Consider the following 56,129-nt stretch of genomic DNA (forward strand, 5'->3'; position numbering starts at 1 on the left):
CATTCCGTCACGCGGGCCTCGATCTCCGCCGACGGCACGACGCGCAACGGCGGGGCGGGAGGCGTATCGGGCGCGCGCAATGCGGTGGGCAGCGGAGTCGCGGCCGTCTGGCCGGGCGTGCCCCCAGCGCAGGAACTGAGCAGAAGCACGAGCGGCGCCAGCCGGGACAGGACGGTGTGGCGGCGTGGTGGGCGGTGGTGATGTGTGCGGAGCATGGACGTCTTTTATGAAGATCGGACGATCGTGGCGTGGGCAGCCGATACGATCCAGCGTTGCGCGTCCGGCGGCAAGAGAGCAACCGGCAGATCGCCCCCGCGTCGGGCGGCGGGTCAGGTCACGCTGTGCCACACCTCGCCGCCACCGCGCACGATAAGCTCGATGGCCACACCCAGCACGATGAGCAGACCGATCCACCCGATCCAGCGGAAGCGTTCCAGCAGGCGCGCGATCAGTTCGGCGGCCAGACCCATCAGCACGACCGACAGCGCCAGTCCCGTGACCAGAACCCAGGGATGGCCGATTGCGGCCCCTGCGACGGCCAGCACGTTGTCCAGGCTCATGGACAGGTCGGCCACGATGATGCGGATGATGGCCGAGCGCAGGTCGGGCGGCGGCGCGCCGACGGCGGACGCGTCATGGCTTGCGCGCATCTCCCGGAACATCCGGTAGCACACCCACAGCAGCAGAAGGCCGCCGGCCAGCGTCAGGCCGATGACGGCCAGAAGGCGCGTCGCCACCAGCGCGAGCAGCACGCGGATCAGGGCCGCGCCGATCACGCCGGCCAGAATAGCGATGCGGCGCGGGCGCGCCGGCAGACCCCGAACAGCCAGCCCCACGACGATCGCATTGTCGCCGGCCAGAGTGATGTCGATGGCCACGACCTTCAGAAGGGCCAGAATGGCGGCGGTGTCGAACGGCAACAGGGGCATACTTTCGTGTCAGGTGCGCCAAACTAGGGCGAGGACCCCTCGTGCCGCAATATCCGGCGCGACGCGGGCTGAGAAATGGGCTAGAGGGGGCCCGACGCCGGCGCCTGCCCGCAGTGCCGGTCCGCCTCGACCGAACAGCACAGGAAGCGAACACGCCCATGGTCCCGCGCTACACCCGACCCGTCATGGCCGCCATCTGGGCGCCCGAGAACCGTTACCGTATCTGGTTCGAGATCGAGGCCCTGGCCTGCGAGGCGATGGCCGACTACGGCGCGATCCCCAAGGAGGCCGCCCGGACGATCCGCACGAACGGCGACGCCGCCATGGCCGCGTTTTCCGACGCCGATATCGCCCGCATCGACGAGATCGAGGCGACGACCCGCCACGACGTCATCGCCTTCCTGACCTGGCTGGCCGAGAAGGTCGGACCCGACAGCCGCTTCGTGCATCTGGGGATGACGTCGTCGGATGTGCTCGACACCTGTTTCTCGGTGCAGTTGAAGCAAGCGGCCGATCTTTTGCTCGAAGATCTGGACATGCTGCTCGCGGCGCTGCGGGCACGTGCGTTCGAACACAAGTACACGCTGACCATCGGCCGCAGCCACGCGATCCATGCCGAGCCGACCTCGTTCGGGCTCAAGCTCGCCGGGCACTACGCCGAGTTCGCGCGCAACCGCGAGCGCCTTGTGGCCGCACGCGCCGAAATCGCGACCTGCGCGATCTCCGGCGCGGTCGGTACCTTCGCCCATGTCGATCCGCGCGTGGAGACCTTCGTGGCCGAACGCCTCGGGCTGGCCGCCGAGCCGGTGTCGACGCAGGTGATCCCCCGCGACCGCCATGCGGCGTTCTTCTGCACCCTGGCGGTCATCGCCAGCGGCATCGAACGTCTGGCCACCGAGGTCCGTCATCTCCAGCGTTCGGAAGTGCGCGAGGCGGAAGAGTTCTTCCATCCTGGGCAGAAGGGCTCGTCGGCCATGCCGCACAAGCGCAACCCGGTACTGTCGGAAAACCTGACCGGGCTTGCGCGTCTGGTGCGCTCTCACGCGATTCCGGCGCTGGAGAACGTCGCGCTGTGGCATGAGCGCGACATCAGCCATTCCTCGGTGGAGCGCAACATCGGACCGGATGCAACGATCGGGCTTGATTTCGCCCTCGCGCGTCTGTCGGGGATGATGGAAAAGCTGGTCGTCTATCCCGAGCAGATGCTGGCGAACATGGAGAGCCTCGGCGGGGTCGTTCATTCGGGCGAGGTTCTGCTGGCACTGGCGCGTTCGGGCATCTCGCGCGAGGACGCCTATCGGATCGTGCAGCACAACGCGATGGCGACGTGGACCAATCTGGGTAAACCCGGCGGCCGCACCTTCCGCGAGAACCTGGACGCTGACCCGGACGTCGCGGGCCGGGTGCCGGCCGATGTTCTGGACGCGGCGTTCGACGCGCGCATGCATCTCGGGGCGCTCGACCACGTGTTCACCCGCGTGTTCGGCGAGGCGGGACCCGCCGCCTAACTTCTATCCTCGCGGGGCAAAGGCTGCTATGACCGCCCCGCGAACTTCGGGCCGTTTCGGTCGATCACGTTGAGACGACAGGTAAGGATGAGAATGGCACGCCGCCGCCAGCTGTACGAGGGTAAAGCGAAGATCCTGTTCGAAGGACCGGAGCCCGGCACGATCGTACAATACTTCAAGGACGATGCCACGGCCGGGAATGGCGCGAAGAAAGGCATCATCACCGGCAAGGGCGTGCTGAACAATCGCATCAGCGAACACCTGATGCTGCGCCTGCACGATATCGGGATCCCGACCCATTTCATCCGTCGCCTGAACATGCGCGAGCAGCTGGTGCGTGAGGTGGAGATCATCCCGCTGGAGGTCGTGGTGCGCAACATCGCCGCGGGTTCGCTGGCCAAGCGGCTGGGCATCCCCGAGGGGACGCGCCTGCCGCGCTCGATCATCGAGTATTATTACAAGAACGACAGCCTCAACGACCCGATGGTGTCCGAAGAGCACATCACCGCGTTCGGCTGGGCCAACGTTCAGGATCTGGACGACATGGCGGCACTCGCCCTGCGCACGAACGATTTCCTGATGGGCGTGTTCATCGGAGTCGGTATCCAGCTTGTGGACTTCAAGCTGGAATTCGGGCGCCAGTGGGAAAACGAGGACATGCGCATCGTCCTGGCCGACGAGATTTCGCCCGACAACTGCCGCCTGTGGGACGCCAAGACGAGCGAGAAGCTCGACAAGGACCGGTTCCGCCGCGATCTCGGCAAGGTCGAGGAAGCCTATCAGGAAGTGGCGCGACGACTGGGCATTCTGCCCGAGGCCGGGAACGGCGACATGAAGGGACCGGAGGTCATGCAATGAAGGTTCGGGTGACGGTCATGCTCAAGGACGGCGTCCTCGACCCGCAGGGCAAAGCCATTGCACATGCGTTGCATGTTCTCGACTTCGGTTCGGTCGGCGAGGTACGTGCCGGTCGCGTGATCGAACTGGAGATCGCCGAGACCGATGCCGACAAGGCCCGCGCGCAGGGTGACGCCATGGCCCGCGCGCTGCTGGCCAATCTGGTGATCGAGGATTTCACGGTCGAGGTGGTGGCATGAAACGAATTGTCCTCGCCCTCGCGCTGACGGCCTGTGCCGCCACGCCCGCTCTGGCGCAACGCGTCTCGCCGCTGACCGCGGGAAAGTTCGTGCAGATCTGCTCGCGTCAGGCCGGCGCCCAGATTTGCGACGCGTATATCTCGGGCATTGCCGACGCCGGTGCTCTGTCGAAGGTGAGCGCCAAAAACGAGGGCGACGCAGGCGCCATCGCCGGTTTCTGCATCCCCAACGCGACCACGGGTGCGGAAATGCGCGCCAAGGTCGTGACGTGGCTACGGGGGCATGACTCCGTGCTCGGCGCGCCGGTCGGCGAGGGGGTCTTCGCGGCCCTTCACGATGCGTGGCCCTGCGGCGCTGCCAAATGAAGGCCGGGATCGTCGTCTTCCCCGGGACCAACCGGGAACGGGACATGGCCATCGCCCTGAAAAGGGTGACGGGGCAGGCGCCGGCGATGCTCTGGCATCGTGATACGACGCTGCCGAAACTCGATCTGATCGTGTTGCCCGGCGGCTTCAGCCACGGCGACTACCTGCGGTGCGGCGCCATGGCGGCGCACGCGCCCCTGATGGCCGAAGTGCGGGCGTTCGCGGCGGCTGGCGGCCATATCCTGGGCGTCTGCAACGGGTTCCAGATCCTGACCGAAGCCCAGATTCTGCCGGGTGCTTTGCTGCGCAACGCGAACCTGCGTTTCCTGTCGCAGGACTGCCACTTGCGGGTCGAGCGCGCGGACACCGCGTTTACGCGGCTGTGGGCCAAGGGGGACGTGTTCCGCACCCCGATGGCGCATGGCGACGGCAACTACGTGGCCGACCCGGCGACGATCGAGCGCCTCGAAGGCGAAGGGCGGGTGGCGTTTCGCTATGCTCGCCCCGATGGCACGGTCGCCGCGGACGATCAGGCGCACAATCCGAACGGCAGCCTGAACGCCATCGCGGGTGTGTTCAGCGAGAATTTGCGTATCTGCGGCATGATGCCCCATCCGGAGGATCTGGTCGATCCGCTGATGGGGGGCGAGGACGGAAAACCGCTGTTCGCGGGACTTGTGGAGGCTCTTGGCCGGTGAGCAACGCTGGACAGAAAACCGTCGACGAAGCACTGGCCCGCGAATTCGGGCTGACCGCCGACGAATATGGTAACGTCCTGTCGATCATGGGCCGTACGCCAAGCCTGACCGAACTGGGCATCTTCTCGGTCATGTGGTCGGAGCACTGCTCCTACAAATCGTCACGCGTGTGGCTCAAGACACTGCCGACGACGGCGCCGTGGGTCATTCACGGACCGGGCGAGAACGCGGGTGTCGTTGATATCGGACAGGGACTGGCAGCCATCTTCAAGATGGAGAGCCACAATCACCCGTCCTTCATCGAGCCCTATCAGGGTGCGGCAACCGGCGTCGGCGGCATCCTGCGCGACGTGTTCACCATGGGCGCGCGTCCAGTCGCAAATCTTAACGCGCTGCGTTTTGGCGATCCGGCCAATCCGCAGACGCGCCGCATCGTCGATGGCGTGGTGCGGGGTGTTGGCGGCTACGGCAACTGCGTCGGCGTGCCCACCGTGGGTGGTGAGGTCAATTTCCATCCGTCCTACGATGGCAATCCGCTGGTCAATGCCATGACGGTCGGGGTCGCGCGTCAGGACCGGATTTTCCTCTCTGCCGCGGCGGGGCTCGGCAATCCGGTGATCTATGTCGGCTCCAGCACGGGGCGCGACGGTATTCACGGTGCCACCATGTCGTCGTCGGAGTTTGACGAGGACGCGTTGGCCAAGCGCCCGACCGTTCAGGTCGGCGACCCGTTCGTCGAAAAACTGCTGATCGAGGCGTGTCTGGAACTGATGGCGACCGATGCGATCGTCGCCATTCAGGATATGGGTGCTGCGGGTCTCACGTCGTCGTCGGTCGAAATGGCCGGCAAGGGCGGGGTGGGCATCGATCTCGACCTGGATGCGGTGCCGCAGCGCGAGCGCGGCATGTCGGCCTACGAGATGATGCTGTCGGAAAGTCAGGAGCGCATGCTGATGGTGCTGCGCCCGGACCGCACGGACGTCGCACGCACCATTTTCGAAAAGTGGGAACTCGAGTTCGCGGTCATCGGTCATCTGACCGACACCGGCCGCATCGTCGTACGCCACAAGGGCGCGGTCGAGGCCGACATTCCGCTGGCGCCGCTGGCTGATCAGGCGCCACTGTATCACCGCCCCACCGCGCCCAGCCCGGCGCCGGCACCGCTGGGTCCGGTCACGGATCCGGTCGGCACCGAGCGCGCGTTGATGCATCTCATCGGCAGTCCCGACATCGCGTCGCGCGCCTGGGTCTACAACCAGTATGACAGCACGGTGGGTGGCCAGACAGTGCGTCGTCCGGGCTCCGCCGATGCCGCCATCGTCAAGATCGACGACACGTCGATCGGTCTGGCGCTGACCACGGATTGTACGCCCCGCTATTGCCGGGCGGACGCCCGTACGGGCGGGGCGCAGGCGGTGGCGGAGGCGTGGCGCAACATCACCGCGACCGGAGCACGGCCGCTTGCCGTGACGGACAACCTGAACTTCGGCAATCCGGAGAAACCCGAGGTCATGGGGCAGTTTGCCGCCGCGATCGAGGGTATGGGCGACGCCTGCCGCGCGCTCGACTTCCCGGTCGTCAGCGGGAACGTGTCGCTCTACAACGAGACCCGGACGCCCGACGGCACCACCACCGCGATCCTGCCGACGCCCGCCATTGGTGGTCTGGGTGTTCTGGAGGACGTTAGCCAGGCCATCGGCTACGGAATGCAGGATGACTGCGACCTGATCCTGGTGGGTGAAACGCGGGGTGAACTGGGTCAGTCGCTGTGGCTGCGCGAGATCCATGGCCGCGAGGATGGGGCGCCGCCCGTGGTCGATCTGGCCGCCGAGCGAGCCAACGGCGACTTCGTACGGGCGCACATTCTCGGTGGCGACATCGTGGCGTGTCACGACGTCTCCGATGGTGGCGTGTTGGTCGGATTGGCGGAAATGGTGATGGCGGGCGGCGTCGGCTGCACGCTGGTCGCACCGCAGTCGGGCATGCGGCCCGAAGCCTTCTGGTTCGGCGAAGACCAGGCCCGTTACATCGTCGCGGTCCGGAAGGGTGAGACATTCCTTTCCGCTGCCCAGGCCGCCGGGATTGCCGCACGCCCGCTTGGCGAAAGTGGGGGTGACGGTTTGACATTGCCGCAGGGCGGCACAATATCGATCGCACGCTTGCGTTCAGCGCACGAGGCGTTTTTCCCCGCCCTGATGGACCGCTGAGCGCAGGACGCAGGAGAACCGAACCATGCCCATGAGCGCCGCCGAAATTGAAGGTTTTATTCGCACCGCGCTGCCCGATGCGGAGGTCACGGTGGAGGATCTCGCCGGAGATGGCGACCACTACGCGTGCAAGGTCGTCAGCGAGGCATTTCGCGGCGTATCGCGGGTCAAGCAACACCAGATGGTCTATGACGCGTTGCAAGGTCGCATGGGCGGCGCGCTTCATGCTCTTGCAGTCCAGACCTCGACGCCCTGAGCGGCGTCTTTCGAATTTGTGACAGGAACCCGTCTCATGGCAGACACCATTCAGCAGCGTATCCAGAACCAGATCGACGCCAACCCCGTCATGCTGTTCATGAAGGGCGACGCGATGTTCCCACAGTGCGGTTTCTCCGCGCGCGTGGTGCAGATCCTCAACCATTCCGGCGTGCCGTTCACCACCGCCAATGTGCTGGAAGACCCCGAACTGCGCGACGGGATCAAGAGCTTCTCGAACTGGCCCACCATTCCGCAGCTATACGTCAAGGGGGAGTTCGTCGGCGGCTGCGACATCGTGACCGAGATGTTCCAGAGTGGTGAACTCGAGACTCTGCTGGCCGACAAGGGCATCGCCACCAAGGCGGCCTGACTGCTGGCCGCGCGCCTGAGGAAAGATGCCGCCCCCGCTCGGGGCGGCATTTTTTTTGCGCCCTTCGCGCGAAGTGCTTGCTCTGCGGCCCAAGTTGTTTCTAAATCGCAGCACTTTCAGAGCGGATCGGGAAAAAACATGGCGCGACGTACGATGCGTAAGGCCACGCTTCTTGTGGCCGGCTTCGGATTTGCCGGAATGGCCTGCAGTTCACACGCGGCGCATGCCCAGCGCTCTCCCATCACGGATATGGAAGCGAGCCGTCTGACGCTGGATGCTCTGACCGCTGTCCCGGTCGAACATCACGTCGCCTATCGTCGCGTGGCCGCACATACGTCGTCGCGCAACGCGGCAACGGTACGCGCGCATGCTATCGCGACGCATGGCCGCGCGGAGGTGAGAGAGGTCGTCTATCATCCACACACCGCATCCCACGCGATCAAGCGGAAGACGCGTCATCGCACCTGACGGGTCAACGAACCGTCAGATTTCCCGAAAGGCGTCTGCGATTCGTCGCATGGCGCCTTTTTTGTCGACCGTCACCACATCGAAGCGCACGCTTCCGATGGTCTCGACCTCGTGTTGTGCAAGCCAGTGACGCGCCGCTTCGACCAGGCGCGCCTGTTGCGCGGGACCAAGGGCGAACGCGGCCTCCTCAGCGCTTTGACGCGCCTTGACCTCGATGAAGGCCAGCGTCGTGCCATACGTGGCGATGATGTCGATCTCGCCGCCCGCCATACGGACGCGGCGGTCCAGGATCGTCCACCCCTCCCTTGCCAGGGCGTTGGCCACACGCTCTTCGGCGCGGGCGCCACGACGATAGGCGAGAGCCCCTCGCGCCGGGCGATCGAGACGTGTGAAGCGGGACACGGAGCCTTTCCCCCATCTTGTGCTGGCGAACGAGTTTGTATCTCTTGAAGGTTAATGCGGCGTGGACAGTCCCGTCCGCGTGGCTTTCCGCCGAGCACCCGATCATGATTTTCCACCATGCACTCGACTATCTCATGCTGGCGGGACGGATCGCGCTTGCCGTGGCCGTGACGCTGCATGTGCTGCGGACCAAGCGCGACACGTCGGCCTCTATCGGATGGATCGGCATCGCCTGGATGATGCCGATCCTTGGCAGTGGCCTGTACGTGATGTTCGGCGTCAACCGCGTTCGACGTCTGGCCCGTAAGCTGGTGCGGCATCATCACTGGAACGCCGCCGCCACACCGGGCGAGCACAAATTCAAGGTGGAGGGTTCACTGGCGCCGCTGGCCCTGATGGTCGGCAAGCTGACCGAACGGCCGATCCTGCGCGGCAATCTGGTGCGTATGCTGCACGATGGTGATGAGGCCTATCCCCAGATGCTGGCCGCCATCGGAGAGGCACGGACATCGGTCCTGTTGTGTTCCTATATTTTTCGTGGCGACGCGATCGGGCAACAGTTCGTCGATGCGTTGATCGCGGCGCACCGGCGTGGGGTCATGGTGCGCGTTCTGGTCGACGGGATCGGGTCTGGGTATCTGCGCTGTCCCGTCGCGCGCGCGCTGGGCGCGGGTGGGGTGCCCTGCGGGCGGTTCATGCATTCCGTGTGGCCATGGCGCATGCCCTTCATCAACCTGCGTAATCACCGGAAAATTCTGGTGGTCGACGGGATGCTGGGTTTCATGGGCGGCCTGAATATCGGCCAGGAGAATGTTCTGCGTCTAAAAACGCATGAACCGGTCGCCGACACCCATTTCAGGCTCGAAGGGCCCGTCGTCCGGCAATTGACCGAGGCTTTCGTTCGCGACTGGTCTTTTACGAAGGCCGAAGACCTCAGCGGGGAGGCGATCTATCCCGCCCTGACCCCGCGCGGTGAAGCGCCTGCTCGTATCGTGACTGCCGGGCCCGATGCCGATCTGGAAAAAATCGAATACGCGATGCTGCAGGCGATCTCCCTGTCGCGGCGTTCGGTGCGCCTGATGACGCCGTATTTCCTGCCTGATGATCGTTTCACGACAGAACTGGCACTGGCGTCGATGCGTGGGGTGGAGGTCGATATCGTCGTCCCCGCGCGCAGCAACCACGTCGTCATCGACTGGGCCCGCGATGCCGGGTTCAAGCCACTGCTGGATGCCGGGTGCCGCGTGTGGCTCGCGCGGGCGCCGTTCAACCATTCGAAACTGATGTGCGTCGATCGCGAGTGGAGTTTTGTCGGTAGCTCAAACCTGGACATTCGCAGCCTGCGCCTGAATTTCGAGATCAATCTCGAAGTGTACGACGAGGCGCAGACCCAGCGGATCGACGGGTTCATTTGCGAGCATCGGCACAAGCGCCTGACGCACCACGACCTCGACAATCGTTCGACCCTGGTCAAGCTCCGCGACGCGAGCGCGCGCCTTATGCAGCCCTATTTGTGAAGGCGCAGGATAACGGAAATCGGGAGATGATCGGAGGCGAAACGCTGCAGCACGTGCCGCTCGACGCAATCCAGACCGCGCGTCAGGCAACGATCGAGCCGGATCGGTACGACGTCCGCCATGCGATGTGTGGGCGAGCGCGGGCCTGAGTCGCGAAAGCCCGGGACCAGTGCCGGGCCGACCAGGTTGAAATCGCCCAGGACCGCGGCATTGACCGGCAGGAGCTGAGCGATCCAGCGCAGTTGTCGCCGATTCAGGACCTGACCATGCGACAGATGGACGTTGGCGACGGCAAAGCGCCCGCAATCGACGATCTGCGCGACCCGCCGGACGATCGTCCCGGAGGGCAGGGCGCAGGTGACGGGTGGTCGGACGAAGGGCTCGGGGCTCCAGCAGGCGACACCATGGATACGACCGGGCAGAGGGCTGCGCGCGTAATGGCCGCCGACCAGATCCTGGAGGCGGTCGATGTCGGTCGTTGCCTCCTGCATCAGCAACAGGTCCGGACGTTCGTCGGTGATCAGGCTGGCGACGTCGTGGGCCGTGGCGCCCGTCCGCCGCAGCAGGTTCCAACTGATGATGTGAAATCCCGTCTGGCGATTGACCGTACGGCCCGGAGAGCGCGGGCGAAGGCCGCTGGACAGAGGATTCATGAGAGGGATTGCATGGTCTGGACAGCGGTTGTGTCAAGACCTTCGCCGGCATGGCTGGTCATCGGCGTGCCCCCACGGCGGTACGATGGGCCGCGAACTCGCTGATCAGCGTATAACCGAGCCCTAGCAGGACCGGACCGAGAAAGATCCCAAGTCCGCCGAATGCGACGACACCGCCCAGCACGCCCAACACGGTCAGCAGATACGGAAGCTGGGCGCCGCGTGCGATGAACATCGGCCGGATAATATGATCGGCGCCGGAGATGGCGACGACACCGAACAGGGCCAGAAGGATACCCTTGACCAGGTGGTGCGTGGCGACCAGCCAGATCGCTGCGGGGGCCCAGACGATTGGCGCGCCGATCGGCAGGACCGACAGGAACGCCGCCAACGCGCCGAGCAACACGGCGCCGGGAAAGCCAGCCAGCGCCAGAGCGAGGCCTGTCAACAGTCCCTGGACGATCGCGGTGCCCAGAATACCGTAGACCGTGCCTTTGACCGTGCTGCTGATCAGGCGGAGCAGCCGGTCGCCGTAGGGGCCCGCGATACGGCGGATCACGGCAGCCGACGTCGCGCCGAGCCCGTCACCGCTCAGCCAGAAGAAGAACGCGATAAACAGCGCCATGACGAGGTGCAGAGCACCGTTGGCCACCTGCATGAGAATGACGAGGCCCGAACGCGCGATCCGGCCGGCGTAGGGCTCCATCGTCTGCCCCAGGGCCCCGAGATCATTGCCCCAGCGTGTCCAGTGCGTTTCGATCGCATGGCCCAGAAGCGGCATATGGGCAATTCGGTCGGGCAGGGGCGGCAGACGAAGGTCCTGGCTGAACAGGGCCGACACGGTCTCGATCGTGTCGGGTGCGTCGGCGATGGCCGCCGACGTGATCAGCACCAGCGGCAGCACGATTCCCAAGGCACAGATCACCGTCAGGATCAGCGCGGCGACGACGGGGCGGACGCGTTTGCGCAGGGCGGTGAAGACCGGCCAGGTGACGAAGCTCAGGATCGCCGCCCACAGGATGGCGGACACGAAGGGACTGAGAACCAGAAAACACCCGTAGGCGACAGCGCCGATCAGGATGCCCATCATGATGCGTTCGATCATGATACGAAGACGGCCATGGGGTCTGACGGGGTGGGGACGTCGATCATGGTGACACCCTGCCACGCGGAACGACTTTGCGCGACCGCGCCGTGGGGGCGGCCCGACGTGCCCCGATCGCTCTGGCGCGTGACCGGATAGGGTGCGATGCTCGGCGCCCCACGGTGAACAGCAAGACAGTATGCGATGATGAACGCCCCCCTGATATCAGCCGAGTCCCTGAAACGCTGCCTCGCCGAGTCCGATCTCGTCGTCGTGGATGCCACGACGCTTTTGCCCGGCGAGAGTTTCGACCCTGCCGCCGCGTTCGAGGCCGCGCATATCCCCGGGGCCCGGCGCTTCGAGGTCGACGGGTTTTCCGATCCGGACACGGCGCTGCCTCATATGGTGCCCTCGCAAGGCCGCTTTGCGCGCGCGTTCGCGGCCCTCGGCGTCACGAACGCGAGCCGGGTCGTGGTGTACGACCAGACGGGTGTTGCCTCCGCCAGCCGTGCCTGGTGGTTGATGCGTCTGTTCGGTCACGATGCGGTTCAGGTGCTCGACGGCGGATTTCCGGCATGGCAGACCGCTGGGGGGGAGACCGAGAGTGGCCCGCCGCCCACGGCGACGAAGGGTCACTACGTTGCCGCGCCGCGTTTCCACCGGCTGGCCGGTATGGGCGATATGCTCGGTTATGTCCGCGATGGGTCGGCAACGATTCTGGATGCTCGGGGGCTGGCGCGTTTCACCGCCGACGTGGCCGAGCCGCGTCCGGGCGTGCGCGGCGGCCATATGCCGGGCGCGCGTTGTGTCCCCTATCAGACCGTTCTGGATGCGCATCAGTGTTTCCGGAGCCCGGACGAGTTGCGCGCCCTGTTTGGCGAAAAGGGCGTTCGTGAGGATCGACCGGTGGTCACGACCTGCGGTTCGGGCCTAACGGCCTCTGTTCTGGCGCTGGCCCTCGAGCTTGCAGGCTTCGATCATGCCGCACTGTATGACGGGTCGTGGGCGGAGTGGGGCAGCGCCACGGACACGCCGGTCGAGACGGGAGGCGCGGCATGAGCGCGGCGGACGATCCGGACGCGCGGGCCGTCTCGTCCGGCTGGTCCGCCCTGGCCACGCGTCTGGTTCAGGCCGGTCGCCCGGAAACGCTGGATGAGGCCGGCAGTCTGGTCAATGCGCCGGTCAGCCGGGGATCGACCATCCTGTTTCCATCCATCGACGCCATGCAGTCGACCGGCCGACGGAAATACGATCACGTGCCGATCTATGGGGCGATGGGGTCGGACAGCCAGCATCGTCTCGAAGACGCGATTGCGGCGGTCGAGGGTGGCACGCACGCGCAGGTCGTCTCGTCCGGTCTGGCGGCCTGCACTACGGCGCTGCTGACGTTTCTTTCAGCGGGCGATCACTGCCTGATCCCGGACAGTGTCTACGGCCCGACCCGCCGTTTCGCGTCCACGATGCTGCGTCGCCTTGGGATCGAGACGAGCTACTACCCCCCGCTTGCCACCGGCGAGGAGATACGGTTGCTGCTGCGTCCCAACACGACGGTCGTCTTTGCCGAAAGCCCCGGCAGCCACACGTTCGAGGTGCAGGACGTGCCGATGCTCGCCAATCTTGCGCATGAGCATAGGGCCTTGCTGCTGCTGGACAATACGTGGGGCATCGGGGCGTTCCAGCCGTTCGCCCATGGCGTCGACGTCTCGATCCAGGCATTGACCAAGTATCCCGCGGGTCACTCCGACGCCATCATCGGCGCGATTACGGTTGCGCAGGAACCTCTGTGGCACCGGCTGCGCGACAGCGCCATCCAGTTGGGCCAGCTGGCCGGCCCAGACGAGTGCTGGCTGACGCTGCGTGGTCTGCGGACCATGGGCGTGCGCCTGGAGCGTCAGTCGCGCAGCGCCTTGACCGTCGCGCGGTGGCTGACGACGCGACCCGAAGTCGCGCGCGTGCTGCATCCGGCCCTGCCGGACTGTCCAGGGCACGCGATATGGCAACGTGATTTTACAGCCGCGAGCGCGCTGTTCGGTGTCGTGCTGCGCCCGGACTACGGCGCGCGTGCGATGGGGGACATGATCGACGCCCTGGCAATGTTCGGCCTGGGGGCTTCGTGGGGCGGCTATGAAAGTCTCGTGCTGCCGACCACGGACGGCATCGTGCGCTCGACCGCGGGCTCCGGGCTCGAGGGGCCCGCGTTTCGCCTCCATATTGGACTGGAGGATCCGGCCGACCTGATCGACGATCTCAAAGGTGGATTCGCGGTCCTGCAGGAATCCAGTCTGGGCTGATACCCTTACGCGGAGCGGGTCGAGGCCCGGTGGCGGAAGCTCAGCGCTTCGGCCAGATGGTCGGGGCGCACCTCCTGACAGGCGGCCAGATCGGCGATCGTGCGCGCGACCCGGAACAGCCGCGTAAAGCCACGGGCCGAGAGACCGAATCGGCCTCCAGCGTCCTCGGCCAGTGTTCGGGCGGCCGCCGTCATCTCGAAGGAATCGGGCGACGCGTGTGCGTTGCACAGATCGGGGTGCCGGGCATATTGCCGCGCGCGGGCCGCCTCGACGCGAGCACGCACGAGGGCGCTCGTCTCACCGGGCGGGCTGCGCAGGAACTCGGCCGGTGTGGCGGCCGTGACTGGCACGACGAGATCGAGCCTGTCCATGAGGGGGCCGGAGATACGCGCCTGATAGTCCGTGCCGCACCGGGTGATCCGGCTGCACTGCCGCTCCGGATCACCCAGATACCCGCAGCGACAGGGGTTCATGGCCGCCACGAGCTGGAAGCGGGCGGGATAGGTGACGTGCGCTCGGGCGCGCGCGATCGTCATGCGCCCCGTTTCCAGCGGTTGGCGCAACGACTCAAGACAGGCGCGCGAGAACTCCGGCAGTTCATCGAGAAACAGGACGCCGTGATGGGCGAGGCTGACGTCCCCGGGTCTTGCCCTGGCACCCCCGCCCACCAGCGCCGGAAGCGATGCCGAGTGATGCGGATCACGAAAGCTCGGGCGACGGATCGGGTAGCCATCCGGAAGCGCATTGGCGGCGCTGTGGATGCGCGTGACCTCGAGCACCTGTGCCGCTGTCAGGTCCGGCAGTATGCCCGGCAGCCGTGCGGCCAGCATGGACTTGCCGGCACCCGGCGGTCCCGACAGCAGCAACGAGTGGCCACCCGCGGCTGCAATCTCCAGAGCTCGGCGTGCGACCGCCATGCCGCGCACGTCGCTGAGATCGGGCTGTGGCGGCACGGGCCTGAGGGCTGGCAGTTCCACGGGCGCCAGCACCTGCGTGCCCCGAAAGTGATTGATCAGCGCCTGAAGATCAGGGGGCGCCAGCACGTCGATGTGCTCGCCCGCCCATCGTGCCTCGCTGCCCTGTGGCCCGGGACAGATAAGTCCCAGACCGTCCTCGGCCGCGCCGATCGCCGCGGACAGGACGCCGGACACCGGATTGAGCGTGCCGTCCAGAGACAGTTCGCCGACCGCGGCAAAGCGGCTGCACTGTTCGTGCGACACGACGCCCATGCCGGCAAGCAGAGCCAGCGCGATCGGCAGATCGAAATGCGACCCCTCCTTCAACAGATCGGCGGGGACGAGATTGATCAGGATGCGTTTGGGTGGAAGCGCCAGACCCATGGCAGTGAGGGCGGCGCGCACGCGTTCGCGTGCCTCGCCCACCGCCTTGTCCGCCAGGCCGACGATCAGAAACGCGGGCAGGCCATTGGCGATCTGCACCTCGACACCGACCGGAACGGCGTCGATGCCCGCGAACGCGAAGCTCTGGACCCGCGTGATGCTCATGCCGAAAATCGGGTGGTGAGGTGGCACAGCATGATCGTCCTTTCGTCTGTCAGGACGATCATGCTGTAAGTTCATTGATGAACGGTTAACATCGACGATCTGTCCGTCAACGTTAACGGCCCCGCGTCAGACCTGCTGGTAGAGCAACCGGGCCCGGATGGTGCACTCCAGCGCGCGCAGACGATCGAGGATACGATCCTCCCGACCACGGTCGCGACCGGTATCCGCCTCGACCACGACATACCCGAGCTCGCCCTGCGTTTGCAGATATTGCGCGGTCACGTTGCAGTCTTCCGACGAGAAGATCTCATTGATCTGGCGCATGATGCCGGGAACGTTGCGATGGACGTGCATGAAGCGCGTTCCACGCGGGCTCTCGGGCAACTGGACCGGCGGGAAGTTCACGGCACCGAGGGTGGAGCCGATATCGGAGTATTCGACCAGCTTGCGCGCGACCTCAACGCCGATCCGCTCTTGCGCTTCGGCTGTCGAGCCGCCGATGTGCGGTGACAGGATGACGTTGTCGAGCCCCTGCAGTGGAGACGTGAACCGCTCGGACGCGCCTTTCGGCTCGACCGGAAAGACGTCGACCGCCGCGCCCAGAAGGTGGCCGCTTTTCAGTGCGTCGGCCAGAGCGTCCAGATCGACGACGGTCCCGCGCGCATTGTTCAATAGGAACGAGCCCGGCTTCATCGCCGCGATCTGCTCCGCGCCGATCAGATTCCGAGTGCCGTCCGTCTGCGGCACGTGCAGCGTCACCACGTCGCTCTGGCCGAGCAGTTCGTTCAGCGATGCGACGGGCGTCGCGTTCCCATGGGGCAGCTTGTCGATCAGGTCGTAGTAGATCACGCGCATACCGAAGGCCTCGGCCAGTACCGACAACTGCGACCCGATCGAGCCATAGCCCACGATACCCAGCGTCTTGCCGCGCACTTCCCAGCTGTTCGTGGCGGACTTGTCCCACCCGCCCTGGTGGCAGGCGGCGGACTTCGGAACGATACGGCGCATCAGCATCACGACCTCGCCCATCACCAACTCGGCGACGGAACGTGTGTTGCTGAACGGCGCGTTGAAGACGGGAATGCCTTCGTTGCGCGCATGTTCAAGGTCGACCTGGTTCGTGCCGATGCAAAAGCACCCGACCGCCATGAGACGATCGGCCGCGCGCAGCATCTCTGCGGTCAGTTGCGTCCGTGACCGGATGCCGACGATGTGCGTGCCCTCAAGGGCCTCGCGCAGGGCATCGCCCTCGAGTGCCTTCGGCAGGCGGACGACGTTCTCGTAACCGTTGGCACGGAGGAACGCGACCGCACTGTCGTGGATGCCCTCCAGAAGCAGGATACGGATCTTGTCCTTGGGCAGCGACAGTTGGGCAGTCATCATCTCGGCTCCGGTGTCGATCGGGAAGCGATGCCCTATCCGATCGGCGCGGAAATTTCCAGACCTGCCGTATACACCCGTGCCGGTCGCCGCCCCTCAGCCGCGCGACAGCAGAGCCGTCGCCGGGGCAAGCAGCGCCGGATCTCCGACCGCCAGGACGGACCCGTCGCCCTGTGCGGACAGGGGCGCGCCGCTCCAGTCCGTGATGCGGCCGCCAGCGCCCTCCACCACTGGCACAAGCGCCGCCCAGTCCCATATCTTCATCCCGCATTCCGCGACGACGTCCACATGCCCAAGCGCAAGCAGCCCGTAGGTGTAGCAATCCCCCCCCCATGTGGTGCGGCGTGTGGCGCCCTGAAGCGAGGGCCAGTGCGCCGACGGTGCGGCGGCCAGCATTTCCGGCGACGTGCACGACAGTTCCGCGGCGTCGAGGTGCGGGCACGGACGGGTCTGGGCGCGCTCATCCCCCCACGGCCCGCGATAGCGCGTGGCAGCACCCGAGACACCGATCCAGCGTTCGCCTGTCATCGGCTGATCGATCACCCCGAGGACCGGGCGCCCCTCGTGCAACAAGGCGATCAGCGTGCCGAAGCTCGGCCGGCCGGTGACAAAGGCGCGCGTGCCGTCGATCGGGTCCAGAACCCAGCACCAGGAGGCCTCGGGGCGCTCATGGCCGAATTCTTCGCCCAGAATCCCGTGGTCGGGCAGACGCTCGGCAATGACGGCGCGAAGGGCACGTTCGGCGGTGCGGTCGGCAATCGTGACCGGGCTGTCGTCGGACTTGTCGTCGACGGCGAGGCGCGACCGAAACAGGGGCCGGATGACAGCACCCGCCACGTCCGCCGCGGCTTCCGCGACCTTGAGAAAACGCTCGGAATCGAAAGTCGTCATGGCGCGGCCCTGTCATGCAGCGTGGCGAGAAAAGCAACGATGTTGGCGCGGTCGGCCGCCGACGGGACGCCGGGAAACGCCATGCGTGTCTCCGCCACCATTGCGCGCGGATCGGTAATCCAGTGATCGAGACGGTCCGCGCTCCAGACACCGCCGATCGTCTTGATCCCGTCGGAATACGCAAACCCGGCGACACTGGCCGGGGCTCGGCCCACGACGCCGTACAGGGGCGGCCCCATCATCACCGGGCCGTCCTTGTCGAAGCTGTGGCACATGGCGCACATCTGCTGCGCGGTCGCCTTTCCGGCCGCCGCGTCGCCCGCCACGACATGTTCGGCGGCGAGGGGGGAAGGCGATGGCGGCACAGGTGACGCCGGCGCGGCGGGGGCGTCCTTCAGTGTGTCGAGAAACGCGATCAGGTCGGCGCGGTCGGAGTCCGAATCGATCCCCCCGAAACCCATCCGCGTCCCGGGCGCGTAGTCCGACGGGGATTTGAGCCACGTCGACAGGGTCTGGTCGTCGAACACCTCGTTCCTGTGGGCGGTCAGGGCGGCCGAGAACGTGTAACCGGGCACGTCGGCGACGTGGGTGCCTGCGACCCCCCACAGCGCCGGGCCAACCATCGAGGCGCCCCCGCGCTCGAGAGTGTGGCAGGCGGAACACAGGGCGTCGGCCAGCTGTTCGCCGTGGGCGCGATCGGCGTGCGCAGCCCGCACGGGGACATCAGGCGCCTTGGTCGCGCTAGGGGCGGTATCCGACGGCAGCGGGAAGGCGGGCTTGCCCGGACGGCTGTCCGGAAACATCAGATTGGCCGCGACGCCCGACAGGATGAAAGCCCCGCCGGCGACAACGACGGCTGCGGCGAAGCGATTGAGAAACCTGATGGTCATCGGAGCGGGGTGGTTCCTGTCGTGAGTTGCATGACGGTACCACCTTATCTAGACTGGTGCGGAATTCGTGTGAAGCGCGTCCGGTCTCGCTTTCGCCATATGTTCCGACCCATCGAGTAACCGACCAGACACGCGCCGCGATGCCCCCCCTGATCATCATTCCCGCCCGGATGGCGTCCACGCGCCTGCCAGGCAAGCCTCTAGCCGATATCGCCGGTCGCCCCATGATCGTTCATGTTGCCGATCGCGCGCGCGCCGCGGCCCTTGGGGAGGTCGTCGTCGCGGCGGCCGAGCCGGAGATCGCGGCCGCCGTTGAAGCCGCCGGCGTGCGCGTCGTGCTGACCGATCCCGCTCTTCCATCCGGTTCGGACCGCGTGCATGCGGCTGCTGAGGCGGTCGATCCGCACGGGCGGCACACCGTGATCATCAACCTCCAGGGCGACCTGCCGGTGTTCGACCCGTCCGATCTGCGCCAGGCCCTCGTGGCGCTTGACGGCAGCGACGCCGATGTGGGCACGATCGCCGCCCCGATCCGGGACGCGGACGAGGCCGCAAGCCCTTCGGTGGTCAAGATCGCCTGCGCGTTGCAGCCCGAGGATATCGGCACGGACCGGGCCGTTCGTGCGCTGTATTTCTCGCGTTCGTCCATACCCGCCAATACCGGCCCTCTCTGGCACCATGTCGGCGTGTACGCCTGGCGCCGGTCTGCCTTGCGCCGTTTCGTGACCCTGCCGCCCAGCACACTGGAACGGCGCGAAAGTCTGGAACAGCTGCGCGCGCTTGAAGACGGGATGAGCGTCGGCTGCGCGGCGATCGCGAACGCGCCGTTTGGCGTCGATACGCCCGCCGATCTTGAGCGCGCGCGACGCGCCCTGGCGGCGTCATGACCGACGACGCGAGCATTCCGGGCGACGCACCCATCATCGCGTTTCAGGGTCTTCCGGGCGCGTATTCCGAGATGGCGTGCCGGGGGGCGCGTCCTCGGTGGCGCACGCTGCCCTGCGCCACGTTCGCGCAGGCGATCGACGCGGTGCATGAAGGTCGTGCGGATCAGGCGATGCTGGCTTGTGAAAACACTCTGGCGGGACGCGTGCCCGATATCCATGCGCTTCTGCCTCAGGCGGGTCTGCATATCGTGGGCGAGCATTTCCAGCGGGTGGAGCATTGCCTGCTGGGCGTTCCGGGCGCGCGGATCGGCGACATACGGCGCATTCTGACCCATCCGGTGGCCATGGCGCAGGTGCGCGATGTGGTGCGGGAACTCGGGGCCGAGCCGGTGACGGTCTTCGATACGGCCGGTGCGGCCGAGATGGTCGCGCACGCCGCCGACCCCCGCGACGCTGCCGTCGCGTCCGAACTCGCGGCCGAGTTGTATGGCCTTGATATCCTGCGTCGGAATATCGAAGACGCATCGCACAACACCACGCGGTTCTATATCGCCTCGCGCGAACCCGTGCGGCCACCGGTCGGTCCCGACGTCATGACGACGGTCCTGTTCCGGGTGAGCAACACGCCCGGCGCGCTCTACAAGGTTCTCGGCGGTTTCGCCACCAACGGTATCAACATGACGCGCCTCGAGAGCTACATGACCGAGGGCTCTTTCGCGGCCACTCAGTTCATGCTCGACGTCGAAGGTCATCCCGACGAGCCCGCTCTCGCGCGCGCCCTGAGTGAACTGACCTTCTTCGCCCGCGACTATCTTCTGCTGGGCGTCTATCCGGCGTCCCCGTTCCGAAAACGTGGCACGGCCGTCTGAGACGGGCCGGAAAAGATTTCGTCCTTTATGGCGACCATGGGTCGCCCTATGAACGCAGAAGACGCGCCACGTCCGGGTATGAAGACACCGGTGGAGGCAGCAGGAAGGCCGCGTCGCAAAAGCGGTCTACGGGAGAAAAAGCAGTGGACGAGGTTATGTTCACAGGGTCGCTGACGGCCCTTGTCACACCAATGAACCGGGATTCGTCCCTGGACATGGAGTCGTTCGGCCGTCTGATCGACTTCCAGATCGACAACGGGACGTCGACCCTGGTGCCGGCCGGCACGACGGGCGAGAGCCCGACCTTGTCGCATGAGGAACATCGTCGGGTCGTGCGTTTCGCGGTCGAGCGGGCGGCGGGGCGCGTGCCGGTTCTGGCCGGGGCCGGCTCCAACAGCACGCACGAAGCGATCTCGCTGGCCCGCGATGCGCGCGAGGCCGGTGCCGACGCAGCTCTGGTCGTCGTGCCCTACTACAACAAGCCAACGCAGGAAGGGCTGTATCGCCACTTCATGGCGATCGTGGAGCAAGCGCAGATACCGGTTGTCATCTACAATATTCCCGGCCGCTCCGTCATCGACATGTCGGTGGACACGATGGCGCGTCTGGCACGTCATCCGCTGATCGTGGGCGTCAAGGATTCGACAGCCAACCTGATGCGACCACTGGAAACGCGGGCCGCGATCGACAAGCGTTTCAACCAGTTGTCGGGCGAGGACGGGACCGTGGTGTCCTTTCTGGCGGCTGGTGGCGACGGGTGCATCAGCGTGACGTCCAATGTGGCGCCGCGCCTGTGTGCCGATCTTCACGCGCACTGGCAGGCGGGGGATGCGCGTGCTGCGATGGCGGTTCAGGACCGGCTGCTTCCGCTGCATGGCGCCCTGTTCTGTGAGAGTAACCCGGGGCCGGTAAAGTATGCGGCATCCCTTCTCGGGCTGGCTGGTGAGACGTGCCGTTTGCCGTTGGCCCCGCTTTCCAACGAGTCCAGGGCCAAGGTGCGTGATGCCCTGACCCGCGTCGGCCTGTTGGGCTGACCCATGGCAGCAAAGAGTAAAAGTGGTCTGATCGCGCACGGTATCGCGGCGCAGAATCGGAAAGGGCGCTTCAACTACAGCATCGACGAAACCGTCGAGGCGGGCATCGTACTGAAGGGGCCGGAGGTGAAAAGTCTCCGGCTGGGTCGTGCGATGATCACCGAGGCTTTTGCAGGCGAACGCGACGGCGAACTATGGCTGTTCAACGCCTATATCCCCGAATACCAGAGTGGCGTGCTGTCCCGCTTTGACACGCGGGCGCCGCGCAAGCTGCTGCTGCACAAGAAGCAGGTCGCTCATTTTCTGGGGGCCGTGACACGGGACGGCGCCTCGCTGGTGCCGCTCGACATCCATTTCAACCAGCGTGGTGTCGCCAAGCTGACTCTCGGCCTGGGTCGAGGGCGCAAGAAAGAAGACAAACGGCATGCGATCGCGGAGCGCGACTGGCAGCGCGACAAGGCGCGGCTGATGCGGAACAAGGGTCGCGACGACTGATCGGTCCTTCAGTCGGACGTCTGAACGTCTTGATGGACATAAAAAAAACCCTCCGAGCTCGCGCCCGGAGGGTTTCTTGTTACAGCGCGAAGGCGCTGATCAGGCGAGGCTGACCGAAGCGGCCTCGGGGCCTTTCTGACCCTGAACCACCTGAACGTTCGCTGCCTGTCCCTCGTTGAGCGAGGTCAGACCGGAGCGCACCAGAGCGGACGCGTGGACGAAAATGTCCTTGCCACCGCTGTCAGGCGTGATGAAGCCGAAGCCCTTGGTGGCGTTGTACCACTTCACGATACCGCGCATTTCCTCGGCGTGAGCAGTGTCGGGGGCAGGGCGCGAGAAGCGCGTGCCGAATTCACCGCGGGGGCCACCGAAACCGGGGGCGGGGCTGCGGGGGCGCTCGGGCTGTTCCGTGCTCTGGTCGACGGAGAGAACCTCGGCGACCTGACGGCCCTTCGGACCCTGGCCGATGCGCACGACCAGGGTTGCGCCCGGCCCGACGCTTTCGTGGCCGCTGCGCGACAGCGCGTTGGCGTGCAGGAACACGTCGCCCGTGCCATCGGCGAGCTCGACGAAGCCGAAGCCCTTCTCGCCGTTAAACCACTTCACGGTCGCGTTGATCTCGGGGCCCGATGCGATGACCTGCGGGCCGCCACCACCACCGGGACCCGGACGCCGGGGCGCCGACGGTCCGCGATCACCAAAGGATGGCGAAGGCGCCATGAAATCATCGTCAAACCCGCCGCGGCGCGGGAAACGGGAGCTGCGGTCGGTCCTGTTACTTCTCAACGGTCTAATCCCGAAGGCTAAAAGGGCAGTGGTGCGCGTTGCGCCACCCCAGAATGAAAAATTCCCTGTTGTCGGGAAAGACCCGGCGGCCTTGTCTGCTGCGGTCCCGGTCCCGATTTGGGGGTGCGGAGGCGTTTAATGCTTCCGCTGCGCAGCAAAGCATGAAAAGCCCCCGTAACGCTACGATCAAATCGCGTTTTCGCCGTGAACGTGAACAGAAAGTTCCCGCGCGCGGCAGCGTGCGCAGAGACGGGGGTTTCGCCCACGTGGCAAATCACCTATCAGAAAAACACATCGGCGGGGGACGCCGCGTCCATAACGGTGAGAAACGGATGAAAAACGGTCGAATTTCGGGCTCGCTCGCATGGATGGGTGCCCTCGGCGCAGTGGCCACGGTCAGCTGTTCGATACCTGCGCGCGCCACACCTCTCCAGGATCCGTATGGCACTTGGACGCTGCAGGGGGAAAACGACGCGGTCTCGACCCTGAAGGGCACGTCGGACCAGTATTACACCAGCGGCCTGCGCGCGAACTGGACGTCCGGTACGGACAATCTTCCCGCACCGATCGCAACCGTCAACCGGGCGATCCTGGGGCAGGGGGTCCAGCGGATCAGCATCGGCGTTCAGCAGCTGATTTTCACGCCGCACGATACCCAGTCGCCCGTGCCGGTCGCCGGCGATCGGCCGTATTCAAGCCTTCTTCTGGGCACGATCAACCTGATCAACGACACGGACCTGTCACGCAGCGTGTTCGGCATCCAGTTCGGCGTGATGGGACCAGCCGGTCTCGGGCGGCAACTGCAGAACGGTTTTCATGGCGCTATCGGGGACACCAAGAATCTCGGCTGGCACCACCAGCTCCAGAACCAGCCGATCTTTCAGGTTCAGGGCGGCCGCACCTGGCGCCTGCCTCTCGTCACCGCGTTCGGTATCTCCATGGATATGCTGCCGTCCGTATCGGGCGCCGTCGGCGACTATCGCATTTATGGCGACGTGGCCGACACCGTCCGTATCGGCCAGGGTCTGAACAGCGATTTCGGCACGCCGACGATCGGCCCGGGCACCGACGGCACGGACGCCTATGTTCTGTCGCGGCCCATCGCGTGGTACGCGTTCGGTGGCGTCGAAGGACAGGCCGTGGCCTACGACGCGTCCCTGCAAGGCAATACCGCTCGGTCCAACTCCCTGCACGTCGACAAGAAGTGGGACGTGGGTGAGTTCCACGCGGGCGTGGCGGTGATGTGGCACGGCATGCGCCTGTCCTACAGCCAGGTCTGGCAGACGCAGCAGTTCGAGACCGCGCGTTCGGGACTGTTTAACTACGGCTCTCTGGCCCTGTCCGTGAAGTTCTGACGTCGTGCTGCGCGTCGGACTGGTAGGGGCAGGCCACTTCGGCCGTTTCCATGCCCTGAAAATCGCTGCCAACCCGCGCGAGCATCTGGTCGCCGTCCTCGATCCCGATCCCGAGCGCGCGGCGGCGGTGGTCGCGCAGGCTGGTGGTGCCGTGGTGCACAGCCTCGACGATCTCCTCGCGCAGTGCGAGGCGGTCGTGATCGCTGCCCCCGCCGAGCATCACTTTTCCCTGGCCGGGCGGGCGCTGGAGGCCGGTCGGCATGTGCTGGTCGAAAAGCCGATCGCGGCGACACTCGAGCAGGCCTCTGCCCTGACCGCACTGGCGCGGGCCAAAGGGCGCGTCCTTCAGGTCGGGCACCTCCTGCGGTATTCGGCCGAGCACGCGGCCATCACCCGGCGGATCCATCGTCCATTATACATCGAGGCCACCCGCATCGCGCCGTTCAAGCCGCGCGGGACGGATGTGTCGGTCATCCTGGACCTCATGATCCATGATCTCGATCTCGTACTCGCGATCGTTGACTCGCCGATTGAGTCCGTCGACGCGATTGGGGCGGCCGTCAGTTCGGCGCACGAGGATATCGCCAACGCGCGTGTCCGCTTCACAAACGGCTGCGTCGCGGCCATCACCGCCAGCCGCATCTCGCTGAAGACCGAGCGACGGATGAGGCTGTTTTCGGAAGAGGGTTATCTCTCGGCCGACTTCGTCAAACGCGAACTGAGTATGATCGGCCGAGATCGCGGCGTCCCATTGCCCGGCACGGGCGGTTTTCGCCGCGAAGCCGTCACGTGGCGTGACCATGACAATCTCGCCGCCGAGCATGACGCTTTCGTGGCAAGCTGTCTCGACGGGGCACCGGTGAAAGTCGATGGCGAGGCCGGACGCCGGGCTCTCGAGGCTGCCCTTGCCGTTACCACGAGTATTACGGAGTCGCGCAACCGCTGGACGGCCGCCGGCCTTATCGGAGATCCCACCTCGGAACTCTGAGGTAGGGATCAGATTTTAAAACAAACAGCTACCTTTCCAAGGCCTCACGTTTTGTCTCCAGCTGCAGCCAGAGTTCCTCGGCGGCCGTCAGGCGATGCTGCGTATCCTCCAGCGTGGCGGTCAGGCGCGCGAAAGCGTTCGGGTCACGACTGTAGAGGCCCGCGTCAGAGAGACGTTCGCGCAAGGAGATGATCTCCTGCTCCAGCGTCTCGATCTGTCCCGGGAGCTGTTCGAGGGCGTGTTTATCCTTGAAAGACAGCTTGTTCGCCGACTTTTTTCCACCTTTGCCCGAGCTTCCTGCTGCCTTTGCCGGCCTGGTGTCTTCGGCGGTGGCTTCGCGTCCGGACGGTGCGGTCAGGCCGTTCTGGGCCAGCATGTCGCTATATCCACCGGCATATTCGACCCAACGCCCATCGCCCTCGGCGGCGAGAATGGAGGTCGAAACCCGATCGAGGAAGTCGCGGTCATGGCTGACCAGAACGACAGTGCCCGCATACGACGCCAGCATGTCCTGCAACAGGTCCAGCGTCTCCAGATCGAGATCGTTGGTGGGTTCGTCCAGCACCAGAACGTTGGAAGGCCGCGCCAGAGCGCAGGCGAGCAGCAGTCGGCCGCGTTCGCCTCCTGACAGGGCCCCGACGGGTGTCCGGGCCTGCTCGGGACGGAACAGGAAGTCCTTCATGTATCCGATGACGTGTCGCTTGTCGTCGCCGACCTGAACCATGTCGCCGCCGCCGCCGGTCAGCGTATCGGCAAGCGTGCGATCGGGGGAGAGAGTGGCGCGTTGCTGATCGAGGGTCTGAACCTGCAACGCAGTGCCGATCCGCACCTCGCCGTCATCGGGCTGGTCGATACCGGTCAGAAGGCGGAGCAGCGTCGTCTTGCCCGCACCGTTCGCGCCGACGATCCCAAGCCGATCGCCCCGCAGGACGCGCAGATCGAGATCGCGGATGATCGTTCGCTCCCCGTAGCGGCGCGTGGCGTTCTCGGCGACCACGACCAGCTTGCCCGACGTTGCCGCCGTCTGGGCGTCCAGTTTCACGCTGCCCTGTGCCCGCACGGTGTCGCGGCGCGTCTGCCTCAGGGCCGCCAGCTCGGCGACGCGGCGGACGTTTCGCTTGCGGCGTGCCGTCACGCCATAACGCATCCAGTCTTCTTCGCGGGCAATCTGCCGATCGAGCTTGTGGGCGTCGCGCTCTTCCTGCTCCAGAACCTCCTCGCGCCATGTCTCGAAACGGCCGAACCCCTGATCGAGCCTGCGCGTGATGCCCCGGTCCAGCCACACGACACTGCGCGACAATGTTTCCAGAAAGCGGCGGTCATGGCTGATCACCACCAGAGCGGACCGAAGCGAGAGCAACTCGCGCTCCAACCACGCGATCGTCGGCATGTCGAGATGATTGGTCGGCTCATCAAGAAGGAGCAGGTCCGGTTCGGCCGCCAGCGCCTGCGCAAGAGCGCAGCGGCGCGCCTCGCCGCCCGAGAGGTTACCGATCAGTTCGTCGCCGGTCAGCCCGAGTTCGGCCAGGAACGACCGGGCGCGGTAGTCTTCGTCGTCCGCCAGACCGTCGCTGGCCGCCTCGAATGTCGTTGCAAACGCGCTGAGATCGGGTTCCTGCCGGACGTAACGCACAGTCGTGCCCGGCTGCAGGAACCGGGTGCCGGAGTCCATCTTGATGTCGCCCGCCGCGATGCGAAGCAGCGTCGATTTGCCGCTGCCGTTGCGTCCGACGAGGCAGAGTTTTTCACCCGGAGAGACGCCAAACCCCGCGCCATCGAGAAGCGGCTTGCCGCCGAGCGTGAGGGTGATGTCCTGGAGGAGCAGAAGCGGAGGTGCCATGGCGGCGTTCTCGCCCGTTCCGCGCCCCGGCGCAAGTCAGCCCTTCTCAGGCGGCGCCCGACCCGCGCGCCTGCAACAAGGCGTCGAGAAAGGACTCTCCCCACATCAGCGGCGTGCGTGAGGAGATGACGTGCCAGTTCGCCTCCCAGCGGCGACGGCGCTCTTCCCTTGCCATCGACAGGGCACGATGGATGGCATCGGCCACTTCGTCGCCGTCGAACGCGTTAACCAGCAGGGCGTCCTTCAACTGTGCCGCGGCGCCCGCGTAACGCGACAGCACCAGAACGCCAGGATCGTCCCCGTCCTGCGCCGCCACATATTCCTTGGCGACAAGATTCATGCCATCGCGCAACGGGGTTACCAACCCGACACGCGCCGTGCGCATGATTCCGGCCAGATGGGCACGTGCGACGGGACGGGTCACAAAGCGCAGGGGCGTCCAGGCCGGCATCGCCAGCTCCGCGTTCAGGGCACCCGACAGGCGCTCGAGCTCTTCCCGCAGGGACTTGTAGATCTCCACGTCCTGGCGGCTCGACGCGGCGACTTGCAGGAAGGTGACGCGTTCCTGCCATTCGGGATGCTTGTCGAGAAAAGAGCGGTAGCCGTTGATCCGCCGCCGGATTCCTTTCGTGGGATCCATTCGGTCGGCGCCGATCATCAGGGTCGAGCCCAGGAGCGATTCCGAAAAGCGTCGTATGGCCGTGGTGTCACTCTCCTCGGCGGCGGTTCTGGCAAATCCGGGCGCGTCGATCTCGACGGGGAATGCGCCGACATGCACCGTCCGGCCGCCGCATGTGACGACATTGTTGCCGGCCGTTTCGCCACCCGCCAGGCGCTCGACACAGGCGACGAAATTCTGCGCGTCATGGCTGGTCTGAAACCCGACCAGATCGGCCTGCATGAGCTGGCGCAGAAACGTCGCGGCCTCCGGGATGGTCGAGAGGATATCGGGCGAGGGGAAAGGCGTATGAAGAAAGAAACCGATTGGCACCTGCACGCCGCGTGTCCGTAGCGCGGCGGCCAGAGGCACGAGGTGATAGTCGTGGATCCACACCACGTCTCCGGGCCGGATCATGTCCTTCAGCGTGGTGGCGAAGCGCGCGTTCACGGTGCGATAGACATGCAGGCTGTGACGGTCGAAACTGATCTGTTCGGGCAGGGAATGGATCAGCGGCCAGAGCGTCGCGTTGGAGAAGTTGGCGTAATAACCCTGATATTCGTCGGGGGTGAGGTTGATGGTGGCGTACTGGACGCCGCCCTCCTCCACGATGGCGGGGGCAGTGTCGTGTTCGGCATTGTCCGCGATGTCGCCGCTCCAGCCAAACCAGAGTCCGCCGCGACGGGCCAGAAGATCGTGAAGCACGACAGCGAGACCGCCGGCTTTTTCTCCCGCCGTTGGTACGGGTACTCGGTTCGACACAACGATCAAGCGACTCATGCGGCGTCTCCGTCTTGTTTCCGCCGTGGGGCGGCAAGGCCCGGAACGAACGTCCGAACCCGGGCAAACGTTTCGCCGCTGATGCCGGACCTGGGGCTTCCGGGGGCGCGTGCCTTAGGGCATCCGCACCCCGCCGGTCACCGCCTGATAGGTGGCGATGGCCAGCGTGACCGGATCGAACGGCTTGGTGATGACGAACGCGGGTTCGACACGTTCGCCCGTCAGCAACCGTTCCGGATAGGCCGTCACAAACACGACCGGCACCCTGTGATCCTGCATGATCCGCGTGACCGCACTGATGCCGTCGCCGCCGCCACCGAGGTTGATGTCGGCAAGGATCAGGCCCGGACGCCGGAGCAGCGCCAGTTCGACGGCGTCCTTTTCGGTGTGCGCGACACCGGCGACGCGGTGGCCGCACTGGGCGACCAATTCCTCGATGTCCATGGCGATGATCGGCTCGTCCTCAATGATCAGGACGTCCGTGCGCGCGCTCTCGCCGAGGGCGGCGCGCGCATCAACCAGCGTGGCGCGCGCGTCGTCCAGCGACAGTCCGACGATGGTGGAGGCGTCGTCCAGCGGCACCTCCTCCAGCATCGTCAGCAGGAGAAGCATTCGCCCTGCGGCACTCAGGCCGCCCGGAGGGTCGTCGCCGCCGGCGCGCAGGCCGATCTCGCGGTAGAGCGCGTTACGCGGGGTCAGTTCGGTCTGATCTCTGACCATGAGATCACGAAGGCTCTCGGCGACGGCCAGATCACCTCGGGCCTGACTTCCTGTCAGCGCGCGCGCATAGCGCCGCGCGTAGGGAAGGGCGCGGACAAAATCGTGTCTCCGCGATTCGACCATAAGCAATGTGTCTCCGTTTCGCGCCAGATACGGCCGGCCCGTGCGGCGATTACAGCGGACGTTGGGAGAGAACGCAAATCTCTGTTAAGCGAGGGTTTCGCAACGGCACCCGGCGGCATGCAGTCCTTCCGAAAATCCCTTCTCGACACTCTTCCCGCACTTCGGGCGTTTGCACGCTTTTTGACCCGCAACGCGTCACAGGCCGACGACCTTGTGCAGGAGACGGTCATGCGCGCGCTGACCGCACACGACCAGTTTATCGAAGGCACCAGCATCAAGGCGTGGCTGTTCACCATTGCCCGCAACCTGTTCTACGAGACCAGGCGCCGCCATCGCCGCGAAAGCGAGGTGATGGAGGATTTCAGCGCGCAGGCCGCGCTGAACGGCGACGACGGACAGGCGCCACTGACCGACACCCGCGCGCGCGTCCATGAGCTTGAGCGCGAGATCTGGAAGCTGCCGCCTCCCTTGCGCGAGGCGCTGATTCTCGTTGGCGCGCAGGAAATGACGTACGAGGAGGCCGCGGCCGTCTGCGGCGTCCCCGTCGGTACGGTCAAGGCGCGCGTGTCGCGCGCACGAAGCCATCTCGGGCGCCAATTGTCGTCGGACGAGGCGGCGGACGCGGGCACCGACGGGGGTGGAGAGGCGTGAGGCAATGATCTCACGTTTATGTCATTGAAAGGCGTGCAACGGTTTTGCTCGGGCGTTCATTGATCCCTCGAAAAGCAACGAAGGACGAAAACGATGGCCCAGACGTTCCATGATCAGGTGATCGCCATTCTCCCCAAGCTGCGTGTCCAGGCGCTGTCGCTGACGCGCAATCGCGCCGCCGCCGAAGATCTGGTGCAGGACGCCGTCTGCAATGCCCTTGCGGCGCAGGAAAGCTTCATTCCGGGTACGAACTTCCCCGCCTGGATGCACCGCATCCTGCGCAACCGTTTCATCTCCGACCTGCGCCGTCGTCGCGACACGACCGATATCGATGACCTGCCGCCCGGCATGTTCGCCACCGAGGCATCGCACGAGGATCGGTTGGTGCTGAAGGATCTGGCCCTCGCCCTGTCGCGCCTCCCTGAAGAGCAGCGCACGGCGCTGGTGCTCGTGGTCATGCAGGGGATGAGCTACGAGGATCTGGCCGAGGCCACCAATTGCGCCGTCGGAACCGCTAAAAGCCGTGTCTTCCGCGCCCGCCGTCAGCTTGAGGCGTGGATGAACGGCGATCTGCCCGCCTCCAACAAGCTGGGCCAGCGCGTTGCCGCCCTGCGCGCCGTGCTGGACACCCGGCTGGGGTCGACGGACAACGCCAAACGGATCGACGTTTAAAAAAGAAGCGGCAAAAGCACGCCGGTCATGCGCGACGATCTTTTCAGGTCGTCGTGCATGACGTAACGACATCAGGACGTGATACCGGCACCAATGGTGTCATCGCTCAGGATGCACGAAGGGGTGAGAGAGCCGTAATGGCGAAATCTGAACGTAGCGGAGGTCGCGGCGTTCCGGAGAAGGGGACCACTGAACGGGAGCAGGAGAAAGGCGATGAGGCAGACGGGGCATTTGACCTGTGGCTGAAGCGCGGTCTCCATCAGCTCTTCGATTCAGTCGCAAACGAGCCGATTCCCGACGAGCTTCTTCGTCTCATCGAGGAGGACCGCGAGAGTTAGCCGACGGTATCCACGCGTGAACTCCAGGCGGAACACGTTCTCCGGCACTCCCGATCGTCTGGTCAGACGCGTCCGGCGCGCGCTCGCCGGACGCGCGTCCACGAACGCGGTCCCGCTGCTGGGGCCGCTGTTGCGCATCCTGAAGCTCTTCGACACGGTCAACGCGCGCGTCGGTGGTCTTCTCCTGCTGGCTGTGGCCCCGTTTGCCGTGGGGCTCTCGCTTCTGGCGTGGGAGGGTTATCAGGAAATGGAGGACGTGGTGCGGGCGCGGGCTGATGAGGTCGCCCGTCAGGCATCCGCGCTTGTCTCCTACGAACTTGATGTCGCGACCCAGACGCTGCGTATCCTTGCCGCATCCGCCGACGATCGTGCGCTGGGCGCGCTTCGCCTATCGCCGTGGGCGGCGCTGTCGCCGCCGCGCGTGGCTGCTGTGGTCGAGCGTGGGGCTGATGGCGCGATACGTACTCGTATTGATAACCCAACGTTCCGCTGCTCCGCCGGATTTTCCCACGGCTCGGATTTCATCGTCCCGATGGGCATGGAGCGCACCCTCTCGCTTCGTTACCCTCCACCGCAGGCTCTGGACGAAGCCCCGTGTGTCGAGATTACGATGCGCCGCATCGATCATGACGCCGGGGTGCAACCGCGTTACCTCTCGGCGCTTGTGTCGCTCGAGGTATCGGCGGCATCCATTCGCTACCGGCTGAAGAACCGGAACGAATGGCCACGGATATGGGTGCTGGCGCCGGACCGTCGGCTTCTAACTCTTGAACCAACACACTCAGCCGCTGGCGAAGCACCTGTCGATGCAGCGGCTTTGGAAGACGAGCTTTTGGCGCGCAACGGCCGCGGCGATAACGGGTCTGTTGCTCTCAACCAGCGCCATCGTGCCTCAGTGCTGACAACCCTTCCGGTCGGACTTCGACTTCTGGTCGTCGCCACCCGGAGCCGGGACGAGGGTCACGCGCGCAACAGCTTCATCACGACCGTGTTCCTTACCGTCGCCGTGCTGATCCTGCTTCTGACCGCCGTCGGCACTCTGGCCGATGCGGTTCTGGTGAGGCCGATCAATCAACTGATGGACGCTCTGAGCGAATGGCGGCAAGGGGGTGCGTTCGACACGCGCATCGCGCGGAGCATGCCGATGGAACTTCGGGCGCTTGGATTTTCGTTCAAGCGGGCAACACGGCGTCTGGCCCGGCATGAAGCGCGTCTGTCCCGTGCGCTGGAGCATCAACGGTTGCTGATCCACGAGATCCATCATCGGGTAAAGAACAATCTGCAGATTGTCGCGTCGCTCCTGAACCTTCAGGCGAATCGCATCCGGCAACCGGAAGCGCAGAACGAGTTTCGACAGGCGCGCGATCGGGTGCGCACGCTCGCCACGCTTCATCGTCACCTCTATCCCGAAACGGGTTCAACGGCGATGCGCATGCCGTTGTTTCTAAAAGAACTATGCAGCCAGATCGCAGCAGCGCACGGCGAGGATGGCTCCGATCGTATATCGGTTGTGGTCGAGGCCGAGGATTTCGAGATGTCGGTGGATCAGGCGGTTCCGCTTGCGCTGGTAACCACGGAAATTGTCAGCAACGCCATTCGGTATGCGTTTCCGGACGACCGTCCGGGGACGGTACGGCTGACATTGCGTCAGGAACGAGCAGGAGAGGCGGTCATGGTCATCGAGGATGATGGCATCGGCCTTGCCGTCGGGGAGCGATCCCATGACAGGAGCCAGCGTACCGGGCTTGGCCTGCAACTGATCCGCGGGTTCGTGCGGCAACTCGGCGGCGTCATGCGCTGCACATCCGATCCGGAAGCCGACGCGTCTGTCCCGCCGCTGGCGGGCACGCGCTACGTGATCACCTTTCCCCTCACACCTCCACGCGGGGAACTCCGGGGCCATGTCGTGTCCTGAGCGGGGTCAATGCCAGCATGCGAGCATCGCCGTGACGGAATGACAGGGTTCGGGTTAACGATTGGCAAGAAGTCGTCGTAAATCTGTCCTTAACGAACATGGTGTCCTATAAGGCCGCGATGAGCCGAGATAAACAAATCGTGCGCGCGTGGACCCGGGCGCAGGCCCGTCTGGGCCGAAGGAACGCGCGTCCGGTCATTGCCGCCGGCCTCGTCGGCACTCTGATCGCGTGTGCGCAGGCGGCGTGCATCGCAGCGCTACTGGGCCCTGTACTGGCCGGTCATGCGGCTGCGATGCAGATCGTGTGGCCCCTGGCGGGTTTTGGATGTCTCGCGATCGTGCGTGCCATGGTCCTCGCCCTGGGTGACATCGCCGCCGGCCGGGCCGGTGCCCGCGCGCGGCGGCGGCTTCGACAGGATATCGTCCAGACCATGCTTTCGGCCGGCCCCGTTCTGCTGCGCCGCGCGCACAGCGGCGCGCTGGCCGCGCTGGCGTTCGACCGGGTCGAAGCTCTGGACGGCTTTTTCGCCCGTTGGATTCCGGCCTCCATCCTGTGGGTGGCGCAGCCTGTTCTGGTGGTCTGCGTGGTCGCGTTCGTGGCCCCGCACGCCGCACTGGTCATGGCGCTGTGCGGCCTGTTCGTCCCCTTCGCGCAGGCGGCGTTTGGCATCGGCGCCGCGGTCGCGTCCCGACGCCAGTTTCTGGCGATGACCCGCCTCCAGGCCCGGTTCCTCGACCGCATCCGTGGCATCGCCACGATCGTACTTGCCGGCCGGGCGGACGACGAGGCCGAGCGTCTCGCCGCAGCGGCCGCTGAACTGCGCAAACGCACGATGACGGTGCTGCGCGTCGCGTTCCTGTCGTCGGCCGCGATCGATCTCGCCATGGTGGTGGCGCTCGTGCTGATCACGTTGGGCGAGGGGCATGGCCTCGTGGCGCAGCGGGCCGCCGGGACGCTCGATCCCGCGTCGGTAGGCCGGGCTCTCTTCGCACTGGTTCTGGTGCCGGAGTTTTTTGCGCCGTTACGCGCCCTCGCACTGGCCTATCAGGATCGGGCGCAGGCGTCGGGCGCTGCGGAATCGATCCATGATCTGTTTGGCGCCGAGACGGTCTCTATCGATGCGGACGAGGGCCGTCAGTCGCACGACGTTCCGTGCACCCCGGGCGAAGCACGCCCGTCCTCGGTGTCCGTTCGCTTCGAGCGCGTTAGTTTTTCGTGGGACGCGGACCGGGGCGCGAGCCTGAGCGACGTGAGCTTCCGAATGGACGCGCGCCAGACGCTTTTACTGTGCGGGGCCTCGGGAGCAGGCAAGTCAACGATAATGGAACTGCTGCTGGGTTTCGTTTCGCCGATGAGCGGGCGGATCCTGTTCAACGAATGCGATGTGGCGGAGATGTCCAGCGCCCAGCGTGCGCGATACGTCGCCTGGATCGGCCAGAGGCCGGTTCTGTTCGCGGGCACCATCGCGGACAATCTGCGGCTGGCGCGACCCGAGGCGAGCGATGAGGCGCTGGAGCATGCGCTTGCTATGGCGTCGGCCGACTTCGTGTCGGCACTGCCGCAAGGCATTCACACGGTGATCGGGGACGGCGGCTTCGGGCTGTCGGGTGGTCAGGCACAGCGGATCGCAATCGCGCGCGCATTCCTGAAGAATGCGCCCCTTCTGTTGCTTGATGAGCCGACAGCGCATCTCGATCCTGCGACCGAACGCGCTATTTTCGACACGCTCGCGCGGCTGGCGGAGGGACGCACCGTGATTCTGGCCAGCCATTCTCACGCCATCAGCCGCTTTGGCGCACAGAGGCTCGACCTTGTGCACGGACGTGTGCTGGAAAGTAGGGTCGTGGCATGAGCAGGGTTCAACACACTCCGCTGGTGGACCAGCGGACCGCTTTCGCACAGATTTTCGGCGTCTGGCGCCCGTGCATGCCACGACTGGCGATCGGCATCGTCCTTTCGCTTCTGGCACTGTTGGCCGGACTCGAACTGATGTGGACGGCAGGTCTGCGGCTGGCGGGCATGGCCATCGGTCTGTGGGCCGTGGCCTCCATCGTGCTGCGACTGCTTGGTGCGGGCCGCGTGGCGGGGCGGTATATCGAGCGCCTGTTCACGCACGACGCCATGTTCCGGGCACTGGCGGACCTGCGCGTCTGGTTTTTTCGTCGTCTTGCCGCCGGTTCGGCCGCGGGCCTCGGGTTCCGTCGGTCCGGCGATCTGCTGTCGCGGCTGGTGTCGGATGTCGAGACGCTCGACGGGCTGTATCTGCGCGTGGTGGTGCCATTGTGCGGAGCGGCGGTTGCACTGGCTCTTCTGCTGCGGGCAGCCCTTCCGCTCGCGCCCGGACTGGCGGTCGTGCTGGCGGTTCTGCTGTTGATGGCCGCGATAGCGCTACCGCTTGTGGCACTTCGGATCGGTCGTCACGAAGGGGGTTCGATCGCGGTCGCACAGGCGGCGCTGCGCAACGGTCTGATCGACCTTACCGCCGGATTGCGCGAAATCCGGGCCTTTGAGGCCGAAGCCGGGGTCGCGTCGCGGATCGACGTTCTGGACGAGTCCCTGAGCCGCGCGCAGGGACAACTGGCGCGCAAACTCGCCCTCGCCGGCGCGGTGTCGTTTCTGACCGGACAGGCGGCGATCGTCGCTGTGCTTGCGGCCCTCGTCGGGGTGGGCATGACGCCTCTTCATCCGGCGGCCGGGTGTGGTTTGCTGTTTCTGACCATCGCGGCGTTCGAGGCATCGTCCGGCCTGACGCGTGCCGGTGTCCTCGCCGGCACCATGGGCATGGCCGCCCGCCGCGTTGTCGAGAGCGCCGATCAGCCGGCGACGCTGGATCGGGGGACGCGTCCGGCGCCAAGCGGGACCGATATCGCCCTGCGGAACGTGTCGTTCCGGTGGTCGCCGGATCGGCCGATGGTGCTGCGCAACGTGACCCTCGATATACCGTCGGGGTCACGCGTGGCCATTCTGGGCCCGTCCGGCGCGGGAAAATCGAGCCTCGCCGCCCTTCTTCTGAAGGTCGCAGTGCCCGAGGAGGGCGATATCCTTCTGGGATCGGAACCCCTGTCGACCCTGCGTGACGACGCCGTGCGCAGCCGGATTGCATGGCTGTCGCAGGCGACGCATCTGTTTGACGACACGTTGCGCGCCAACCTGACCCTCGGGCGTCGTGACGTCACCGACGACATGTTGTGGCGTGCACTGGACCAGGCCGCGATCGGGGATCTGGTGCGCGGATTGCCCGACGGGCTCGAGACATGGATCGGGGAGGGCGGCACGCGTCTCTCCGGCGGGCAGGGGCGGCGTGTCGCCCTGGCGCGCACTCTTCTGGCCGACGCGCCGATCCTTCTGCTCGATGAACCCACGACCGGTCTGGATGCCCAGACGGCGGCCGATTTCTTCAGCACCCTTAACGATGTGGCTGGCGACCGCACCGTGATCATGATCGCGCATCGATTGACAGGCGTAGAGCGGATCGACCGGGTGTGGCGCGTGGCGGACGGACAGGTCATGCCCGCGATGGCATGAACTGGTCGCGACTCGCGCGGAGATGACGGAAACCATTGACGGACTCGCAGGCGCGGAGGCACCTAGAGGCCTGACACCGGTCCTTGCCGCCGGACTGTTAAGATAAACCGGCGATCTGCGCTCGCCTATCGGAGATACCACCTCATGCTGCGTCGCCTGTCGCTTGTCCTTGGTCTGTGCGTGCTGGCGGGTTGTTCCACCGGATCGTCGCGTAAATACGTTGTGTTCTTCACGCATGGCTCGGCCGCGCTGGACGAAACGGCGCAGACCATAGTCTCGCATGCCGCCGCAACCGCCTTGGCCAAGGGGCGAGCGAACGTGATCGTCGAAGGTTACGCCGCGGCGCATGGCGATCTGTCGGCCGACGAGCTTCTGGCCATGGACCGCGCGCGCATCGTTGCCGACCAGCTGGCGCGCGATGGCGTGGCCCCGTCGGCGATCCGCCAGGCGCCGCGCGCGCCGTCGAACGAGAACGTCTCGGTTGCCGCGCGCCGCGTCGAGATCGAAATCGTCGCGCAGTAAGGCCTGTCGCGGCACTCGATGGCCGATGACGCTGCCTTTCCCGCCGCCGTTGCGTCGGGGCTCGTAACACGCGGAACCGCTATGGACCGGGCGCACGCGGTTCTGCGCGAGACGTTCGGTTTTTCCGCTTTTCGTGGATTGCAGGAAGCCGCCGTCGCTCGTGTGATGGACGGTCAGGACACGCTGGTGCTGATGCCGACGGGCGGCGGCAAAAGCGTGTGTTATCAGGTTCCGGGCCTTGCGCGCACCGGTCTCGCGCTGGTCATTTCGCCGCTGATCGCGCTGATGCAGGACCAGGTGGCCGCGTTGCGGCAACTGGGTGTCAACGCCGCCGCCCTGCATTCGGAGCTGGACCCGGATGATGCGTCCCAGGTGTGGACCGAGATCAACGCCGGGCGCCTGAAATTTCTCTACGTCTCCCCCGAGCGCCTTTTGTCGCCCGGCATGATCGATCGTCTGGCGCGGCAGGAACTCGCCCTGATCGCGATCGACGAGGCGCACTGTGTCTCCGCCTGGGGGCATGATTTCCGGCCGGAGTATCGCGCGCTTGCGTCCTTGCCGGCCCATTTTCCCGGCGTGCCGCGTATTGCCCTGACCGCAACGGCCGACGAACGCACGCGCGAAGATATTCTGGGCGCGCTCGGCATGCCCGATGCCGAGCGTCTGGTGGCGAGTTTCCACCGGCCCAACCTGCACGTCGCCGCCACGCCGAAAGCCTCGGAACTGCGGCAGCTGACATCGATGCTCGATGCCCATCGCACCGGAGCGAGCATCGTCTACTGTGGCAGTCGCGCGAAGACGGAACGGGTTGCCGCGACGTTGGCGGGGCAGGGATGGCCGGCGATCGCGTTCCATGCCGGCCTGTCGCCCATGGAAAAACGCGCGGCGCTGATGCGTTTTCGCTCCGGCGAACGGATCGTGGTGGTCGCGACGATCGCGTTCGGGATGGGGATCGATCGCCCGGACGTGCGCTGCGTCGTCCATCTCGACATGCCCGCCTCGCCGGAAGGTTATTATCAGCAGATCGGTCGTGCCGGACGCGACGGTGAGCCGGCGCATACGCTGCTGCTGTATGGTGGCGAGGACATGGCGCGGGCGCGCCACTGGCTCGACCAGTCTCAGGCCCCCGAGAGCGAGCGTCGCGTCATGAGCGCCCGGCTGGAGGCGATGATCGCCCTGACCGAGACCACGGGATGCCGCACGCAGGCGCTGCTGGCCTGTTTCGGTGAAGTGTTGCCAGCGGCGTGCGGCCATTGCGACAATTGCGCGCATCCGGTTGCGTCGTTCGATGGCACCGACGCCGCACGAAAGGTTCTGTCGGCGATCTATCGCACGGGACAGAGGTTCGGTGCCGTGCATGTCGCGTCGGTCCTGCGCGGTAAAAGCACCGACATGACCCGGCGGCATCAGCACGAGGGATTGTCCGTCTTCGGGATCGGCAAGGATCGGTCCGAACAGTTCTGGCGCGGCGTGATCCGGCAGCTGATCGCCCGAGGGGCAGTGATGACCGTCGGTGATTACAACGGTCTGGCCCTTGACGAACGGGTGGCCCGGCCGATCCTGCGCGGCGAAGTGCCCGTCCTTCTGCGCGAGGACACCGAGGGCGCGTTGAAGCGGGCAGCCTTGCCTGACCGCGCGCCACGCTATGGCGACGATGAGGATCACGGCCTCGATGCCGAGGGCGAGCGCGTGTTCACCGCACTGCGCGACTGGCGCCGGACCGAGGCACGCGAACAGGAAATTCCGCCCTATGTCATTTTCCATGACGCCGTCCTGCGCGATATCGCCCGCGAGCGCCCCGACGACCTGGACCTGCTTGGACGCATCAAGGGTGTGGGTGCGTCGAAGCTGGCGCGTTATGGCGATGCGGTTCTGGAAGCAATCGCCGAGGCGACATAACCGGCCATGACGTCCGAGATTCCCGGCGGCGCCACGCCCGCCCAGCGGCGACTGGCGGCGATCGTCGCCTTGGTCCGCAACCGTGGCTATGTGTCGAACGAGGATCTCGCGCGCCAGTGCGAGGTCACGGTTCAGACGATCCGCCGCGACGTCAACCATCTCGCCGACCAAGGCCTGCTGGCCCGACATCACGGGGGGGCGGGACTGCCCTCATCGGTCGAGAACATTGCCTATACGGAGCGGCAGATTCTCAATCGCCGCGAAAAGGAAGCCATCGGGCGTCGTGCCGCGCGCCTGATCCCCGACAATGCCTCGCTGTTCATCAATATCGGGACGACGACGGAAGCTTTCGCGCAGGCGCTTGGCGGCCATCAGGCGTTGCAGGTAATCACCAACAACCTGCACGTCGCCGCGATGCTGGCACCCCGGTCCGATTTCAAGGTCGTCGTGGCGGGTGGCCGGGTGCGCAGCCACGATGGCGGAATCGTGGGGCCGGCCGCGGCGGAGGCCCTGGGGAACTATCGTGTGGATATCGGCGTCATCGGTATTTCCGGCATCGAGGACGATGGTTCCCTGATGGATTTCGATGTCGAGGAGATCGAGTGCGCGCGCGCAATCATGCGCAATGCGCGTCGCGTCGTCCTTCTGGCCGACCATACGAAGTTCACGCGCCATCCGCTGGGCCGGGTCGGCCCCGTGACAGCAGTCCATGATTTCGTGACCGACCGCGTACCGCCAGCGCGCCTGCGCGAAATCCTGGAGCGGGCCGGCACACGGCTGCATATCGCTGAGCTCTGAGAGCTTCGCCCGCGTGGGCAATCTTCGTTTCCGAACATTCGCGCGACTCTCGAGGCTGGCATGAGCGATGCTTGGCGGATTCTCACCGGATCGCGCGGCACTATCACATAAAAGAGAACGTCGAGCGGCGAAAACGAATTGCGGATGAGCATTATGTTCGGATACGAACATTCGGAAAGGAATTTTCCATGCTCGCTTCGAATCCGCAGACTGTCCCACCTGATGCGCGTGTCGATCTTCTGATCGTGGGCGGCGGCGTCAACGGCACCGGCATAGCGCGTGATGCCGTCGGACGCGGTGCGTCGGTGATGCTGGTGGAGAAGGACGATCTTGCCGGGCATACGTCGTCGGCCAGCACGAAGCTGATCCATGGTGGCCTGCGCTACCTCGAATATTACGAGTTCCGGCTGGTCCGCGAAGCGCTGATCGAGCGGGAGCGGCTGCTGAAGATCGCGCCGCACATCATTTGGCCGATCCGGTTCGTCCTGCCGCATTCAAAGCTGGTGCGACCCGCGTGGCTGCTGCGGCTCGGCCTGTTCCTGTACGACCATCTGTGCCCGCGCATGACGCTGCCCAAGACGGAGTCGGTTCGCTTCGACCGCCACATCAGCGGCCGGGCGATCCGCGACGACTACGCGCGCGGCTTCATCTATTCGGATGCCCGGGTGCTCGACAGTCGGCTTGTCGTGCTCAACGCGATGGACGCCCGGGACCGGGGAGCGGACATTCGCACGCATACGCGTCTGGTCGGCGCAACGCGCCATGCCGACCATTGGGAGGCGGTGATCGAGGACGCCGACGGCGCGCGGCAGACTGTTCACGCCCGCATTCTGGTCAACGCGGCCGGGCCGTGGGTCGCCGACATGCTGCACAACACACTCAAGCTGCAAACGTCGAAAAACGTGCGGCTGGTGAAAGGCAGCCATATCGTCGTGCCCCGGCTGTATGATGGCGATCACGCCTACATCCTGCAAAATCCGGACAAGCGGATCGTGTTCGCCATTCCGTACGAGCAGGATTTCACCATGATCGGCACGACGGATATTCCATTCGAATCCGATCCGAACCGTGTCGAGATTGACGCTGACGAAACGCGCTATCTGTGCGACAGCGTCAGCCGGTATTTCCGCACGCCGGTGAAGCCAGACGACGTCGTGTGGGCATGGTCGGGCGTGCGCCCGTTGTATGACGATGCGGCGAAGGACGCGTCTGCCGTGACGCGTGACTATGTCCTTGATGTCGACACCAGTGGCGGGGCGGCGATCCTGTCGATCTTCGGCGGCAAGATCACGACGTTCCGCAAACTTGCCGAGCACGCGATCGAGAAACTGGCGCCGCTGATGCCGGTTCTGGGAAAGCCGTCCTGGACCGGCACCCAGCCTCTGCCCGGCGGCGATCTCGGTGCTGGCGGCTTCGACGGTGCGGTGGCGCGTCTGCGGACGCAGGCCGGGTTTCTCGATCAGGCCACGGCGGAGCGGCTGGTGCGATCCTACGGCTCCTGCGCCTATCTGATCGTGGGCGATGCCGCCACGCGGGAGACAATGGGCGAGGATTTCGGCGCCGGGCTGACGGCGCGCGAAATCGACTATCTCATGGCGCAGGAATGGGTGCGGTGCGCGGACGATCTGCTGTGGCGCCGCTCGAAACTGGGGCTGCATATCGCCCCGGAACAGGCGGCGCGGGTGGAGGCCTACATCGCACAGCGGCGTCAGAGCGGCGTGCCCGCGCAGCCCGCCTCAACGGGTACGCTCTCGGCGGCCTAGAGAGTTTTATCTCCAACGGGTCTGGAACCCCAACAAGAACAATCATCGGTGAACGCAATGAAAATTGATAAGAAGCTTCTGGGCGAGCTCATCGCCGAAATGGTCGCCGTTTTCATCATCATCCTGTTCGGCGATTCGGTGGCGGCGATGTACACGCTGTATGACCCGAGCCCATATAAAACTGCCTATTGGGGTGTGTGCATCGTCTGGGGACTGGGCGTCACCATTGCGATCTATGTGACCGGAGCCGTGTCGGGCACGCACGCAAACCCGGCGGTCACCATCGCTCTGGCCACGTTCCGTGGGTTCTCGTGGAAGAAAACGCCGCTTTATATCGTGGCCCAGGTCCTGGGCGGCTTCCTCGGCGCGGCGGCGGTGTATGCCCTGTTCTCGCCCGTGATCGATCACTTTAATGAAGTGCATCACTTCACGCGGGCACTGGACGGCGGTGCGGCGGGCGTGTTCTTCACCCATCCGGGCGAGGCGGTGACGCCGATGCATTCGCTGCTGGTGCAGACGATCCTGACGGGGATGCTGGTGTTCGGCATCTTCGCCATTACCTGCGAATACAACACCATGGCGCCGCAGGCGAACTCCGGCGCACTGATCATCGGTCTTCTGGTGGCGACGATCGGTGCCTCCGCCGGCTATCTCGACGCATGGGCGATCAACCCGGCGCGCGACTTCGGGCCCCGGCTTTTCTGCTACTTTGCCGGGTGGGGTCCGCAGGCGCTGCCGGCGCCGCAGAACTACTGGTGGGTGCCGGTACTGGGTCCGACGTTGGGCGGTCTGGTCGGTGGGGGAGCGTATTACGTGCTGATCCGGCCGTTCATGCCGGAGCGCCTTGTCGAACCGATGGCGCCCACGCCTGTCGTGCTGACCGAGACAGCGCTGCCGGCCGAGCGGTTCGGCGCCCACAGCCACTCCTGAAACAGTCGGCGTAATGAACAAGGGCCGGACGACACCGGCCGCATGGGAAGGACATCTCCATGACTGAAAAGAACCTTATCCTGGCGATCGATCAGGGCACGACCTCGACCCGCAGCATCGTTTTCGGCGCCGATACCGAGGCTCTGAGCACCTCACGCACTGAGTTCGGCCAGTTCTACCCCGACCAGGGCTGGGTGGAGCATGACGCCGAGGAGATCTGGCGCGACGTGGTCCGCACCGCGCGCGAGGCTCTCGAGGGTGTGGGTGGCAACGAGCGAATCTCGGCTATCGGCATCACCAACCAGCGCGAGACGATCGTGGTCTGGGACCGCGAGACGGGTCGTCCAATCCATCATGCGATCGTCTGGCAGGACCGGCGCACTGCATCGCTGTGCCAGACCCTGCGTCAGGACGGCGCGGAGACACTGGTGCGCGAGCGGACCGGCCTGCTGCTCGATCCATATTTCTCCGCAACGAAAATCGCCTGGATCCTCGACAACGTGTCGGGCGCGCGCGCGCAGGCCGAAGCGGGGAAACTGGCGTTCGGCACGATCGACAGTTTCCTTCTGTGGAACCTGACCGGTGGACGCGTGCATGCGACGGACATCACCAATGCCTGTCGCACCCTGCTGTTCGACATCCATCGACAGTGCTGGGACAAGGATCTGCTGAAGCTGTTCCGCGTTCCTGAAGCCCTGCTTCCCGAAGTGCGCGACAACAGCGGCATCTTCGGCGAGACCGACCCCGCCCTGTTCGGCCGTGCGATCCCGATCGGCGGTATGGCGGGTGATCAGCAGTCGGCGGTGATCGGACAGGCCTGCTTCCAGCCCGGCATGGCCAAGTCGACCTATGGCACAGGCTGCTTCATGTTGCTCAACACCGGCGACAAGCCCGTGGAATCACGCAACCGCATGCTGACGACCATCGGCTACCGGATCGGCGGCAAGACCACCTATGCGCTCGAGGGCGCGATTTTCGTCGCCGGAGCCGCGATCAAGTGGCTGCGCGACGGGCTTCATCTCATCACGCATGCCTCGCAGACCGACGACATGGCGACGCGTATCCCGCACAGCCACGGTGTTTACATGGTGCCCGGGTTCGTCGGGCTCGGGGCGCCGCACTGGGACCCCGAGGCGCGTGGTCTGATCTGCGGCCTGACGCTGGACGCGACAGCGGCGCACATTGCCCGCGCGGCTCTGGAGTCGGTTGCGTTCCAGACGCTCGATCTCGCGGCAGCCATGCGCGAAGATGGCGGCGGCACGGCGAGTACGCTGCGGGTAGACGGTGGTATGGCCGCCAATGACTGGTTCTGCCAGTTTCTGGCCGACATGTTGCAGGCGAAGGTGGAACGGCCGAAAAACCTTGAAACGACGGCGCTGGGCGCGGCCTTCCTCGCGGGTCTGTCGACTGGCGTCTGGTCGAGCCTGGATGAAGTCGCGGGCACGTGGTCGCGCAGCTCCATGTTCGAGCCGCAGATGGAGGGTGCGCAGCGCAAGCGCATGATCGACGGCTGGCATCAGGCGGTGCGCCGCACCCTGTCACAGGCCGCCTGACACGGTCCGTCGCCGTGCCCCCGAGTGTGGTTCGGGGGCACGGTGGACTTCCCTGTCGAGGGGATATCAGGCCTTGGCGATGGGAAAGACGACTGTCGACGAACTGCCGCCGCGATAGTGGAACACGACGGTCACCTCAGACGGAGTCGGCGCGTCTGCCGTTGTCGGGGTCGTGTCGTTCCGACCGCCCAGACCGTGGCACACCAGATGAAAACCGCTGCTGGGGAAGACGAGGGTCGTGTTGGCGGGCAGCGCCAGATGGGTGAACAGGGCCTCTTCGGTCTCACCCGGTTCCTGCGGGCCGCTTGACGCGGCTAAATCCGAACAGTCATGCGACGATACGCCGTCGATCAGATGGACCGTCCCGCCGTGGTTGGTGATCGTCATGAACAATGCGGCGATGGACTTGTTCTCGCCGACCAGGATCGCCGACGGATGTGTGATGCGAATATCGTCCGGGGCTGTCTGGGGCGCGGACTCTCCGGCGACCGGCGAAACATCATGCGCGCGGGCGACGTTCAGTCCGCCGGTCATCAGGGTGCCCGCCACAGCTACGCGGAAACACATCCCGAACGGCATGGCCTTAAATCGGGGTCGGGTCTGGAAGTTGCGCGCCACGTGTCTTTCGCTCCTGATCAAGGCGGCCCGGCAACGCCGCCGCGTGTTTCCTCAATATCCCATATACGCTAGAAAATCGCGACATTCCTCGGGAGATCGGGCAGCCCTCATCGAGGTTCGGGACGGGAGTGATGTGACGTTATGCGATGTCCTTTTTGCGGCCACGACGACACGCAGGTCAAAGACAGTCGCCCCAATGAGGACGGCGTCGCGATCCGGCGCCGGCGGTTTTGCAGTTCGTGCGGGCAGCGGTTCACGACGATCGAGCGCGTACAGCTGCGCGAGTTGACGGTGGTGAAGACCGACGGACGCAAAGTGCCGTTCGACCGCGAGAAACTGACCCGGTCGATCCGGATCGCGCTGCGCAAGCGGCCCGTCGAGAGCGAACGGATCGAGCGGATCGTCACAGGTCTGGTTACGCGCCTCGAATCGTCGGGAGACACCGATATTCCCTCGGCCCGTATCGGTGAACTGGCGATGGATACGCTGCGGGAAGTGGACGGCGTCGCCTATGTGCGCTTTGCCAGCGTTTATCGTGATTTCCGCGAGGAACAGGATTTCTCGTCCATCCTGACGTCGATGCGTGAAGGTACCGCGCCCGGCAGCGATCCTTCCGTCGCGCCATCGGACGATTAGACTGGACCTGACGCGTCGAACGCGCGAAGAAGCGGCCCCGCCCGTCCATCCGGGCCTTGAGTTGAGGACACGATGACCACGACCGATCCACACCCCGGCGCGCCCCGCTCGCGCACGATCGCCCGTGTTGCCGCCGTGCAGGCACTGTTCCAGCAGGAGCAGGGGGGTGGCGAGGCCGCCGAGTCCATCATCGTGCAGTTCGAGCGCCACCGTCTCGAAGGTGGCGAAGACTCCTCATTCGACGACGGACAGGCCCCGCAGGCCGACCGCGGGCTTTTTGTGACGATCGTCCGTGATGCCGACCGCAACCGCGAGAGTATCCTGCGGCGGCTCGAACCGGTGCTGCCCTCCGGCTGGCCGCTGGGGCGCCTCGACCCGGTGCTGCGCGCCCTTCTGACCGCCGCCGTTGCCGAATTGATGGCCGCGCAGGCCCCCGCGGGCGTGATCATCAACGAGTATCTGGACGTGGCGCACGGGTTCTTCTCCGGCGACGAGCCGAAGATGGTCAACGCGATCCTCGATCGTCTGGCGCGCGAACAGGCGCCGAACGGGCAGGACGCATGATGACGGCGGTCAGAGGCGCAGAATGACGCTTCCGGCCGAGTTTTCCTTCATCGGGCGGCATTTCCGCCCTCTTTCAGGGCCCGGGGCCCTTGATCTGACCGACGACGCGGCGGTGCTGACCCCGCCTGCGGGACGATCGCTCGTCGTCGCAGTCGATGCGATGGTCGAGGGTCTCCACTTCCTGCCTGACGATCCCGCGCGGACCATCGGCCGCAAGCTGCTGCGGTGCAACCTGTCAGATCTGGCGGCCATGGGGGCCGCGCCCCTGGGTTATCTTCTAACCGTCAGTCGACCGCCGGGCGGTGACGACGCATGGTTCGCGGCCTTCGCGGCCGGGCTGGCCGACGACCAGGCAACGTTCGGGCTTACCCTTCTGGGCGGCGACACCACCTCCACGACGGGGCCGCTTGTTCTGTCGCTGACGATTCTGGGACATGTGGCACCGGGGCAGGCGCTGTTGCGCGGCGGCGCACGGCCGGGCGACGATGTCTGGGTGACCGGGACGATTGGCGACGGGGCGATCGGGTTGCGCGTCCTGCGCGATGGGTGGCCGGACAGGGACGGTTTCTTTGCCGATCGCTACCGCGTGCCGCGACCACGCCTGGGTCTCGCGTTGGCGGGCATTGCCACGGCGGCGATGGATATTTCCGACGGTCTGGTGCAGGACGCCGGCCATATTGCCCGCGCAAGCGGGGTGGGTATCGATATCGACGCGGACCGCGTGCCGCGCACCGATCGCGCACCCGAGCATCTGGAGCTGTGCCTGACCGGCGGCGACGACTACGAACTGCTTCTGACGGCGCCCCGCACGCAGGCCGAGGCACTCCGGGCGGCCTGCCACGCGTGCGACGTGCCCGTGACGCGGATCGGGCAGTGTGTCGCCGGACGATCCGATGTGCGGGTATGGGACAAGGCGGGTCGGCCGCTGCTCTTCGCCCGGCCGGGCTGGACGCATCTGCCGGACGACGTCTGAGCGCCCGCCCGGCACGCGGTCAGCGACCGCTCAGCGCCTTTTCATAGACGCGGTAGCGTTTGCACGGCTCGGGCGCGACGCGTTCGATCAGGCGCCGCATCGGCATGTTCGTCTCGAGAATCCAGCCGAGTTCGACCATGCGATAGGGAAGGGCACGCCCGCGCTTCATCAGCTCGCCGATCACCAGAGCGGGCAGGAGCGCGCCGAGGGGGGTGTTGCGCAGTTCGGCACTGACGCCCAGCAGGATCACGCGCGCGGACGTAAAGCTGTGGCGCAGGATGCGGGTACCTAGCTTCACCCAGCCCAGAGGCGACGGCGCTCCCCCGAGATCACCCGCGATATCGTAAAGGTTGGGAACGACCAGCGCGAAGCCCGCCGGGCGCCCCTCGATCTCCACCAGCACGTAATGTTCGGGACGCAGCATGGGTTTGAGCTGCCGCATCAGGCTCACGACCTCATGCGATTGAAGGGGCGCCGATCCCCAGCTATCGGCCCAGGCGTCGTTATAGAGCTGGCGCAGGATTTCGGCGTCGCGCGCCAGATTGCGGCGGTCCAGCCCACGGGTCGTGACGGTGCCGAGCCGACCTTGCCCCATCTTCAGGCTGTCAGGCAGAAGATGGGCGCGCTCCGCGTCCGGGCCGACCGGCATCTGGTAGGCCAGCAGGTCGCGGGCGGCCGAGAATCCGGCAGCTTCGACCAGATCGCCCAGTCCGGGCGGATGCCACGGCATGCCGATCATCGGGTATTCGCCTTGCCCTTCGATCATGATGCCGAATTCGCCGGTCGGATTGATCGTGTAGGGCCCCTGCGCCAAATCCATGCCCTGCGCGGTCAGCCAGTCGCAGGCGGCGTCGAGCAACGCCGCGACGACCTCGGGATCGCGTTCGGCATCCAGCGCGCCGAACATGCCGACCTTGCGTCCCCAATGCGCGATGGACACCGGATCGATCTGGGCGGAAATGCGTCCCACCAGCCGGGCGCCGCGATGGGCTAGAAAATATTGCGCGCGCCCATGCTTGAAAAATGCGCCGTGATCGGGATGTAAAAGATCGCGCTGTTCCATGTCCAGCGCGGCGACGTGGCCCGCAAGGCCACGATAGAGCAGGCGAGGGGCACGGATGAACGTCTTCAGTGCGCGTGCGTCCCCAACGGGGGTGACGATCACTGGGGCCTGCTCGTTCATTGCGCTCTTCATACCTTTCCGCTTCGTAAAGCCGTCGTCCAGACCCGCTGGACCTGCCGTCACGAAGTTCCACCACGCTGCGCCGCCTTCCCAGGCCGGACGGCCCTGACGATCGAAGGACCTGTTCATGCCGCGACCCGTTACATCAGGCAAGCTAGACCCGCGCTTTGGGCGCATTCTCATAACGGGTGCGTCAGGGGGGATCGGCTCGGCGCTGGCCGTGGCGATGGCGCAGCCGGGTCGAACGCTCGTGCTGTGGGGGCGTGATATGGCCCGACTCGCGCAGGCGGCGGCCGAATGCCGTGCGCGCGGCGCGACCGTCGTGACCCGGGCGCTGGACTTGAGAGATGGGCCGGCGGCGCTGGAGGCAGTCCGAGGTGACGACGCGGGCCCCGCGGAAGGCGGCGGAATTGATCTCGCGGTGCTCGGTGCCGGCGTCAGCGATATCCGTAATCCGGAGGAGGTAATCGAGTCGCCGCAGACCGTATTCGACACGGCCGTGGTCAACTTCGCCACTCCGGCCGCTCTGGCGACCGAACTCGCCGGACGCATGGCGGGGCGCGGTGGCGGCCACATTGTATTGATCGGCTCGGTCGCCGGATTTCACGACCTGCCGTTCGCGACGGCCTATAGCGGTTCCAAAGCCGGGTTGGCCCGCTTTGCCCATGCGCTGCGGCTGTCGATCGCGTCGCGCGGTGTGGGCGTGACACTCGTGGCGCCAGGCTTTGTTGACACGGCCATGAGCCGCCGCCTGATCGGGCCGCGCCCGTTTCTCGTGACCTCCGCTAAGGCGGCCCGTCTGATCATGCGCGCCGTTGGCGACAATCGCGCGGAGGTTGTTTTTCCCCCCGTCTTTCGCATCCTGAATGTCATCGGGACGTTCCTGCCACGAGGGGCGCGCGATACCATCATGCGTCGACTGAAAAGCCGGCAGACGCGTCTGCCGTAACGAATCAAGCGCCTTGACGTCCTACCGGATGGCTGCGAACGGTAAAAAAAACGGGCTGATCTGCTCTGGTGTGGGGCAGGATCACAAGAACAAGGATGTCCGCCCATGCGGGAAATCGTCGCCGTCGATATTGGTGGGACTCATGCGCGTTTCGCAATCGCAACCGTGGCAGACGGCCGTGTGGCGGAACTGGGGGAGGCAACGACCCTGAAGTGCGCGGAGCACGCCAGTCTTGCCCTGGCGTGGGAGGCGTTCGCGCACAACTCGGGCCGCTCGCTGCCGGATGCGGCGGCGATCGCGGTCGCCTGCCCGATCCAGGGCGACATCCTTAAGCTCACGAACAATCCGTGGGTTATCCAGCGCTCCAATCTGAACGAGCGGCTCGGGATTTCACACTCCGTGCTGGTGAACGATTTCGGTGCCGTCGGCCATGCCGTGGCACAGGTCGAGGACCGTTACCTTCGCCATCTCTGCGGACCCAACGTCCCCCTTCCGACCAGCGGCGTCACGACGATCGTCGGGCCCGGCACCGGCCTTGGCGCGGCGTGCCTGATGCGGCGCGACGAGCGGTATTTCGTCATGGAGACCGAGGGCGGCCATATCGATTTCGCGCCGGTCGACGGGCTTGAGGACCTGATTCTCGCCCGCCTTCGGATGCGGTATCGCCGTGTGTCGGTGGAACGTGTTGTGTCCGGGCCTGGGCTTGTCAACCTGTATGAGGCGATCGCGGAAATCGAGAACGCCACCGTCAAGACGCGCGATGACAAGGCACTGTGGAGCATGGCGCTGGACGGCGGTGACGTCATGGCGGCCGCAGCACTTGAGCGATTCTGCCTCGGGCTCGGTTCGTTCGCCGGCGATCTGGCGCTGGCCCATGGTGCGAACAGCGTGGTCATCGCGGGCGGTCTGGGCCTTCGGCTGGCCGATCATCTGCCCCGCTCGGGCTTTCAGGAGCGATTCGTGGCCAAGGGGCGATTCGAATCGATCATGGCGCGCACGCCGGTCAAGCTGATCACCCATCCGCAGCCGGGTCTGTTCGGCGCGGCCGCCGCGTTCGCTGCCCAACACACCTGAGGCCCCGCGTCAGTCGCTGTCGACGCCCTCTTTGGTGCGTCGCAGCGGCCCTTCGGTGTGAAGAAAGTGCCAGCCCAACAGGCTGTCGCCAAGAAAAAAAGCTAGGGCGAGCACGGTGAACAGAAGGGCGGCCCCGAACATGGCGACAAGCCATGACCCGTGCGCGCTGTCGCGGACGCTGCCCATGAACAGGACCAGCGCCGCGCCGCACGTCGCCGCCCCGCCACAGCCGCCGAACAGGATCGACGCATCGAGCATGACGACGCGTCGGCGCAACCGGACCAATCGCCGAAGCAGGTGAAGGATATCGGCGTCCGCATCCGCCGCTGTGATCTGATCGTCGATCTTTTCCATATGGTCCGACACCCGCGCGAGGCGGGTGTTGAAAAGATTGAGCAGCGTCCCGATGCCCGACAGCATGAAGACCGGTGTCAACGCGGTCTGGATTAAATGGGCGAGATCGCCGACCGAATCGGTCGCAAGTGTGGAGAAGGGGAAGTTCATCGGGTGGTGTTGTGCTGTGTTCCGGCCAGCGGGCCGGAGGCGCGCGCCCGTGGCTGTATCTTATTGAATGCGGTAATTTCACCGGGCGGTGGAGGTCCGAGCGGGAATCGAACCCACATACGCGGATTTGCAGTCCGCTGCATCACCATTCTGCCATCGGACCGGCCCGGCGAAGGCCGCTGTATCCACCTTTCTCTGTCTGCGGTCAAGCGCTTGCCTCAGCTTCCGTCGCGGCGAGGTTTCCTCCATGGTCGAACCCGACGTGCGTGTAGGGACTGGCGGCGTGGCGCGCGCGCGCCTAACATGTCGTCAAGAACCGCGCGCGCGGCACGAGGATCCGTCACATTTCAGGGGAAAACACTTGAGCCAGTCACTTGCCGACCGGTCGGTCCAGCGAGCACATGAGTTCGATGCGGCACGGCAGCGCATGGTCGATGCCCAGATACGACCGGCCCAGATCAACGATCCCCGGATCATCGCCCTGATGCGCGTGCTACCCCGCGAAGAGTGCGTTGCGCCGTCGCTGCGCGATTTCGCGTACGCCGACCAGAGCCTGCCACTGGGTGGTGGCCGGTTCCTGACCGAGCCGCGCGTGGTGGCACGCCTTGTGCAGAACTGCGACATACAAGCTGGCGACCGGGTCCTGGTGGTGGGCGCCTCGGGTGGTTACTCGGCGGCCCTTATCTCGGGGCTCGGGGCGGAGGTGACGGCTCTGGAATCCGACGCAGAACGGGCGGCGCTGGGTCGATCGTTCACGGCGCGTCACGCCCCCGGCGTTACGTGGGCCGACGGTGCGCTGTCCGACGGATGCCCGGCCCTGGCGCCCTATGACCTGATTTTCATCGACGGTGGCGTGGCCCAGGTTCCCGAGCCGCTCGTGACACAACTGGTGGCGGATGGCTGTCTGGCCGGTGTGCTCGCTTCTCCCGGACGTGTGCCGTCGGCGTTCATCGCCACCCGGTTGCAGGCTGCGCTGACGGTGACACCGCTGTTCGACGCGGCGGTGCCGGTTCTGCCGGCGTTCGCGCTCGCGCCCGTCTTTTCGTTCTGACACCCTGAGACCCCGCCGATAAGGCGGGGTCATTGTAGATGCGTGCAGGAGGCCTGTTTGAAAGCTCTTCGTGGTCTCGGGTGGGGACTGACAGCGGTTCTGACCAGTACCTCCGCACTGGCGCAAAAATACGACGGCACCGGGTCCCCCACTTTTGTGCCGCACACGCTCCAGCAGGCGCTCGCGACCGCCTATCTCGGCAATCCCAGCCTGCGAGAGGAGCGCGCGATGCTGCGGTCCACGGACGAGCAGGTACCTACGGCGCTGGCGGGGTGGCGCCCTACGCTGACGGGCCAGATGGCCCTGACGTATTACGAGGGCGTTAACAACTACACTGGTCAGGCCGACGTGCCGGGCTATTACCGGACGTATGCATCACCTGGTTACATGGCCACGGCGACCGTCACCCAGCCGCTCTATTCCGGCGGCAAGACGACAGCATCTACGCATCAGGCCGTCAACAAGGTGATGGCCGAACGGGCCAAGCTGATCGCGACTGAACAGCAGGTATTCGCGCAGGTCGTCAGCGCCTATGTCGCCGTCGTGCAGGACGAGCAGACCCTTCAGCTCAACATCAACAATGAAAAGGTCCTGCAATCCCAGTTGCGTGCGACGCAGCGCCGGTTCCAGGAGGGCGAGCTGACCCGGACCGACGTGGCTCAGGCCGGCGCGGCACTGGCATCGGCGACGGCGACACGGCAGCAGTCCGAGGGCACTTTGCAGACGGCGCAGGCCACCTATCTGCAGATCGTCGGGGTTGCCCCGCCGCCCAATCTGGAGCCCCCACAGCCGCTGATCCTTCCCGTCGGGTCGGAAAAGGACGCGGTTCAGCAGTCTTTGGACAATAATCCGAACATAATTAACGCTTTGTTCACCGAAGCATCGCAAAAAGACGCTGTGGCGGTCGCAATCGCCGCCATCATGCCGAAAGTCTCGGCAGAACTCGCGTATATGCGCGGCGTCAATCAGGGGTTGGGGCACCAGTTCAACGAAAACAAATACGGCGAAATCATTTTTCAGGTGCCGGTGTACCAGGGCGGTTCCGAGTATGCGGCGGTTCGGCAGGCCAGACAGCAGGCGCAGGCCGCCCATGACGAGGTGATGGTCCAGCGACGGTCGGCGCAACAGCTTGCGTCATCGAACTGGCAGCAACTGATGTCCTACAGAGCGGCTCTCGTCAGCAACCGCGCCGCTGTGTCGTCCAACGTCGTGGCGCTGGACGGGGTGGAGCGCCAGGCCATCGTGGGGACGAGCACCACGCTCGAAGTGCTGCAGCAGCAGGAGACCCTGCTGCAGTCGCAGATCGCGCTGGTGCAGAGCCTCGGCAATCTGGTGAACGCGTCTTATCAGGTGGCGGCCGCGATTGGTCGACTGACGGCGGTGGACCTGAAGCTCGACGTGCCGCTCTACGACGAAAAAGCGTACTACAAGGCGGTCAAGGACCGTCTGTGGGGTATCAACGACTATGCGGTGGGTCAGTCGGGTCGCTGATTCACCCTGTCCGGGGAAGGATCAGACCATGACTGACAGCACTGTCCACGCGCACGAACACGACGATCCGGCGATCGACACGATTCTCTCGTCCATACGCCGTGTCCTGAACGAGGACCCGGGCGCCGTTCCCGGTCGGGACGCGCCCCTGACGCTCGACCGGTCGATGCGCGTCTCGTCACCCCCGGCCGACGTGCCGCCAGCGGCCGTCCCGTCGTCCGATGTGGAGGAGCAGCCTCTGGTTGCCGCTTCCGATATCCAGGCGACCGTGCCGTCACCCAAAGCGCTGCCCGCGTCGGGGGACACGGTTCCGGCACCCTCTCCCCGGCCGATTGCCGACGAAGCGCTGCTTGATCACACCACACAGGAGTTGACGGCCCGTTCGTTCGAGACCCTGCACAGCGCGATCCAGGACATCGGTGCTATTCCCGTCCTCAGCGAACCCGCACCGGAAGCCGTGACCCTGGAGGGTCTTGTCCGCCAGGAGGTGCGTTCACTGGTCAAACGATGGCTCGACAGCCATCTACCCGAACTGGTCGAGCACATGGTCCGGGCCGAGATCGCCAAGATGCAGAAGACACGCTGAACGCCTCGTTACCGTTTGGGCTGGTGTTTTCAGACCTTTTGCCTGAGAAGGAAGCCTGCTCCGCGCGTATCCGGCGCGCGGACCCGGTCTGTGTCCAGCTGTTGGTTTTCGAGTGATGTTGAACAAATCCTTCTCGCCCTCCGATCGTGAATCCGCGCTGTATCGCCGGTGGGAGGACAGCGGTCGTTTCGCGGCGGGTGCTGCGGGGCAGGGTGCGCCGTTCACCATCATGATCCCGCCTCCCAACGTCACAGGCACGCTTCACATGGGGCATGCCCTGACGATGACGTTGCAGGACACCCTGATTCGCTGGCGACGGATGCAGGGCCGCGACACCCTTTGGCAGCCGGGTACGGATCACGCCGGAATCGCGACGCAGCTTGTGGTCGAGAGGGCGTTGGCGGCGGAGGGTGGTCCGACCCGTCAGGATCTCGGACGGGACGGCTTTGTCGAACGCGTCTGGCATTGGAAGGGTGAATCCGGCGGTGCCATCACCCAGCAATTGCGTCGTATCGGCGCATCCCTCGACTGGGAGCGTGAGCGCTTCACGATGGACGACGGCCTGTCGCAGGCCGTTCGGGAAGTGTTCGTCACGTTGTTTCGCGAAGGCCTGATTTACCGCGATACGCGCCTGGTGAACTGGGACCCGGTTTTTCGGTCAGCGCTGTCCGACCTTGAAGTCGAGAATAAGGAAGTCAACGGCTCTCTCTGGTACATCCGCTACCCGGTCGAGGGCGAAACGGATGTCACGATCACCGTTGCGACGACACGCCCCGAGACGATGCTGGGGGATGTCGCGGTGGCGGTGCACCCGGAGGATGCACGCTATACGGCGCTGATTGGACGTAACCTGATCCTGCCGCTGACCGGGCGCCGCATTCCCATTGTCGCGGATGAACATTCCGATCCGGAGAAGGGGTCCGGCGCGGTCAAGATCACGCCGGCGCATGACTTCAACGATTATGAGGTCGGGCGTCGGCACGCGTTGGCGATGCCGTCCGTGCTTGATGAAGGGGCGCGCATAACGCTTGCCGACATCGTGGACGATCTCGTGTCGATCGAGGGCCTCGCGGATGTTGCGTTCGTGCGCGCGCTGGAGGGTGCCTCGCGGGAAGACGCCCGCAAGCGGATCGTAGGCGAACTCGACCGCCTCGGATGGCTGGAGAAAATCGAGCCGCACCGCAATCAGGTCCCCCATGCCGAGCGCGGGGGAGCGGTCGTCGAGCCCCGTCTGACGACGCAGTGGTACTGCGATGCCGCAACGCTCGCGGCTCCGGCGATCGAAGCCGTCGAAAAAGGGGACGTGACGTTTGTTCCGCGTCAGTGGGAAAATACCTTTTTCGCGTGGATGCGCGATATCCAGCCATGGTGCATCAGCCGGCAGTTGTGGTGGGGGCATCGCATTCCCGCGTGGTACGGGCCGGACGGTAAGGTTTTCGTGGCCCATTCGGAGGCGGACGCATGCGCGCAGGCCCGTCAGCATTACGGGGACGACACGCCCGTGGTGCAGGACGAGGACGTGCTCGACACCTGGTTCTCGTCCGCGCTCTGGCCGTTTTCGACCCTTGGCTGGCCGGACAGCACCGAGGCGCTCGCCTGCTATTACCCGACGGATGTTCTCGTCACAGGGTTCGACATCATCTTTTTCTGGGTCGCCCGGATGATGATGATGGGCCTTCATTTCATGAAGGACGTCCCGTTCCGACAGGTTCTGATTCATGGCCTCGTGCGCGACGAGAAGGGCCAGAAGATGTCGAAGAGCAAGGGGAACGGCATCGATCCCCTGGAGCTGATCGACGACTATGGCGCCGATGCCATGCGCTTTACCATCTGCGCGCTGACGGGACAGGGCCGTGACGTCAAGCTTGGGCGCAAGCGGGTCGAGGAATATCGCTCGTTCGTCACCAAACTCTGGAACGCGGCACGCTTTTGCGAAATGAACGGGGTGGCGCCGGTTTCGGACTTCGATCCCGCCACCGCGCAAGGCGTCCTGGCTCGCTGGATCCTGGCTGAGCTTTCGCACGCCGTGGAACAGGTGACTTCCGCCCTGGAGGCGTTTCGCTTCGATGAGTATGCCGCCGCGTGTTATCGCTTCGTCTGGAACCGATTCTGCGACTGGTTTCTGGAATTTGCAAAGCCGGTGTTCTCATCGGGGGATACGCCCGAAGCCGTTGAGCTTCGTGCGGTGGCGGCACACGTTCTGGGCACCGTCCTGAAAATGCTTCACCCCGGCATGCCCTATGTGACCGAAGAGCTGTGGCACGCGTTTGGCTTCGGGCCCGAAGGCAGCCTGATGACGAGCTCCTGGCCCGTCGCCAACGTGCCTGAAGGCAGCGAGGACGCGCAGCAGGAGCTGGACTGGGTCATACGTTTCATCACGGAAATCCGGACCGTGCGTGCTGAGATGAACGTTCCGCCGTCGCGTCTGTCGCCGGTGCTTCTGCGCGATGCGGCGCCGGGCACGCTGGCGCGCGCGCGCGCATGGGAAGAGACGATCGGACGCATGGCCCGCGTCTCCGAAATCGGAGAGGTCGGGGAGGTGATGCCGGCCGGGTCGGCTCAGGCCGTTCTGGGGGAAGCAACGCTGGTGCTTCCACTCGCCGGGCTGATCAACCTTGAGGTCGAACGGGCGCGTCTTGGAAAGGAACTGTCCAAGGCGATCGATGAAATCGGCAAGGTCGAGCGCAAGCTGAACAATGCCGACTTCGTTGCCCGAGCCAAGCCCGACGTCGTTGAGGAAAACCGCGACCGTCTGGCGAGTTTTGAGGCCGACAAGGCGCGGCTGGAGGCAGCACTCTCACGCATCTGATCGTCGTCGGGGTGCGGTGATCCAGACCGTAACCCCGTTACGTGGCGCGCGCGGCCCGGAGCTGCGCGCTTTGCCC

At 65.4% G+C, this 56,129-nt stretch carries 55 protein-coding genes and 1 tRNA gene; 39 read left to right on the forward strand and 17 right to left on the reverse strand.

The features are described 5' to 3' along the window. Positions 1–215 (reverse strand): hypothetical protein (locus HUK82_RS00465; RefSeq protein ID WP_218061478.1); only part of this gene is annotated, 215 nt, incomplete at its 3' end. A gap of 114 nt (positions 216–329) precedes the next feature. Continuing rightward, a complete protein-coding gene (locus HUK82_RS00470; RefSeq protein ID WP_176612066.1) occupies positions 330–929 on the reverse strand; it encodes a YjbE family putative metal transport protein in 600 nt (199 codons plus the stop codon). Positions 930–1,087: 158 nt separating this feature from the next. Here HUK82_RS00470 and purB point away from each other — a divergent pair, with 158 nt between their 5' ends. From purB to HUK82_RS00515, 9 genes are all read left to right on the forward strand, one after another. Continuing rightward, positions 1,088–2,437 carry an adenylosuccinate lyase gene (gene purB / locus HUK82_RS00475; RefSeq protein ID WP_176612067.1) on the forward strand — a complete coding sequence of 450 codons (1,350 nt, stop codon included), beginning with the start codon at positions 1,088–1,090 and terminating at the stop codon, positions 2,435–2,437. 93 nt (positions 2,438–2,530) lie between these two features. Continuing rightward, positions 2,531–3,295: a phosphoribosylaminoimidazolesuccinocarboxamide synthase gene (gene purC, locus HUK82_RS00480; RefSeq protein ID WP_176612068.1), complete on the forward strand. Its 765-nt coding sequence runs from the start codon at positions 2,531–2,533 to the stop codon at positions 3,293–3,295. Beyond that, positions 3,292–3,534, forward strand: a complete 243-nt coding sequence (purS, locus tag HUK82_RS00485) for a phosphoribosylformylglycinamidine synthase subunit PurS (protein WP_176612069.1) — start codon at positions 3,292–3,294, stop codon at positions 3,532–3,534. Before purC ends, purS begins: the two co-directional genes overlap by 4 nt. Further along, positions 3,531–3,899: a Rap1a/Tai family immunity protein gene (locus tag HUK82_RS00490; RefSeq protein WP_176612070.1), complete on the forward strand. Its 369-nt coding sequence runs from the start codon at positions 3,531–3,533 to the stop codon at positions 3,897–3,899. Before purS ends, HUK82_RS00490 begins: the two co-directional genes overlap by 4 nt. Then, positions 3,896–4,597 (forward strand): phosphoribosylformylglycinamidine synthase subunit PurQ, encoded by a 702-nt coding sequence (purQ, locus tag HUK82_RS00495; protein WP_176612071.1) that lies wholly within the window; start codon positions 3,896–3,898, stop codon positions 4,595–4,597. The genes HUK82_RS00490 and purQ overlap by 4 nt, the downstream gene beginning before the upstream one ends. After that, complete coding sequence (purL, locus tag HUK82_RS00500; RefSeq protein WP_176612072.1) at positions 4,594–6,804, forward strand: phosphoribosylformylglycinamidine synthase subunit PurL; 2,211 nt, start codon at positions 4,594–4,596, stop codon at positions 6,802–6,804. Before purQ ends, purL begins: the two co-directional genes overlap by 4 nt. Positions 6,805–6,829: 25 nt before the next feature. Beyond that, complete coding sequence (locus tag HUK82_RS00505) at positions 6,830–7,060, forward strand: BolA family protein (RefSeq protein WP_176612073.1); 231 nt, start codon at positions 6,830–6,832, stop codon at positions 7,058–7,060. A 36-nt stretch (positions 7,061–7,096) separates the two neighbouring features. Continuing rightward, entirely contained in the window at positions 7,097–7,432 is a 336-nt protein-coding gene (grxD, locus tag HUK82_RS00510) for a Grx4 family monothiol glutaredoxin (protein WP_176612074.1), read from the forward strand. A 138-nt stretch (positions 7,433–7,570) separates the two neighbouring features. Continuing rightward, positions 7,571–7,900: a hypothetical protein gene (locus tag HUK82_RS00515; RefSeq protein ID WP_246495003.1), complete on the forward strand. Its 330-nt coding sequence runs from the start codon at positions 7,571–7,573 to the stop codon at positions 7,898–7,900. 15 nt (positions 7,901–7,915) lie between these two features. Here the strand turns inward: HUK82_RS00515 and HUK82_RS00520 are convergent, their stop codons facing one another. Continuing rightward, positions 7,916–8,302 (reverse strand): YraN family protein, encoded by a 387-nt coding sequence (locus HUK82_RS00520; protein WP_176612075.1) that lies wholly within the window; start codon positions 8,300–8,302, stop codon positions 7,916–7,918. A gap of 104 nt (positions 8,303–8,406) precedes the next feature. On the opposite strand from HUK82_RS00520, the gene HUK82_RS00525 reads away from it, so the two are divergent. Continuing rightward, complete coding sequence (locus HUK82_RS00525; RefSeq protein ID WP_176612076.1) at positions 8,407–9,819, forward strand: phospholipase D-like domain-containing protein; 1,413 nt, start codon at positions 8,407–8,409, stop codon at positions 9,817–9,819. Here HUK82_RS00525 and HUK82_RS00530 read toward each other — a convergent pair. Beyond that, a complete protein-coding gene (locus tag HUK82_RS00530; RefSeq protein ID WP_176612077.1) occupies positions 9,810–10,472 on the reverse strand; it encodes an endonuclease/exonuclease/phosphatase family protein in 663 nt (220 codons plus the stop codon). The two genes, HUK82_RS00525 and HUK82_RS00530, sit on opposite strands and share 10 nt — an antisense overlap. Before the next feature lie 58 nt (positions 10,473–10,530). Then, positions 10,531–11,577, reverse strand: a complete 1,047-nt coding sequence (locus HUK82_RS00535; protein WP_176612078.1) for an AI-2E family transporter — start codon at positions 11,575–11,577, stop codon at positions 10,531–10,533. Positions 11,578–11,760: 183 nt separating this feature from the next. Between HUK82_RS00535 and HUK82_RS00540 the strand changes: the two genes are divergently transcribed. Both HUK82_RS00540 and metC read left to right on the forward strand, forming a co-directional pair. Further along, on the forward strand, positions 11,761–12,615 hold the full coding sequence (locus HUK82_RS00540) for a sulfurtransferase (RefSeq protein WP_176612079.1): 855 nt from the start codon (positions 11,761–11,763) through the stop codon (positions 12,613–12,615). Continuing rightward, positions 12,612–13,847, forward strand: a complete 1,236-nt coding sequence (metC, locus tag HUK82_RS00545; protein WP_176612080.1) for a cystathionine beta-lyase — start codon at positions 12,612–12,614, stop codon at positions 13,845–13,847. The genes HUK82_RS00540 and metC overlap by 4 nt, the downstream gene beginning before the upstream one ends. Before the next feature lie 5 nt (positions 13,848–13,852). Here metC and HUK82_RS00550 read toward each other — a convergent pair whose 3' ends face one another. The 4 genes from HUK82_RS00550 to HUK82_RS17265 all read right to left on the reverse strand — a co-directional run bounded on the left by HUK82_RS00550 (position 13,853) and on the right by HUK82_RS17265 (position 18,513). Then, on the reverse strand, positions 13,853–15,352 hold the full coding sequence (locus tag HUK82_RS00550; RefSeq protein WP_176612081.1) for a YifB family Mg chelatase-like AAA ATPase: 1,500 nt from the start codon (positions 15,350–15,352) through the stop codon (positions 13,853–13,855). A gap of 126 nt (positions 15,353–15,478) precedes the next feature. After that, complete coding sequence (serA, locus tag HUK82_RS00555) at positions 15,479–16,732, reverse strand: phosphoglycerate dehydrogenase (protein ID WP_176612121.1); 1,254 nt, start codon at positions 16,730–16,732, stop codon at positions 15,479–15,481. 96 nt (positions 16,733–16,828) lie between these two features. After that, positions 16,829–17,623 carry a histidinol-phosphatase gene (gene hisN, locus HUK82_RS00560; protein WP_176612082.1) on the reverse strand — a complete coding sequence of 265 codons (795 nt, stop codon included), beginning with the start codon at positions 17,621–17,623 and terminating at the stop codon, positions 16,829–16,831. Beyond that, positions 17,620–18,513, reverse strand: a complete 894-nt coding sequence (locus HUK82_RS17265; protein ID WP_176612083.1) for a c-type cytochrome — start codon at positions 18,511–18,513, stop codon at positions 17,620–17,622. The genes hisN and HUK82_RS17265 overlap by 4 nt, the downstream gene beginning before the upstream one ends. 140 nt (positions 18,514–18,653) lie before the next feature. Here HUK82_RS17265 and HUK82_RS00570 point away from each other — a divergent pair, with 140 nt between their 5' ends. The 4 genes from HUK82_RS00570 (at position 18,654) to smpB (ending at position 21,798) form a co-directional block, all read left to right on the forward strand. Continuing rightward, positions 18,654–19,400 (forward strand): 3-deoxy-manno-octulosonate cytidylyltransferase, encoded by a 747-nt coding sequence (locus HUK82_RS00570; protein ID WP_176612084.1) that lies wholly within the window; start codon positions 18,654–18,656, stop codon positions 19,398–19,400. After that, positions 19,397–20,269, forward strand: coding sequence for a prephenate dehydratase (locus HUK82_RS00575; RefSeq protein WP_176612085.1), 873 nt, complete (start codon positions 19,397–19,399; stop codon positions 20,267–20,269). Before HUK82_RS00570 ends, HUK82_RS00575 begins: the two co-directional genes overlap by 4 nt. A gap of 155 nt (positions 20,270–20,424) precedes the next feature. Then, positions 20,425–21,303, forward strand: coding sequence for a 4-hydroxy-tetrahydrodipicolinate synthase (dapA, locus tag HUK82_RS00580; RefSeq protein ID WP_218061483.1), 879 nt, complete (start codon positions 20,425–20,427; stop codon positions 21,301–21,303). A 3-nt stretch (positions 21,304–21,306) separates the two neighbouring features. Continuing rightward, complete coding sequence (gene smpB / locus HUK82_RS00585) at positions 21,307–21,798, forward strand: SsrA-binding protein SmpB (protein WP_176612087.1); 492 nt, start codon at positions 21,307–21,309, stop codon at positions 21,796–21,798. Positions 21,799–21,897: 99 nt separating this feature from the next. Here smpB and HUK82_RS17555 read toward each other — a convergent pair whose 3' ends face one another. Then, positions 21,898–22,584 (reverse strand): cold-shock protein, encoded by a 687-nt coding sequence (locus HUK82_RS17555; protein WP_176612088.1) that lies wholly within the window; start codon positions 22,582–22,584, stop codon positions 21,898–21,900. Between the two features lie 368 nt (positions 22,585–22,952). Here HUK82_RS17555 and HUK82_RS00595 point away from each other — a divergent pair, with 368 nt between their 5' ends. Continuing rightward, a complete protein-coding gene (locus HUK82_RS00595; RefSeq protein WP_246495061.1) occupies positions 22,953–23,939 on the forward strand; it encodes a lipid A deacylase LpxR family protein in 987 nt (328 codons plus the stop codon). Between the two features lie 4 nt (positions 23,940–23,943). Beyond that, positions 23,944–24,927, forward strand: a complete 984-nt coding sequence (locus HUK82_RS00600) for a Gfo/Idh/MocA family protein (protein ID WP_176612090.1) — start codon at positions 23,944–23,946, stop codon at positions 24,925–24,927. A gap of 28 nt (positions 24,928–24,955) precedes the next feature. Here the strand turns inward: HUK82_RS00600 and HUK82_RS00605 are convergent, their stop codons facing one another. The 3 genes from HUK82_RS00605 to HUK82_RS00615 form a co-directional block, all read right to left on the reverse strand. Further along, entirely contained in the window at positions 24,956–26,767 is a 1,812-nt protein-coding gene (locus HUK82_RS00605) for an ABC-F family ATP-binding cassette domain-containing protein (RefSeq protein ID WP_176612091.1), read from the reverse strand. Between the two features lie 46 nt (positions 26,768–26,813). Next, positions 26,814–28,205 carry an alpha,alpha-trehalose-phosphate synthase (UDP-forming) gene (locus HUK82_RS00610; RefSeq protein ID WP_176612092.1) on the reverse strand — a complete coding sequence of 464 codons (1,392 nt, stop codon included), beginning with the start codon at positions 28,203–28,205 and terminating at the stop codon, positions 26,814–26,816. Between the two features lie 114 nt (positions 28,206–28,319). Then, entirely contained in the window at positions 28,320–29,048 is a 729-nt protein-coding gene (locus HUK82_RS00615) for a response regulator (protein WP_176612093.1), read from the reverse strand. A 117-nt stretch (positions 29,049–29,165) separates the two neighbouring features. Here HUK82_RS00615 and HUK82_RS00620 point away from each other — a divergent pair, with 117 nt between their 5' ends. The 12 genes from HUK82_RS00620 to glpK all read left to right on the forward strand — a co-directional run bounded on the left by HUK82_RS00620 (position 29,166) and on the right by glpK (position 43,615). Further along, the gene (locus HUK82_RS00620; RefSeq protein WP_176612094.1) at positions 29,166–29,699 is read left to right on the forward strand and encodes a sigma-70 family RNA polymerase sigma factor; all 534 of its coding nucleotides are present in this window, start codon (positions 29,166–29,168) and stop codon (positions 29,697–29,699) included. Between the two features lie 93 nt (positions 29,700–29,792). Continuing rightward, on the forward strand, positions 29,793–30,371 hold the full coding sequence (locus tag HUK82_RS00625; protein ID WP_176612095.1) for a sigma-70 family RNA polymerase sigma factor: 579 nt from the start codon (positions 29,793–29,795) through the stop codon (positions 30,369–30,371). Positions 30,372–30,508: 137 nt separating this feature from the next. Further along, positions 30,509–30,709 carry a NepR family anti-sigma factor gene (locus tag HUK82_RS00630; RefSeq protein ID WP_176612096.1) on the forward strand — a complete coding sequence of 67 codons (201 nt, stop codon included), beginning with the start codon at positions 30,509–30,511 and terminating at the stop codon, positions 30,707–30,709. 16 nt (positions 30,710–30,725) lie between these two features. Continuing rightward, complete coding sequence (locus tag HUK82_RS17570; protein ID WP_176612097.1) at positions 30,726–32,624, forward strand: sensor histidine kinase; 1,899 nt, start codon at positions 30,726–30,728, stop codon at positions 32,622–32,624. A 119-nt stretch (positions 32,625–32,743) separates the two neighbouring features. Further along, positions 32,744–34,477, forward strand: coding sequence for a thiol reductant ABC exporter subunit CydD (gene cydD / locus HUK82_RS00640; protein ID WP_176612098.1), 1,734 nt, complete (start codon positions 32,744–32,746; stop codon positions 34,475–34,477). Then, complete coding sequence (gene cydC, locus HUK82_RS00645) at positions 34,474–36,150, forward strand: thiol reductant ABC exporter subunit CydC (protein WP_176612099.1); 1,677 nt, start codon at positions 34,474–34,476, stop codon at positions 36,148–36,150. The genes cydD and cydC overlap by 4 nt, the downstream gene beginning before the upstream one ends. Before the next feature lie 144 nt (positions 36,151–36,294). Then, entirely contained in the window at positions 36,295–36,672 is a 378-nt protein-coding gene (locus tag HUK82_RS00650) for an OmpA family protein (protein ID WP_373318271.1), read from the forward strand. Positions 36,673–36,753: 81 nt separating this feature from the next. Beyond that, positions 36,754–38,571 carry a DNA helicase RecQ gene (gene recQ / locus HUK82_RS00655; protein WP_246495057.1) on the forward strand — a complete coding sequence of 606 codons (1,818 nt, stop codon included), beginning with the start codon at positions 36,754–36,756 and terminating at the stop codon, positions 38,569–38,571. A gap of 6 nt (positions 38,572–38,577) precedes the next feature. Beyond that, on the forward strand, positions 38,578–39,369 hold the full coding sequence (locus HUK82_RS00660) for a DeoR/GlpR family DNA-binding transcription regulator (RefSeq protein ID WP_176612101.1): 792 nt from the start codon (positions 38,578–38,580) through the stop codon (positions 39,367–39,369). A gap of 188 nt (positions 39,370–39,557) precedes the next feature. After that, a complete protein-coding gene (gene glpD / locus HUK82_RS00665) occupies positions 39,558–41,132 on the forward strand; it encodes a glycerol-3-phosphate dehydrogenase (RefSeq protein WP_176612102.1) in 1,575 nt (524 codons plus the stop codon). A gap of 57 nt (positions 41,133–41,189) precedes the next feature. Next, positions 41,190–42,062 (forward strand): MIP/aquaporin family protein, encoded by an 873-nt coding sequence (locus HUK82_RS00670; RefSeq protein ID WP_176612103.1) that lies wholly within the window; start codon positions 41,190–41,192, stop codon positions 42,060–42,062. A 59-nt stretch (positions 42,063–42,121) separates the two neighbouring features. Then, the gene (gene glpK / locus HUK82_RS00675; RefSeq protein ID WP_176612104.1) at positions 42,122–43,615 is read left to right on the forward strand and encodes a glycerol kinase GlpK; all 1,494 of its coding nucleotides are present in this window, start codon (positions 42,122–42,124) and stop codon (positions 43,613–43,615) included. A 66-nt stretch (positions 43,616–43,681) separates the two neighbouring features. Here the strand turns inward: glpK and HUK82_RS00680 are convergent, their stop codons facing one another. Next, a complete protein-coding gene (locus HUK82_RS00680) occupies positions 43,682–44,149 on the reverse strand; it encodes a copper chaperone PCu(A)C (RefSeq protein WP_218061480.1) in 468 nt (155 codons plus the stop codon). A 225-nt stretch (positions 44,150–44,374) separates the two neighbouring features. Between HUK82_RS00680 and nrdR the strand changes: the two genes are divergently transcribed. The 3 genes from nrdR (at position 44,375) to thiL (ending at position 46,406) form a co-directional block, all read left to right on the forward strand. Beyond that, positions 44,375–44,869, forward strand: a complete 495-nt coding sequence (gene nrdR, locus HUK82_RS00685; protein WP_176612106.1) for a transcriptional regulator NrdR — start codon at positions 44,375–44,377, stop codon at positions 44,867–44,869. A gap of 72 nt (positions 44,870–44,941) precedes the next feature. Beyond that, entirely contained in the window at positions 44,942–45,433 is a 492-nt protein-coding gene (gene nusB / locus HUK82_RS00690) for a transcription antitermination factor NusB (protein WP_176612107.1), read from the forward strand. A 22-nt stretch (positions 45,434–45,455) separates the two neighbouring features. Next, entirely contained in the window at positions 45,456–46,406 is a 951-nt protein-coding gene (thiL, locus tag HUK82_RS00695; protein WP_176612108.1) for a thiamine-phosphate kinase, read from the forward strand. Positions 46,407–46,425: 19 nt separating this feature from the next. On the opposite strand, the gene HUK82_RS00700 is transcribed toward thiL, so the two are convergent. After that, positions 46,426–47,589: a GNAT family N-acetyltransferase gene (locus HUK82_RS00700; protein WP_176612123.1), complete on the reverse strand. Its 1,164-nt coding sequence runs from the start codon at positions 47,587–47,589 to the stop codon at positions 46,426–46,428. Positions 47,590–47,716: 127 nt separating this feature from the next. Between HUK82_RS00700 and HUK82_RS00705 the strand changes: the two genes are divergently transcribed. Together HUK82_RS00705 and glk are read left to right on the forward strand one after the other, a co-directional pair. Next, a complete protein-coding gene (locus tag HUK82_RS00705; protein WP_176612109.1) occupies positions 47,717–48,538 on the forward strand; it encodes an SDR family NAD(P)-dependent oxidoreductase in 822 nt (273 codons plus the stop codon). A gap of 60 nt (positions 48,539–48,598) precedes the next feature. Continuing rightward, positions 48,599–49,612 (forward strand): glucokinase, encoded by a 1,014-nt coding sequence (glk, locus tag HUK82_RS00710; RefSeq protein WP_256126876.1) that lies wholly within the window; start codon positions 48,599–48,601, stop codon positions 49,610–49,612. Between the two features lie 9 nt (positions 49,613–49,621). On the opposite strand, the gene HUK82_RS00715 is transcribed toward glk, so the two are convergent. Further along, positions 49,622–50,116 carry a DUF2721 domain-containing protein gene (locus HUK82_RS00715; protein WP_176612111.1) on the reverse strand — a complete coding sequence of 165 codons (495 nt, stop codon included), beginning with the start codon at positions 50,114–50,116 and terminating at the stop codon, positions 49,622–49,624. An 89-nt stretch (positions 50,117–50,205) separates the two neighbouring features. Continuing rightward, positions 50,206–50,279 (reverse strand) — tRNA-Cys (locus tag HUK82_RS00720). A 198-nt stretch (positions 50,280–50,477) separates the two neighbouring features. Here HUK82_RS00720 and HUK82_RS00725 point away from each other — a divergent pair. The 4 genes from HUK82_RS00725 (at position 50,478) to HUK82_RS00740 (ending at position 56,053) form a co-directional block, all read left to right on the forward strand. Further along, positions 50,478–51,167 (forward strand): protein-L-isoaspartate O-methyltransferase family protein, encoded by a 690-nt coding sequence (locus tag HUK82_RS00725; RefSeq protein ID WP_246495002.1) that lies wholly within the window; start codon positions 50,478–50,480, stop codon positions 51,165–51,167. A 57-nt stretch (positions 51,168–51,224) separates the two neighbouring features. Then, a complete protein-coding gene (locus HUK82_RS00730) occupies positions 51,225–52,658 on the forward strand; it encodes a TolC family outer membrane protein (RefSeq protein ID WP_176612113.1) in 1,434 nt (477 codons plus the stop codon). A 28-nt stretch (positions 52,659–52,686) separates the two neighbouring features. Beyond that, complete coding sequence (locus tag HUK82_RS00735) at positions 52,687–53,244, forward strand: DUF2497 domain-containing protein (protein ID WP_176612114.1); 558 nt, start codon at positions 52,687–52,689, stop codon at positions 53,242–53,244. 115 nt (positions 53,245–53,359) lie between these two features. Then, positions 53,360–56,053: a valine--tRNA ligase gene (locus HUK82_RS00740; protein ID WP_176612115.1), complete on the forward strand. Its 2,694-nt coding sequence runs from the start codon at positions 53,360–53,362 to the stop codon at positions 56,051–56,053. The last annotated feature ends 76 nt before the right edge of the window (positions 56,054–56,129 follow it).

Origin of the sequence: Ameyamaea chiangmaiensis, assembly GCF_013376175.1 — a bacterium.
In the GTDB taxonomy this organism is placed as follows: Bacteria; Pseudomonadota; Alphaproteobacteria; order Acetobacterales; family Acetobacteraceae; genus Ameyamaea; species Ameyamaea chiangmaiensis.

What these genes read in the sequence shown, in the direction of transcription:
- hisN (WP_176612082.1), bottom strand. Translation starts at nt 17,623, where the DNA reads ATGACGACTTTCGATTCCGAGCGTTTTCTCAAGGTCGCGGAAGCCGCG.
- HUK82_RS00525 (WP_176612076.1), top strand. Translation starts at nt 8,407, where the DNA reads ATGATTTTCCACCATGCACTCGACTATCTCATGCTGGCGGGACGGATC.
- HUK82_RS00490 (WP_176612070.1), top strand. Translation starts at nt 3,531, where the DNA reads ATGAAACGAATTGTCCTCGCCCTCGCGCTGACGGCCTGTGCCGCCACG.
- HUK82_RS00540 (WP_176612079.1), top strand. Translation starts at nt 11,761, where the DNA reads ATGATGAACGCCCCCCTGATATCAGCCGAGTCCCTGAAACGCTGCCTC.
- HUK82_RS00740 (WP_176612115.1), top strand. Translation starts at nt 53,360, where the DNA reads ATGTTGAACAAATCCTTCTCGCCCTCCGATCGTGAATCCGCGCTGTAT.
- recQ (WP_246495057.1), top strand. Translation starts at nt 36,754, where the DNA reads ATGGACCGGGCGCACGCGGTTCTGCGCGAGACGTTCGGTTTTTCCGCT.
- cydC (WP_176612099.1), top strand. Translation starts at nt 34,474, where the DNA reads ATGAGCAGGGTTCAACACACTCCGCTGGTGGACCAGCGGACCGCTTTC.
- grxD (WP_176612074.1), top strand. Translation starts at nt 7,097, where the DNA reads ATGGCAGACACCATTCAGCAGCGTATCCAGAACCAGATCGACGCCAAC.
- HUK82_RS00620 (WP_176612094.1), top strand. Translation starts at nt 29,166, where the DNA reads ATGCAGTCCTTCCGAAAATCCCTTCTCGACACTCTTCCCGCACTTCGG.
- HUK82_RS00570 (WP_176612084.1), top strand. Translation starts at nt 18,654, where the DNA reads ATGCCCCCCCTGATCATCATTCCCGCCCGGATGGCGTCCACGCGCCTG.
- thiL (WP_176612108.1), top strand. Translation starts at nt 45,456, where the DNA reads ATGACGCTTCCGGCCGAGTTTTCCTTCATCGGGCGGCATTTCCGCCCT.
- HUK82_RS17265 (WP_176612083.1), bottom strand. Translation starts at nt 18,513, where the DNA reads ATGACCATCAGGTTTCTCAATCGCTTCGCCGCAGCCGTCGTTGTCGCC.
- HUK82_RS00605 (WP_176612091.1), bottom strand. Translation starts at nt 26,767, where the DNA reads ATGGCACCTCCGCTTCTGCTCCTCCAGGACATCACCCTCACGCTCGGC.
- HUK82_RS00735 (WP_176612114.1), top strand. Translation starts at nt 52,687, where the DNA reads ATGACTGACAGCACTGTCCACGCGCACGAACACGACGATCCGGCGATC.
- HUK82_RS00670 (WP_176612103.1), top strand. Translation starts at nt 41,190, where the DNA reads ATGAAAATTGATAAGAAGCTTCTGGGCGAGCTCATCGCCGAAATGGTC.
- HUK82_RS00650 (WP_373318271.1), top strand. Translation starts at nt 36,295, where the DNA reads ATGCTGCGTCGCCTGTCGCTTGTCCTTGGTCTGTGCGTGCTGGCGGGT.
- HUK82_RS00630 (WP_176612096.1), top strand. Translation starts at nt 30,509, where the DNA reads ATGGCGAAATCTGAACGTAGCGGAGGTCGCGGCGTTCCGGAGAAGGGG.
- HUK82_RS00515 (WP_246495003.1), top strand. Translation starts at nt 7,571, where the DNA reads ATGGCGCGACGTACGATGCGTAAGGCCACGCTTCTTGTGGCCGGCTTC.
- cydD (WP_176612098.1), top strand. Translation starts at nt 32,744, where the DNA reads ATGAGCCGAGATAAACAAATCGTGCGCGCGTGGACCCGGGCGCAGGCC.
- purB (WP_176612067.1), top strand. Translation starts at nt 1,088, where the DNA reads ATGGTCCCGCGCTACACCCGACCCGTCATGGCCGCCATCTGGGCGCCC.
- HUK82_RS00550 (WP_176612081.1), bottom strand. Translation starts at nt 15,352, where the DNA reads ATGAGCATCACGCGGGTCCAGAGCTTCGCGTTCGCGGGCATCGACGCC.
- nrdR (WP_176612106.1), top strand. Translation starts at nt 44,375, where the DNA reads ATGCGATGTCCTTTTTGCGGCCACGACGACACGCAGGTCAAAGACAGT.
- HUK82_RS00615 (WP_176612093.1), bottom strand. Translation starts at nt 29,048, where the DNA reads ATGGTCGAATCGCGGAGACACGATTTTGTCCGCGCCCTTCCCTACGCG.
- HUK82_RS00625 (WP_176612095.1), top strand. Translation starts at nt 29,793, where the DNA reads ATGGCCCAGACGTTCCATGATCAGGTGATCGCCATTCTCCCCAAGCTG.
- glpD (WP_176612102.1), top strand. Translation starts at nt 39,558, where the DNA reads ATGCTCGCTTCGAATCCGCAGACTGTCCCACCTGATGCGCGTGTCGAT.
- metC (WP_176612080.1), top strand. Translation starts at nt 12,612, where the DNA reads ATGAGCGCGGCGGACGATCCGGACGCGCGGGCCGTCTCGTCCGGCTGG.
- HUK82_RS00535 (WP_176612078.1), bottom strand. Translation starts at nt 11,577, where the DNA reads ATGATCGAACGCATCATGATGGGCATCCTGATCGGCGCTGTCGCCTAC.
- HUK82_RS00575 (WP_176612085.1), top strand. Translation starts at nt 19,397, where the DNA reads ATGACCGACGACGCGAGCATTCCGGGCGACGCACCCATCATCGCGTTT.
- HUK82_RS00705 (WP_176612109.1), top strand. Translation starts at nt 47,717, where the DNA reads ATGCCGCGACCCGTTACATCAGGCAAGCTAGACCCGCGCTTTGGGCGC.
- purS (WP_176612069.1), top strand. Translation starts at nt 3,292, where the DNA reads ATGAAGGTTCGGGTGACGGTCATGCTCAAGGACGGCGTCCTCGACCCG.
- HUK82_RS00505 (WP_176612073.1), top strand. Translation starts at nt 6,830, where the DNA reads ATGCCCATGAGCGCCGCCGAAATTGAAGGTTTTATTCGCACCGCGCTG.
- HUK82_RS00595 (WP_246495061.1), top strand. Translation starts at nt 22,953, where the DNA reads ATGGGTGCCCTCGGCGCAGTGGCCACGGTCAGCTGTTCGATACCTGCG.
- HUK82_RS00680 (WP_218061480.1), bottom strand. Translation starts at nt 44,149, where the DNA reads ATGACCGGCGGACTGAACGTCGCCCGCGCGCATGATGTTTCGCCGGTC.
- HUK82_RS00530 (WP_176612077.1), bottom strand. Translation starts at nt 10,472, where the DNA reads ATGAATCCTCTGTCCAGCGGCCTTCGCCCGCGCTCTCCGGGCCGTACG.
- serA (WP_176612121.1), bottom strand. Translation starts at nt 16,732, where the DNA reads ATGACTGCCCAACTGTCGCTGCCCAAGGACAAGATCCGTATCCTGCTT.
- glpK (WP_176612104.1), top strand. Translation starts at nt 42,122, where the DNA reads ATGACTGAAAAGAACCTTATCCTGGCGATCGATCAGGGCACGACCTCG.
- HUK82_RS00610 (WP_176612092.1), bottom strand. Translation starts at nt 28,205, where the DNA reads ATGAGTCGCTTGATCGTTGTGTCGAACCGAGTACCCGTACCAACGGCG.
- dapA (WP_218061483.1), top strand. Translation starts at nt 20,425, where the DNA reads ATGTTCACAGGGTCGCTGACGGCCCTTGTCACACCAATGAACCGGGAT.
- HUK82_RS00700 (WP_176612123.1), bottom strand. Translation starts at nt 47,589, where the DNA reads ATGAACGAGCAGGCCCCAGTGATCGTCACCCCCGTTGGGGACGCACGC.
- HUK82_RS00660 (WP_176612101.1), top strand. Translation starts at nt 38,578, where the DNA reads ATGACGTCCGAGATTCCCGGCGGCGCCACGCCCGCCCAGCGGCGACTG.
- HUK82_RS00470 (WP_176612066.1), bottom strand. Translation starts at nt 929, where the DNA reads ATGCCCCTGTTGCCGTTCGACACCGCCGCCATTCTGGCCCTTCTGAAG.
- smpB (WP_176612087.1), top strand. Translation starts at nt 21,307, where the DNA reads ATGGCAGCAAAGAGTAAAAGTGGTCTGATCGCGCACGGTATCGCGGCG.
- HUK82_RS00715 (WP_176612111.1), bottom strand. Translation starts at nt 50,116, where the DNA reads ATGAACTTCCCCTTCTCCACACTTGCGACCGATTCGGTCGGCGATCTC.
- purC (WP_176612068.1), top strand. Translation starts at nt 2,531, where the DNA reads ATGGCACGCCGCCGCCAGCTGTACGAGGGTAAAGCGAAGATCCTGTTC.
- nusB (WP_176612107.1), top strand. Translation starts at nt 44,942, where the DNA reads ATGACCACGACCGATCCACACCCCGGCGCGCCCCGCTCGCGCACGATC.
- purQ (WP_176612071.1), top strand. Translation starts at nt 3,896, where the DNA reads ATGAAGGCCGGGATCGTCGTCTTCCCCGGGACCAACCGGGAACGGGAC.